Source organism: Faecalicatena contorta, assembly GCF_001404335.1.
Classification (GTDB): domain Bacteria; phylum Bacillota; class Clostridia; order Lachnospirales; family Lachnospiraceae; genus Faecalicatena; species Faecalicatena contortus_B.
On sequence record NZ_CYZU01000015.1, the window covers coordinates 1 to 40,500 of the forward strand.

Genomic DNA, 40,500 nt, shown 5'->3' on the forward strand with positions numbered 1-40,500 from the left:
CACTCTCTTGATAACTAAACAATAGACAACATACTCTTTACTTCTTTCTTCCTTAGAAAGGAGGTGATCCAGCCGCACCTTCCGATACGGCTACCTTGTTACGACTTCACCCCAGTTATCGATCCCGCCTTCGGCAGCTCCCTCCTTACGGTTGGGTCACTGACTTCGGGCGTTACCAACTCCCATGGTGTGACGGGCGGTGTGTACAAGACCCGGGAACGTATTCACCGCGACATTCTGATTCGCGATTACTAGCGATTCCAGCTTCATGTAGTCGAGTTGCAGACTACAATCCGAACTGAGACGTTATTTTTGGGATTTGCTCCACCTCGCGGCTTCGCCTCCCTTTGTTTACGCCATTGTAGCACGTGTGTAGCCCTGCTCATAAGGGGCATGATGATTTGACGTCATCCCCACCTTCCTCCAGGTTATCCCTGGCAGTCTCTCTAGAGTGCCCGGCCGAACCGCTGGCTACTAAAGATAAGGGTTGCGCTCGTTGCGGGACTTAACCCAACATCTCACGACACGAGCTGACGACAACCATGCACCACCTGTCTCCCCTGTCCCGAAGGAAAGGCACCATTACGCGCCGGTCAGGGGGATGTCAAGAGCAGGTAAGGTTCTTCGCGTTGCTTCGAATTAAACCACATGCTCCACCGCTTGTGCGGGTCCCCGTCAATTCCTTTGAGTTTCATTCTTGCGAACGTACTCCCCAGGTGGCATACTTATTGCGTTTGCTGCGGCACCGAATGGCTTTGCCACCCGACACCTAGTATGCATCGTTTACGGCGTGGACTACCAGGGTATCTAATCCTGTTTGCTCCCCACGCTTTCGAGCCTCAACGTCAGTCATCGTCCAGTAAGCCGCCTTCGCCACTGGTGTTCCTCCTAATATCTACGCATTTCACCGCTACACTAGGAATTCCACTTACCTCTCCGACACTCTAGTTACATAGTTTCCAATGCAGTCCCGGGGTTGAGCCCCGGGTTTTCACATCAGACTTACATAACCGTCTACGCTCCCTTTACACCCAGTAAATCCGGATAACGCTTGCCCCCTACGTATTACCGCGGCTGCTGGCACGTAGTTAGCCGGGGCTTCTTAGTCAGGTACCGTCATTTTCTTCCCTGCTGATAGAAGTTTACATACCGAAATACTTCATCCTTCACGCGGCGTCGCTGCATCAGGGTTTCCCCCATTGTGCAATATTCCCCACTGCTGCCTCCCGTAGGAGTTTGGGCCGTGTCTCAGTCCCAATGTGGCCGGTCACCCTCTCAGGTCGGCTACTGATCGTCGCCTTGGTAAGCCGTTACCTTACCAACTAGCTAATCAGACGCGGGTCCATCTCATACCACCGGAGTTTTTCCCACTGTACCATGCGGTACTGTGGTCTTATGCGGTATTAGCAGTCATTTCTAACTGTTATCCCCCTGTATGAGGCAGGTTACCCACGCGTTACTCACCCGTCCGCCGCTCAGTCGCAAAACTCTTCAATCCGAAGAAATCTAAGTAAAGCGCTTCGCTCGACTTGCATGTGTTAAGCACGCCGCCAGCGTTCATCCTGAGCCAGGATCAAACTCTCGTTAAAAGTGTTTGTATCCAGGTCAGAATTAACTACTAGCTAATTCTATCCCTTTTACTGTTCTTACCACCGAGATTAATCTCAGTGATGGGTGCATCATTATGATGCTGTTCTTAAAAATTTTCTCTATAAGAAATTTTCAAGGGTTTGTTGTCTATTGTTTAATTATCAAGGTTCTTTGTTGTTTTTGCTGTCGTTCTTTGTCGTCAGCAGCAACTTTTACATAATACCATGTTCGTTGCCGTCTGTCAAGAACTTTTTTATTTTCCTCTTCTGTATTGAGTTTCCAATAATTTCCAGTCCCTCATGCGACAGCTTTAATAGCTTACCACATCACGTTGCTATTTGTCAAGCATTTTTCGACATTTTTCAACTTGATCTACCAGTTGATTGAACCCCTGCATAACTCCTGTCTGGCTCAGAAGCTTCCGCTCTGCCAGTCTCGCTTGCAACAGGTATGTCATCCGCGATGGAACTTAATATTATCATTCCAGTTCGTAATTGTCAATAATTTTCTAATTTTTTATTTTATTCGTATAATTTAGACAACTTATTATTGGATTTGACAGCGCTGTTATGCATTTTTTTACTGATGCGGTTTCCAAAGACATTCTGAAAATACTGCTTCTGAGAACACAGCTTGGAAAGAAGATTTTTCTGGGCTGCATGCGTATACCCCAACATTAATATGTCCTTCCCCTTCGAAAAGATGTGCAATTCTCATCTGCTTAAAATGAATCCCATCGTAAGAATTCTCCACCAGATAATCACTCTTACGCCTGCTCAGTCTGTAAAACATACTCTTCTGATCTGCCGGAATATCCGTAGTCGCCCAGTCTGAATATCCATAATTGGTGACTACGCTTCCCAGACGCTGAAAATACTCATTCTCGTATTCTATAGATGCTTTCAGCCAGTTATCGCTATCCTGATATACCATAATGCCGCACTGATCAAACCTGTGGGTACTTTCAAATTCAGTTTTAACTGTAAATGAAAAATAGGGCTCGTTAGTTTTTATCAGCAGCGCAGGTGCATTATCATTGCGGAAACCATAGTAGGTACGCTGCCAAAAATCCGTTTCCGGTTCTGTTATAATAGATAGCTTCCCCTCTTCAAAGTTATACAGGGCGGGTTCATGTATCCAAAATGTATTATTTTTTGTAAACTCCATTACCATTTCTCCTTTTTCTTGGACTGGTATCATTACTCTTCTTACTTCTATACTTAATATAAAACGTTTTACAAAAGATTCATTGCGTCATTAATTGTCTTAACCCCCACTATTTTAATTCCTTTCATATCTTTTACCATATCTCTTGATACAGCTGGCAGTACACAGGTCTCAAACCCCAGTTTTTTTGCTTCCGACACTCTCTGCTCAGGCATATTAACTGCCCGGACCTCACCGCTCAGTCCCACTTCCCCAAATACGATCATTTTCTCATCTATCGGCCGGTTTTTATAGCTGGAGACCAAAGCCATTATAATTCCCAAGTCGATTGCGGGCTCATTCATCTTGATCCCTCCCGCTATATTTACATAGGCATCATAATTGGAAAGCGGCAGCCCGATTCTTTTTTCCAGGACAGCCATCAGCAGATTAACTCTGTTATAATCCGTGCCTGCTGCTGTCCTTCTTGGAAGCCCAAAATTACTCTGGCAGACAAGCGCCTGTATTTCAATCAGAATCGGCCTTGTGCCCTCCATCGAACATGCTACCACAGAACCGGATGCATTTTCCGGTTTACCGCTCAGCATATATTCAGAAGGATTTTCCACTTCTGTGAGCCCTGCCTGTCTCATCTCAAAGACGCCAATCTCATTGGTAGAGCCAAAACGGTTCTTTACCCCCCTCAAGATCCGGTAGGACGCATGCCTGTCACCCTCAAAATACAATACAGTATCCACCATATGCTCCAGAACTCTTGGCCCTGCAACCGTTCCTTCTTTTGTCACATGTCCCACGATGAATATGGAAATTCCCAGGCCTTTTGCAAGCTGCATAAAAACATTCGTTGATTCCCTTACCTGGGATACACTGCCCGGTGCAGAAGATACCTCTTCACTGTACATCGTTTGAATGGAATCGATGATCACCAGTTCCGGGCGCCGGCCCTCGATAATATTCTTAATTGTCTCCAGGTTTGTTTCGCACAATAGCTTGAGATTTTCCTTAAATTCCCCCATACGGTTCGCCCGAAGCTTGATTTGTGCCAGAGATTCTTCACCTGATATATATAGAATGTTCTTTTCTTGTGACAGCCGCTGACATACCTGGAGCAGAAGTGTTGATTTTCCGATTCCGGGATCGCCGCCCACCAGAACCAGGGACCCCGGTACTATACCTCCCCCCAGAACCCGGTCCAATTCCTGTATCCCCGTCAGAATCCTTGTGTGATCGTCCGCACTGACCTCCGAAAGCGATACAACCTCCGCTTCCCTTGCAGTCTTAACCACTGCTGCCTTAGCAGTACTTACCTTCTCCTCAACAAAAGTATTCCATTCCTTGCAGGCCGGGCACTGCCCCAGCCATTTTGATTCCTCATGCCCGCAGTTCTGGCAGAAAAATACGCTTTTTTTTGCCTTAGCCATAATGCTCCTTCCTCGCAGGTACCTCATAGGGGTCTGCTCTTTTGCAAAAGGGTCAGACCCCTATGAGACACCTATGAAAAAGAGACAGGTTTATGTTTCCCTGTCTCCTTTTTTATTGCTTTATGCAGATGATTCCAGTACTAACACTTTGATACACTGACAGTCACGCTGTCTCCTTCGCTTACTTCTGTGCTGACGCTTAACTTGCCGCTTAAGTTTGTCATCATCTTGCCAGCTGTTGTGCCATTGATAAATACTTCATACTCACTGTCTGGTTCCAGCTCTAATGTGAACTGTACGTCTTCAGGTGCGGATACTGTGAATGTCACTTCTGCATCAGTAGCCTTGAAGTTCTCTACTGTGCTTCCCGGTACGGATTCGTATACGAACATTCCGTTCTTCTCCAACTTCGTGATCTCTTTAAATGTCTTCACTTTATAGATATCGCCTTCAAATTCGAAATTGTCCATTTTTGTCTTGGATGCTAATGTATAGTCTCCAAAACTGAGTGTTCCGTCATCTTCTGCGCGTAGTAGTTCTTTTACTGTTGCCATTTTTATTATCCTCCTAGGTATTTCAGATTGATGGTTATCCTGTTTGTATTATATAATACTTCGTTTTTATTTTCTACTCATTTATGGACTTTGGGTAAAATTTAATTTCTTTTTTAGATACTCCTGCCTCCACACGGTCCCCTTCTTTTACTTCACCGTTTAAGATCGCCTCAGCCAGCTTATCCTCCAGTTCTGTCTGCATGGCTCTCCTGAGGGGACGGGCACCATATTTTGCGTCGGTCCCTTTCTCGACAATGAATTTCTTCGCAGATTCCCTGAGCGTAAGTGTTATATTCATCTGTTCTTTCACGCGTTTTGTGAATTCTCTGCACAGCAGAGTTACAATCTGCTTCATATGGGTATTGTTCAGCGCATGGAATACTATAATTTCATCAATCCGATTCAGAAACTCCGGACGGAAGATCGTTTTCACCTCATCCATCACGTTCTGCTTCATCCGCTTATAATCCCCTGCCGGATCTTCTTTGGCGGCAAATCCCAGTTTCTTAGGCTCTACAATTGCTTTTGCACCCGCATTGGATGTCATAATGATTACCGTATTGCAGAAATCTACTTTCCGCCCCTGGGAATCTGTAATATGGCCGTCATCCAGCACCTGGAGAAGTATGTTAAATACATCCGGATGCGCTTTCTCCACTTCATCAAATAGTATAACCGAATAGGGATGCGTACGCACCTGATCACTGAGCTGTCCGCCTTCTTCATGCCCAACATACCCCGGAGGAGACCCTATCATCTTAGATACAGAGTGCTTCTCCATATACTCTGACATATCGACCCGGATCATAGAATCCTCATTTCCGAACATCGCCTCCGCAAGCGCTTTTGAGAGTTCCGTCTTACCTACCCCCGTGGGGCCTAGGAACAGAAAAGAACCAATCGGACGTTTTGGGTCTTTTAATCCAACACGCCCCCTCTTAACGGCTCTGGCCACGGCACTGACTGCTTCCTCCTGGCCCACGACCCTTTTATGAAGAACCTGTTCCAGCTTTTTCAGTCTGTCCGTATCGCTCTCAGCAAGCTTCTGCACCGGCACTTTTGTCCACGCAGATACCACGTCTGCAATATCGTCTTCTTTCACTTCCGGATGGTGGGATGCCGTCTTTTTCTGAAAACGCTTTTTCAGGTTTTCCAGCTTATCCTCAACCGCTTTCTGTTCCGTGTGAACAAGAGATGCCTTCGTAAAGTCGCCGGATTTAATGAGCTCCTCTTTCTGCTTGAGCAGTTCTTTCAGGGAATCTTCCAGACTTTTAAGATTCTCCGGCACTTTATAACCCCGCATACTGACCCTGGAACACGCTTCGTCCAGGACATCAATTGCTTTATCCGGAAGATTTCTGTCTGTAATATATCTTTCCGACAGCTGTACCGCTGCTTCAAGGGCCTCCTCCCGTACAGATACCTTGTGGTGGGCTTCGTATTTGCCGCTCAGTCCATGCAGGATCTCAAGGCATTGTTCTTTGGTCGGCTCCTCTACCGTAATCGGCTGGAACCGGCGCTCCAGAGCCGCATCTTTTTCGATATATTTTCGATACTCCGCAATCGTCGTTGCGCCGATCAGCTGCATCTCTCCGCGGGCAAGGGATGGTTTTAGGATACTGGAAGCGTCAATCGCTCCTTCCGCTCCGCCTGCTCCGATCATTGTATGCAGCTCATCCAGGAAAAGAATAATATTGCCGCTGGCCTTTACATCGCCAATCAGCCCTTTCATACGCTCCTCAAACTCCCCGCGGTACTTGGAGCCCGCAATCAGCCCCGGCAGATCTAGGGTGTAAATCTTTTTGCCTTTCATATTATCCGGTACCACACCCATAGCAATCCTGGAAGCGAGCCCCTCTATAATGGCAGTTTTCCCAACACCGGGTTCCCCTACCAGACAGGGATTGTTCTTTGTCCTTCTGCTCAGTACCTGCATCAGTCGGTAGATCTCCTGCTCCCGGCCTACAACAGGATCCAGCCGGCCCTCTTCCGCCTCGGCAGTCAGATCTGTACAGAACTGCTCCACCACGGCGCTTTTTCCGTGGGTTTCATCCTGCAGTTCCTCCTGATACTCTTTCGGATCCACTCCTGCCGCATTCAATACATCCTGTAAAATCTTCTGCAGACTGATATTGAGCGTAGTCAATATCCTGGTTGCAACACAGTCCACATCGTGGACCATCGCCAAAAGCAGATGCTCCGTACCCACGCTTTTTGTATGAAGGCACCGCGCCTCCCTGTTGCTGTTCTCCAGCAGATACTGCAGCCTCGGGCTCTCCTCCGGATGCTCCACACTCAGCACATCCCCTGCCGGTGTAATCAGCTCATCCATCAGATGGAGGATGCGCTCTTCATCCACGCCGTTCGACGCCAGAATCTGTCCGGCCACCCCTGTAAACTCCTTGCGCAGCCCCAGCAGCAAATGCTCCGTACCAATATACGGATGCTTCAGCTTCTTTGCCATCGATGCTGCATATTTAATGGCGCATTCGGCCTGATTTGTATAATTTATCTGCATATTTTCCTCCTGTCACTATTCAATCAATTTTAAAATTATATCGCCTTTATCCCATCATAAATCGAGACTCCTTCCAGAAGTCTCTTAAAAGGCTCCATCATACACATCAAATATTTCATCCACCAGATTATGCACTTCTTCCCTGGAAATATTCTTACAACAGCCCTTTGCCAGTAAAATTGTAAGCTGCTCCCTCATCTCGTCCAGCGCTTTCATCTTATCCACATCCAGGGCAATAACCGCGCCCCGTCTTCTGTCCAGCTGAATAAACCCTTCCTGCTTCAGAACGCTGTATGCCTTATTTACCGTATGCATATTCACCCCGACCGTGTCAGCAAGCTGACGCACAGACGGAAGCGAATCCCCTTCATGAATCGTAGAAGTAGCAATCCCCATAATAATCTGATTGCGCAGCTGAATATAAATCGCCTCTTCACTGTTAAAATCTATCTCAATCAGCATATCATCACCTGCCTTTAATTGTTATACCTATGTTAGCACAAACACCCCAGTCCCCGCAAGTGAAAATTGTAGGTGTTATTCATATACCGGAGCTATACTGTGCCGCCAAACGTATCAGTACGCTGCCCCCGTTAAGGAGCCTCCCCGGTTAACGGCCTTACCTACCGATTGGATGCACCCAGCGAAAGGAAGGGATGGCCGCAAGCCGTCCGCAGTTTCTCCACAAACTCATTAGAAAGAGAGATTTTTGCCACATAGAATACTTCTCCGGTCATGTAAACCTCCCAGTTATCATCGATCTCTACCTGCAGTTCCCCGCCCGGCATGTGTACGATTACTTTATTTCCGGTCAGGCCCAGTTTGTGGGCCACTCCTGCTGCTGCACACGCTCCTGTGCCTGTTGCCATCGTGTAACCGGCCCCTCTTTCATATGTTTCTATGGCAATATTATTGTTGTCGATCACTTTCATAATCTCTGTATTTATTCTGTCCGGAAAATACCTTGCAACCTCGGAATAATTACCGATCTTGCATACAAGCGGCTGCGAGATCTCACGCATTGGGATAACGCAGTGAGGATTGCCCACGGATACACAGGTTACCGGATACAATGTCCTGCCGAATACCATGTCTTCATTGATGACCTCGCGGCGCTCTCCTGTCACCGGAATCTCATCGCTCCAGAAGGACAGACGCCCCATGGAAATACGCAGCCTGCTGCCGTCTTCGTTCAGATACGTGATTTCCACCAGTCCTCCGTCTGTCACAAGTTTGTAATTCTTCTTCTGCACATAGCCGGCATCCTTCAGGTATTTGGCAAAAATACGCACTCCGTTTCCGCTCTTTTCGGCAACGCTTCCGTCCGGATTCCATATGCGAAGGGACATGTGTTTTTCCCCGATAAACGGACCTTCCAGTATCCCGTCAGAGCCCAGCCCCATATTGCGGTTGCAGAGCATCTCCACATTTGCTTTATTTAATTCTAATTCATTCTTATTCGGATCAAAAACCAGATAATCATTTCCAAGACCATGATAACGTTCCAATGTAATTTTCATAATAACGCACCTCCTGTTTCTATCATTATATCAGGCATTTTTTTCATATAATACTTATTAAATGCTTTTCACATTGCAGATAATGCTCTATACTATATTTGACGGCATTTACGCGGGGCCGGCCGGAGCAGTCAGGCACTTGCAGGGAATGCCAGGAGGCACACGGATTCATGTGTCTTCATCCCTGACAATCATAACGAAAAGGAGACGCTTATGCAGCAATACAATAAAAGAGGTTATCTAAACAGCGATTTCCGTATATTCCATCTAAAGGACAGTATCTCCAAAGAGTTTGAATTTCACTACCACGACTTTCATAAAATTACTATATTTATAAAGGGTAAAGTACAATACATCATAGAAGGCAAATCCTATGAACTTGAACCTTACGACATTGTACTGGTGAACCGCAACGATATCCACCGCGTACAGGTGGACAATTCTCTGCCCTATGAGAGAATCATCGTCTATATTTCTCCCGGTTTTATGGAGGATTATCAGACGCCGGAATATGATCTGAATTACTGCTTTGAGAAAGCAAAAAAGGAACGCTCCAGTGTACTTCGAATCCATTCACTAGAGAAAAGTTCTCTTTTCCGGATTACAAACCGCCTGGAGCGTTCCTTTGAGGATCAGGAGTATGCCAGCTCTCTTTACCGCCAATTGCTGTTTTTGGAATTCATGATACACCTGAACCGCGCCGCCATCAAAAACCGCGTGGAGTTTCTGGATACAGAATTGTATAATTCTAAGATTGTTGATATCATGCATTATATTAACGGACATCTTACGGATCATCTGGACATCGATACTCTTGCAGGCATCTTCTACATCAGTAAATACTATATGATGCGGCTGTTCAAGGCAGAGACCGGTTATACCATCGGCAGCTATATCACCTACCGGCGCCTGCTCTTTGCCCGGGAGCTAATCCTGGACGGCATGCCCATTACAGAGGCCTGTTTTGCCAGCGGATTCCGGGATTATTCCACCTTTTCCAGAGCCTACAAATCGGAATTTTCTGAGGCGCCGCGCAGCCTCCTTCGCCAGTAGCTGAGGCTGAACCACTGCTTCGGTATGGTGACAATAAACACAATGCCAAGCACAATCGCAAAAGCAATCTTCAGCGCTTCAATGCCTCTGACTGCCGCCTCCCGCAGGCTGCCCTGCACAAGGTTATATACCGTATAGTAGACTCCCGCCCCGGGAATCAACGGGAATATACCCGGTACAAGGAATACGGTAATCGGACACTTCATCCACACAGCCAGCATCCTGGACATCAGCACCACCAGCACAGTTCCCAGAAATGTAGAAGTTGCTATAGAAGCGATATTCTCACTTGCCAGATAGCAGAGCCATCCCGCCATCCCCGTCAGCCCGCAGCAGAAGTAAAATCTCCGCGGCACATTGAATAAAACAGAGAATGCGATTGTCCCCAGAAAAGAGCAGAACATATTAACCAGCACAAATCCTGTCATGGTATCATACCTCCCGTGAGCTTATTGAAACATCCCAGCACGAACCCGACTCCGATGGCGATATAGACAAAGACGAGAAGGGCATCCACGATCCTTACGATCCCTGAGATAAAATCGCTGTTTGCAATATCCCGGATCGAATTGACAAATGCCAGCCCCGGAACCAACGGCAGTATGGAGCCTATGATCAGCTTGTCTATCCTCACCGGGAAGGGCCACGGAATCTGAAGAGCAAACAGCGCCATAATCGTAATAAGCCCTCCGCCCACAATATGAATGATAATCTTTGACAGCCTGTGGTTCTCCGCAAAGATCACAAATATATACAGTAGGCACCCAATCACAACTGCCAGCATGCTTTCCCATAGGTTGGCCTGCAGCAGATAGCAAAAACAGCCGCTTCCAATGCCTGCGGCAAATACCCGGAACCGTCCCCTCTTGGGCGGCATCGCCTCGATCCGCCGCAGCCGCTCCTTTGCCTCCTCCAGCCCCACCTTTCCAGCCGCAATCTCTCTTGACAGATCATTCACTTCGGTAACAATCCCTAAATGGAAGCCGGAAATCGGAATATGCTTCACCTTGGCATACACTTCCTCCGCCTCATCCCTGGCAGTCATAAAAATACCGTTGCTCATGACAAAAGATTCCACATCCTTAATGTGAAATCTCCTGCAGACATGTTCAATGGTCTCCTCCACCCGGAAAATCTCCGCCCCGTTCTTCAGCAGTACCCGCCCCATATTCATTGCCAGATCCAGCACATCCCGCATAGCTTCCTGTTCTCTGCCCGTAAAGCCTGCCGGACTGCAGACTGCCTCGCCTCCGCCCGTTCTTTCTCCATCGTCCCTGTCAGAAGCGGGATTCGCTGCGTTTATATTTTTTATCACGATCTGTTCTGCATCTTTTCTCATGCTAACCCTTTCATCCATGTAAAAACCCCCAAAACATCTATGGGATAGTATTTACAAATTGCCGAAACAATTGCAGATATCCCTATTAAATTACTTTTTGATCCTAAGTAATTTATTTTAGCATGCTTTGAGGGTAAAGTCATCTCACTTTATATAGTTATTCATTTAACAAAAGGACAAAAAGTAACAGTTCCGACAGGTCTGCGAGGACCCTACGAAAACTTGATGGTTACAGACATACAGACCTTCGACGCAGACGAATTTAAATGGCCTGAATTGTCAACCAAAATTCTTCTGTTATGCCTTTGCTTTTTTCTTTGACTGGCCTGTCAGAGTCTTGATTCCGTCCACGGCAAGCACTGCTGCCAGTACAATCAGAAGTACGCTGATCACAAGCCGGATATAGCACCAGCCAACTCCGTCCGCACCGGCAAGAATTCCGGCAAAGTTGGACTTAATTGTGAGGCACAGCGAAGTAATGGTTACAATCAGCATAAAAGCCATCGGAACCAGGAACATTTTATTGTTCTTGCCCACCTTGCCAAGCCATGTCGCAACCGCGAGGAGGCCCAGGGCAGCCAGCAGCTGGTTTGCAGCTCCGAACAGCGGCCATACATTTGCATATCCGGTCATACCAAGCGCAATGCCAAGAACAACAGTAATAATCGTTGCCACGTATGGATTAGTCAGAACCTTCTTATAACCGGTCACCGATTTGACCTCTTCGCCCGGTTCCAGCCAGAATTCCTGGAACATATAGCGGGCAAGCCGTGTAGCCGTATCCAGGGAAGTCAGGCAGAATGCGGAGACTGCAAGCACCAGCATAGAGAATATCACACTTTCAGCTCCCTTTAAGAACGGGATCGTGGACGTCATCTTGGAAATACCGGTTGCAAATACATTCGTAGGCACTACCAGTTCCCCTGCGGAGTAAAACTTCCATACATATCCGACAGCACAAAGAGAAATAATTGCCAGCGCGCACTCGATCAGCATACCGCCGTATGCGATCGGGCGGGCATCTTTCTCACTGTTCAGCTGCTTGGCAGTGGTACCGGAACCAACCAGTGAATGAAAACCTGAAATCGCGCCGCAGGCGATGGTGATAAACAATGCAGGGAACATATATCCCAAAGAGGTTCCTGTAGGCATCAGCGTATCCTTAAATCCGGTAAATGCAGGAATATCCAGACTTGCATTTCCTGTTATCCCCGCGCCGATCACACCGATCACCGCAACCGCCATCATAAAATAAAGCAAAAAAGAGCTCAGATAGTCACGCGGCTGTAACAGGATCCAAACCGGTGTTACGGATGCAATTAAAATATAAATTCCCACAATAACCATCCACGTCTTATTATTCAGGTACAGAGGATGCCAGTTCAGTCCGATTACCATACAGAGAATAATGGCAATCACGCCAATGACGGTAGACACGCCCAGTGATGCGTTTTTGCGGTAAACCAGGAATCCGAATATCACAGAAATCACGATAAACAAAATCGATATCATCGCCGTTGATGAATTCGCTGCAGATGCAGCGTAGTCCACCGCTCCGGACTCCGTATAGGTTGCCATAAATGTATTTGCAACAATAGATGCAAATGCGGCAACAACAAGGAGTAGTGTCAGGTAAGAGAAGATAATGAATATCTTCTTAGCCTTTGTCCCCATAGAGTCAGCGATTACTTCACCGATGGACTGCCCTTTGTGGCGGATCGATGCAAATAATGCGCCGAAATCATGGACTGCTCCGAAGAAGATACCTCCGATCAATACCCATAGCAATACCGGCACCCATCCGAATACGGCCGCCTGTATCGGGCCGTTAATCGGGCCTGCCCCTGCAATCGAAGAGAAATGATGTCCCATCAATACAGGCGCCTTGGCCGGACAATAATCCATCCCGTCTTCAAGCTCATGTGCCGGAGTCTTTCTCCCCGGATCCACACCCCACTGTCCTGCAAGCCATTTGCCGTATGTAACATACGCAATGACCAGAATCAGAATACCTGCAAGTAAAATTACTACTGCGTTCATTGTTCACACTCCTTTTTTCGTAATTATAGCTTTATATAAAAAGGTCAGAAGACCTTCTCATATCCTTTGACCAGCTCCCTCGCCGCCCGGCTGCCGGACACCCTGCGGTTCTCCATATCAAAAACGAGCACCCTGGCCTCTGCATATCCCCGCAGGCCAAGCCGGTAATTCTTAAAAAACTTAAAGTCTCTGACGGCCTTTTCCGCCTCCTTTGTCAAACCTCTCTCGCTGATAAACACCGCCGTGATATATGTATACATATGATTCTCGCAGGTACAGGCTTCTCCATTCCTCACCAGTTCAGGCTCAATGAATGAAACAATGTGCCCGCGGAAGCGCTGGATATCCTCTGCTTTCAGTCTGTCTATGCACGAAAAAAACGTATGCTCAAAACAATCTGCCCGCCACAATTCAGCCTTCTTCACAAGGACATACTTTGCGCTGGTCACATTAAAAGCCGCATACGCTTCGTATCTGTCCCCTTCGACATCATATGGACGGGTAATATCAAAAGCCGCCTGATAAGACTGCAGCAGTTTTTCTAAAAGTTCATGCCCTTTCATTGTCTGTTTCTCCTTTAGGCTTTCTTGCTTTGATGCTCTGAAGCGGCAAAAAACCGCATGGTCTAGTTTACACCAGCCCAAACGGTTTTTCAATGATATATTTTATACTTTTTTAATAAATTATATCAAAATTTAATATCTATGCGTGTCCCCTTTCCCGGCTCGCTGTCCACGGCCACCCTGGCTCCGTGCAGAAGCGCCCCATGTTTTACAATAGAAAGGCCCAGCCCGGTGCCGCCGCTCTCTTTGGAGTGGCTTTTGTCCACACGGTAAAAACGCTCAAATATCCGTTCGTGGTGCTCTTTCGGTATTCCGATCCCGGTATCTGCAACGCATACCTTTGGCCCCTGAAGCGTATTGCCGGCCCAGACGGACACCTGACCGTCCGCTGTGTTGTATTTGATCGCATTTTCACAGACATTATAGATCATTTCATCTAAAATCTGGCGGATACCGTGATACACGACAGGCTCTCCCTCCACCACGATGTGCACTTTTTTCGCGTTTGCCTGCGGGGAAAGACGGCTCACGATCTCCCGGCAGAGGGCATAGAGGTCCACATCCTCTTTCTCAAGCTCCACAGACTCCTCATCCAGCTTGGAGAGCCTGATAATATCTTCCACAAGCGTAATCAGGCGCCGTGCCTCTTTGTATATCCTGTCAGAGAATTTAGGAACGTCCTCGGGCCTCACCATTCCATTTTTCATGATCTCCGCATACCCCGATATAGAAGTCAGCGGCGTCTTTAGTTCATGGGAGACATTGGCGGAAAATTCCTTGCGCATATTGGAAACGGCATCCTTCTCCTTATTCTGCCGGTCCATCGCCTCCAAAAGAGGGGTCATCTCCTCGTACACAGCATTGTCCAGCGGATGCTCCAAATCCAGTTCATTGATGGGCTTGATCAGCCGGGCGGTCTGCCATTTTGCCATCAGCCAGGCCATAACCAGCATAACAGCGGCCAGAATACATATCACCGGCAGCATTCTCAGAGCCGTACTCACCAGTCCGTCCATCAGCTTAGATACGCGCAGTACTGTACCGTCATCCAGAAGAAGGGCGTAATAATACATCTCTTTTCCCAGCGTGCCGGATACCCGGATATCCTCACCACTGCCGCTCTTCAGGGCGCTTTCCACCTCCTGCCTGAATCTGTGGTTGTCCAGCGTGGATTCGTCCCGTCTGGAATCATACGCCACGGTTCCGTCTGTATCAATCCGGGTCACCCGGGTCCTCACATCCACTTCATCCATCTGTTCCAGGTAGGCCGGGCCCGAAATATTAATCGCAGTCTTGATATATCTGGCCTCCTGCCGCACCTCTGTCTTCAATAAAGTCAGGTTCTGCCGGTATATCACAACGGTCAGAACCAAATAAGAGATCAGCAGCGTTATAGACAGCACAAACACCATGCTTCTCTGGATTCTAGCTCTCATTCGCTCCTCCTACGCGGTATCCAACGCCCCTCACAGTCTCGATAATCTCGCCTTTCTCTCCCAGTTTCTGCCGCAGCGTCCGTACATGTACATCTACCGTTCTGGTCTCACCGTCAAAATCATAGCCCCAGATATCCTCCAGCAGCTGATCCCTCGTGAGTACAATATTCTGATTCCTCATCAGTCTTTCCAGCAGTTCGAACTCCTTAAGTGTCAGTGTAACGGCTTTTCCGTCCACGGTCACCTCGTGCTTTTTTACATTCACACAGACGCCGCCCACGCTCATATCATCTTTGTCCGGCGCTCTGCCCGTACGCCGCATGACGGCTTTTACCCTGGACACGAGTTCCATCATTCCAAACGGCTTTGTCACATAGTCATCCGCCCCTGAATCCAGGCCGATTACCTTATCGTACTCCGCGCCCTTGGCCGTTACCATAATCACAGGAATGTCCTTCGTCTTAGAAGAACTCTTCAGCTTACGGAGCAGGGAAAGCCCGTCTTCTCCCGGCAGCATAATATCAAGCAAAATAAGCTCTGGCGTATCGAACGCCAAAGCCTCCATAAAAGAGCCGCCTTCCGCGAAGCCCTGTGCCTTGAGCCCTGTTGTCTCCAGTGTGTAAATCACCAGCTCCCGGATGTTGTCGTCATCTTCTACGCAATATATCATGTTGTCACTCCTTTATCAATTTTTCTCCCAGAGCCGTTCCATTTCTGTGGACCCCTGTGATAGAAAATTCGACCCATTCGGCGATATTGGTAGCATGGTCGCCAATACGCTCCAGATACTTTGTCACCATAATCAGGTCAAAGATTCTCTTTCCATTTTCGCCTCTTTCTTTCCGGATATAGTCCACAAGTTCGTCACGGATCGTGTCAAACAAATGGTCTACGGCATCGTCGGCCTCCACAACGTTCTTGGCCAGTTCCAGGTCCTTTGTTACATAGGCCGTTACGCTGTCCCGCACCATCCTGCTCGCTGCTGCCGCCATGATGCCGATTTCCTTGATATCGGCCGCGGTATTATGCCTGGAGGATATCACAATCTCCGCAATATCTGCCGTCTGGTCGCCGATGCGCTCCATATCCGTGATCATCTTCAGCGCCGCCGAGATCCTGCGCAGATCCTTTGCCACAGGCTGCTGCTGTAAAAGAAGCTTCAGGCACAGTCTTTCAATATCCTTCTCCATCTGGTCGATCTCTTCATCGGCCTCCATGATCGCTCTGGCCTGTTCCATATCGCATTCCTCCAGCGCTTTCGTCGCCTTTGCAATGGCCGTCTCGCACAGCTCTCCCATATGAGTGAGCTGCTCATCCAGTAACTGTAGCTGCATGTCAAATCTATTCCGCATTTTTTAACCAAACCTCCCTGTAATATAATCTTCTGTCCGCTTATCCGCGGGTATGGAGAACAATCTCTCCGTATCATTGTATTCTACCACCTCGCCAAGAAGGAAAAATGCCGTATTGTCCGACACGCGCACCGCCTGCTGCATGTTATGCGTTACCATGACTATAGTATAATCTTTTTTCAGTTCCATCGCAAGGTCTTCTATCTTCGATGTGGAAATCGGATCCAGCGCGGATGTGGGTTCATCCATCAGGAGAACCTCCGGCTCCACCGCCAGCGCCCTGGCTATACACAGACGCTGCTGCTGCCCGCCGGACATCCCCAGTGCACTTTTCTTCAGCCGGTCTTTGCATTCTTCCCAGATCGCCGCGCTGCGCAGGGACTTTTCCACAATATCATCCAGCCGGGATTTGGAATGAATTCCGTGGGTCCTCGGCCCAAATGCAATATTGTCGTATATGCTCATCGGAAACGGATTCGGCTTCTGAAACACCATACCCACACGTTTACGCAGCAGGTTCACATCCATTCCCCGGAATATATTTTCACCGTCCAGCAGGATCTCCCCTTCAATACGGCAGCCCTCAACCAGATCGTTCATCCGGTTAATGGACTTTAACAACGTCGATTTACCGCAGCCGCTGGGCCCGATAAATGCTGTGATTTTATTCGCTTCTATCTCCAGGTTTACATCCTTCAGGGCTTTGAAATCTTCGTAATACAAATCCAGATTTTTGATACTTATTTTTCCCATATCTGATTCCTTTCTTTATGCTTTTGTTAAACGCCTGGCTATCACACTGGATAATGCATTGATACCCACGACCAGAAGCAGCAGAACCACTGCTGTGGCGTAAGCCTGATCCATATAAAGCCCCTCGCTTGCCAGGTTATACATATGCACGGCCAGGGTCCTTCCGGACCCCATCACGCTGGATGGTATATTTGCCACGGTTCCTGCCGTATACATCAGCGCCGCTGTTTCTCCGACAATTCTGCCGATTGCAAGGATCACACCTGCAAGGATGCCCGGTATGGCGGACGGAAGCACGATCCGGAACACGGTTCTGAGCTTTCCTGCCCCAAGGCCGAAGCTCCCCTCGCGGAAAGTATCCGGCACTGCTTTCAGGGCCTCTTCCGTCGTGCGCATGATCAGCGGGAGAATCATAATGGCCAGTGTAAATGCACCTGCCAGTAGGGAAAAGCCCCAGTCCAGCGTATTTACAAAGAACAGCATTCCAAACAGTCCGTATACGATTGACGGAATGCCGGATAATGTCTCTGTTGTGAGGCGGATGATTCCCATAAATTTGTTGCCTCTTTTCGCATACTCTACCAGGAAGATTGCAGCGAAAATCCCCAGGGGAACGGCTACAACCAGTGACAGCAGCGTCATGGTCACCGTATTCACCAGCGCCGGCATCAAAGATGCATTGTCCGAAGTGTAGGTAAAGGAAAATAAAGAAGGCTTAATATAGGGAACACCGTGCACCAATATATAAATGATCAGGAAGATAAGTACTGTAAAAGTAACGACGGCACCCAGCAAAACCAGAAGCATCATGATAAAGGAACCCGGATGATGCAGATAGGTTTTCATTTTTTGACGAAATGTTGTTTGATTACTCACGGCCGGACCTCCTATTTAATAATGCTACACTGAAGTTGATAATCAGGATAAATACAAACAGAACCACACCCGTTGCAATCAGTGCTTCTCTGTGTAACTCTGCGGCATACCCCATCTCAATCACGATATTGGCTGTCAGAGTCCTGACACCCTTCAGGAGGCCTGCAGGCATTCTGGCCTGATTACCTGCCACCATGATCACGGCCATTGTCTCTCCGATCGCACGTCCGATTCCCAGGACAATTCCTGCAATTACCCCGGATTTTGCCGCCGGCATGATCACCCGGAATATGCTTCTTTCATGGGTGGCCCCCAGCGCCAGCGCGCCTTCATAATACTGCTGCGGCACGGAACGGATGGCAGACTCTGTCACACCGATAATCGTAGGCAGAATCATCATTCCCAGAAGGATAGAAGCTGTTAAAATACCGCTGCCGTTTCCGCTGCTTTTTGTCAGTCCCATATCACGCCATGTTCTTCCAAGTTCTCTTACCCAGGGAACCAGGACAACCAGCCCGAAAAATCCATATACAACAGAAGGGATACCAGCCAGAAGTTCTGTTGCCGCCTTCAGCGGCCGGTAAATCTTTTTGGGACAGTACATTGCCATAAATACGGAGGTCAGAATCCCTATGGGCACGCCCACAATGATTGCTCCTGCCGTCACATAAATACTGCCGACGATCATGGGAAGGATGCCGTATATATCATTGTTCGGCTTCCACATTTCCCCGGTGATAAATTTTACAAATCCGATCTCTTTCATCGCAGGGACTCCATTTGCAAATAAAAAGACACAAATGAGAGCTACCGCCAGCACCGAAGCACAGGCGGCAATGAAGAATACTCCCTGCATGAATTTCTCATTCCATGCTTTTGATTTCATCGATTCAATTCCCTCTTCCTGGTCAGGTTTCTGAGCTTTATTCAATCACGTCATCCCAGGTGACTGCCTCACCGGTATAGATTGCTTTTACCTGGTCACTGCTCAGCTCATCTACTGTGCTGTTTTTGTTCACAATCACTGCAATTCCGTCTGTTGCAATCACAGTCGCCTGAAGCCCCTCTGACAGTTCCGTATCTTTCAGCTCTCTCGATGCCATTCCGATATCGTAGCTTCCGTCAATCGCAGATGTCATTCCTGTCGTAGAATCCGTTGTCTGAAGTTCGATTTCGGCATTTGCATTGACAGCCTTGTATGCCTCGATCAGCTTTTCCATTACCGGAGAGATGGAAGATGAACCGCCGACTACCGCCTTTCCTGACGGACTTGTACCCTCAAAAGGTTTTACATCATCCACTGCAATATAGTGATTTTCTTCTACAACGGCCTGCCCTTCCTCGCTCATAATGAAGTTAACAAAATCTTTTGCCACTTCGTTGTCCAGGTTTTCCTTGGTTGCAATGTTAAACGGTCTGGATACTTTATATGTACCAGATTTTACATTTTCAGCGGTTGCCTCTGCACCGTCGATTTTTAAGGCCTTCACACTGTCGTCCAGTGATCCGAGTGAAATATATCCGATCGCGTACTCGTCGCCTGCTACTGTCGTCATCATAACGGAAGTGCTGTTTGTAATCTGCGCCTCCTCCGTTGTCATATCAACCTTTTCATCGCCATTTTTTTCTTCGATCCCGAATAGCTCGATAAACGCGCCTCTTGTACCAGAACCATCCTCACGGGATACAATTGTAATATCATAGGAGCTGTCCCAGGAAGCACTCTCCTGCTCCGTCTTTGTATCTGCATTTGCCTCGGCAGTATCTCCCGCCTTGCTGTCGCTGCCGCATCCTGTTGCCGCAACTGCCAGCATACTAACCATAGATAAAACTGCAATAAACTTTTTCATTCTCATTTCACAATTCTCCTTTACATCTTAAATTAATCTTCGGGCGAATACCCGACATTTACTTGAACCATTTTCTTCACAATGCAATCATATAAAATCAATGTAAAATTTGAAATCATCATAATGTTAAATCCTTGTTAAGTGCATGACAGTAAAAAAAATTATTCAGTGAACGAATTGCGCTGACATATAGCGCGTTGTATTATATAATAAAGAAAATTAAAAAACAAAACATTTGAGAAATAACAATTGGAGATACTCAAATAACGGGCAGCGGTCTTTCTCAATTGAACTTTAAGGAGGAAAATATTATGGGATTATTCAGCAGCAGCAATAAAGATCCAGAGGCAGATTTTATTATGTTAGATGGAATACCGTCAGTCAGCATGGGAACAACAGTGACACTGGGTATATCCGGACAAGTTCTGACAGTAAAAGACAGGGGCAGTGATACACTAACATATACGCTGCCAGCATGCAGAATTAAAAATATCTACATCGGTTCGGAAGCCCAGATTATAAATAAAAAAATAAATGTTCACGGTGAAATAGTGGTCAATGGGATAGTAATAGAAGCCCTCCGGGATCTGATTGGTGATGGTGATAAACACCGTTACTTTATGATAATCTTTTACGATTTCAAACAGACAATTCTTTTCGAGATTACAAACGAAGCCAAGACCTTACGGCTATATAACAAATTAACCCCCATGATATCCAATTAAACCATAGAATTGCAAAATCGGACGCCCACATGGGTAGAATCTGCTTCCGAAACAGATTCTACCCAATCCGATAAGCCCCCCTGTACTGCGCCGGAGTCATTTTTTCTTTTTCTCTGAAGCGGCGTATGAAATGGCTTGTATTGCAAAAGCCCAGCATTTCCGAGATTTCGTCGACCGGCAGTCCAGTCTGCATCAGCATCTGTCTGCCTTTCCTCAGCCTTCTGTTCATAACGAATTCCTGGGGTGTCATCCGGTAAATGGCTTTGAACTGTTTGATAAAATAGGGAAGGCTGATCCCACAGACATCCGCCAGTTGGCTGTTTGTAATCCCATCCCTTAGATGGGCGTCTATGTAAGCCTCTACGCGGGAGAAGTTGGCTTTTACATCCTGGGAAATCTCGACCATTGCGTAGCGTCTCTCATTTTTTAATATTTCCAGCAGCAGGCTGTAGATCTCCAGGGAGACATTCTGCCGCTCATCAATCATTAGTTTCTGCTGTAATATTCCCAATGCTGCGGACGCATCTGAAAATATCATTCCTTCGATCACAGGGCCCTGTGTGTCTACGATATGGCGCGTCAGCCTTCTGCTGTCGCCCCCATAGAATTCTACCCATGACATTCCAAGCGGCTCCGCCTCATCACTTCCATAAGAATGTTCTTCCCCAGCAGGAAGTACAATCACTTGGTTTTTACCCAACTCGTAAGTATTGCCCCGGAAAGTCAGCTTTCCCTTTCCAGAAAAAATGCAGAACACCTCGCAGCAGCTCATGGTACTGTCCCGTTCTACAAAGAACAGACTGGGTACCCGGGATTCAATTCCCGTTCTGTTGACACAATAATAAATGCTGTCCTCGATCTCCTTAAATGGCGATATATAATAATAGTCATTAAAATCTATATCGCCGTTACATACAAATATATTTGCAAAAGGGGCATCTTTTATATATTCCATAGCCTCATCTCCTGTCTTTGGCTCATTTTAATTTTTGTACTATCTTATTATAAATAATAATGGAAATCACGTCAATTTCTTACCGAGAAATAATACTCTCATACTATTTCAATATTTTCCAGTGTCTTGTATACAGCCTGGATTTTTTTTAATATTAGTTTAAAGGAGTTCCGTACTCTAACGAAAGGAGATTTAAAAATGACAGGAAAAGAACGTTTTCTTGCTGCCGCAGCAAGGCAGCCTTTAGACAGACCCCCCATATGGATGAGTGCACCGATCGGAGAGGAAATGAATATCCTATGCCGGTATTTCGGCGTATCCAACTGGCACGAGCTGCAGGTCAAAGCAGGCGATGATGTGTATGCTTTTGATATTCCTTATGATTCAGGTTACGCTACCAGCATAGCAGCCGCTTTCGACTGGTACAGAAATGGCTCGAACGTAGATCCGGACCACCGGACCCTGACGGCCGACGGCTGCTTTAAAGCTGCGCAGGAGATATCGGATCTGGATTTTTTCGACTGGCCGGACCCAAGAAAGTATATTGATGCGGAGGAAGTAAGACGCCGCTGTGCAATGGCTCCGGATGGCCGCGCCACCCTAGCACAGGTATGGAGCGCACATTTTCAGGATACATGCGCCGCATTCGGCATGGAGACTGCGCTGATGAATATGGTCAGCAATCCGGAGATTTACATGGCTGTGGACGATAAAATTGTGGATTTCTACTTGAAAGCTAATGAAGTGGTTTTTGAGTCCACAAAGGGAATGCTGGATGCCATTATTATTGCCAATGACTTTGGAAGCCAGCAGGGGCTTATGCTCTCCCGGGAAATGATTCATGATTTTGTTATGCCGGGAGCTAAAAAGATTATTGAGCAGGCCCACAGCTATGGAGTCAAAGTCATCTATCACTCCTGCGGAGCCATATTCGACGCTATGCCGGAACTCATTGAAGCGGGAGCCGATTTTATCCATCCGCTGCAGGCTACAGCCGTTGGAATGGATCCAAGCCGGATTAAAGATACCTATGGGGAAAGCGTCTCTTTCTGCGGTGGAATAGATATACAGGAACTGCTTCCTAACGGCACCCCCGAGGAAGTCAGGGCTAAGGTACGACAACTTCGTGAAATCTTTCCAACCGGACTGGTTCTCTCACCGAGCCAGGGAACGATTCTCGATGATGTTCCGCCGGAAAATATAGCGGCAATGCTGGACGAAGCACTGAAACCTTAAACGCAGATAACAGAAGACCCGGCGTAGTTTTGCCGGGCCTTTTTGATAGAAAGAGTAACAGGTCAGACATGCCTGAACTGTTACTCTAAAGGACTGCCGACTCACCGCATTCAGCGGTTCGTGCAGCAGTCCCTGTAGATTAATTTGCTACTGTAAGTACTTCTTCTGCAATGTTTCTGGAGTGGTCAGAGATACGTTCCAGACACACAAGTGCATCCAGATATACAATTCCCGCATCCGTATTGCACTGGTTCGTGGCCAGACGTTTCATATGCTCGCTGCGCAGGCGGATCTCCAGATCATCAGCCTGGCTCTCTTTCTCTATCACCTTCATAGCCTTCTCTTTGCTGTTTTCCTCAAATGCCTCGATTGCATACACGTAGCTGTCGATACAGACATTGATCATCTCTCTGAGCTCGGCAGTACCGATTTCGGAAAATTCTGCCTTTCTTTCCTGCAGTGTCTCAGCAAATTCCGAAATATTTTCGCAGTAATCACTGATTCTCTCAATATCTGACAGGGTCTGCAGGATACTCGCAATGTGCTGGTGCTCTTTCTCATTAATGGACAGCGCGCTGATCTTGATGACATAATCAGTGATGCCGCTGCACAGCCTGTCCACCACATTTTCTTCCTCTTTAATATCCAGAATCTCCTGATAGTCTTTTGTAAACATAACATTCCTGGACTTTTCCAATGTCCCCTTTACGATGGTTCCCATACGGACAACCTCGCTGACTGCTGACTGCAGTGCAATCCCAGGTGTCTCCAGGATTCTGTCGTCCAAAAGTACACGGCTCTGGTCCACTTCTCTGTCGTCTTCCTTTTCCATCTTCTTGGCCAGTTTAATGATCCAGTCAGAAACCGGGAAGAGAAGGACAGTGGTTCCAACATTGAAAATTGTATGCACCGTACTGATCTCTGTCTGTGTGATGATGCCGCCTCCCGCATTCGGGTAGATGACCTTGAAAAAAACGATCGCAACAACACTGAAGAGTACAGTTCCTATAATATTAAATAAAAGGTGCATAACCGCTGCTGTCTTCGCCGTCTTTTTTGCGCCGATACTGGACATAATGGCAGTGACGCAGGTACCGATGTTCTGTCCCATGATAATGTAAACCGCAGCATTGAACGGAACCAGCCCCGCCGCCGCAAGACTCTGCAAAATACCCACAGAGGCGGAAGAACTCTGTATAATGGCGGTGACCACTGCTCCCGCGATAATCCCAAGAAACGGATTGTGTCCAAGCGTTACAAAGATATTGCGGAATCCTTCTGATTCCTGAAGCGGAGAGACTGCCGATGACATCGTCGTAATACCGACAAACAACAGACCAAATCCTATGATAATACTGGAGACATCTTTTGTCGAACGCCTTGTCCCTGTCAGCATCACGATCACACCAAGCATGATTGCGATCGGCGCCAGATTGCCGGGGCTTAAAAACTTCGCCCACTCCACACTGGATACAAGCCAGCCGGTAACGGTTGTACCGATATTGGCTCCCATAATTACGCCCATTGCCTGGGTCAGGTTCATAATTCCTGCATTCACAAAACCGACAACCATGACCGTTGTGGCTGAAGAGCTCTGAATAACGGCCGTAATAAAAGCACCGAGCAGAACACCAAAAAACTTATTCTTTGTCAGTGCTTCCAATAATGTCTTCATCTTACTGCCGGCGGCATTTTCAAGCCCCTGGGCCATAATCTGCATTCCATATATGAACATGCCAAGGCCCCCGACAAAAGGGATAATAATGCTTACGTAATTCATACGTTTCCTCCTAAAAATATACTGCTATTTGAAATTTTCCCGCATTATTACGATAACATTATCATTTACAAAAAACAACATAATTTTACATATATTTTATATGGATTTTATTTTTTCATCCGCGGCTCGAAAATAAAGGATGCAATATACCCAAAAATCAAGGCTGCCGAGATTCCAACGGCGCTTGCCTTGAAACCGCCCATAAATATTCCCAGAAATCCATTTTTATCTACCGCTTCCTTCACGCCCTGCCAGAGAACATTGCCAAAACCAAGCAGCGGAACGCTTGCCCCTGCACCTGCAAATTTCTGGAATGGCTCGTATATATTAAGGAACCCCAGAACAGCACCGCTGCATACAAGAAGTACCATGATCCTTCCCGGCATAAGTTTTGTACGGTCCAACAGAATCTGCACCACTGCACAGATGATACCGCCTATTAAAAATGCTTTTAAATAATCCATAAGAACCTCCTTTGAGGGCGTAATTTTTAAATTTACAACCCTGCTTCTTTTAAACTAACAATGTTCCAGCACAATGGCATGTGCAATACCGGGCACGCTGGCTCCCTCGTTAAAACTGACGGTGGACATCAGTGCACCTGTAGGAACAAACAGAATTCGCTTCCACTCCCCTTTTTTCACCTTCGGCAGAATATAGGCCGCCAGAGTGACTGCCGCACACCCGCACCCGCTTCCCCCTGCATGGGTATCCTGGGCCTGCTGGTCATAGATTGTCATGCCGCAGTCCATATGTTTTGTCTTAATATCATAGCCTTTTCCCTGCATCAGGTCGAACAGAATATCCTGCCCCACGTACCCCAGGTCTCCGGTAATAATTCTGTCGTAATCTTCCACTTTTCTCCCAAAATCCTGCAGGTTCTGTGCAATGGTGTCCGCCGCGGCCGGCGCCATACATGCTCCCATATTCTGGGAATCTTTTAGCCCATAATCCACAATTTTACCTACGGTTACCCCGCTGATGCGGATATGGCTTTTTTCGGTACCCACCAGAAATGCACCGCTCCCTGTCACAGTCCAATGCGCAGATAATGGCCGTTGGTTCGCATACCCCAAAGGAAAACGGAATTCTTTTTCTGCGCTCCCGAAATGGCTGGATGTGACAGCCAGCATATAGTCCCCATACCCTGCTGCTACGCTCATCGCGCTGAGTGCCAGCGCTTCTCCTGAAGTGGAGCATGCTCCGTACAGTCCGAACATAGGAATCTGCAGCGCCTCAACCCCCATAGAAGTTGCAATCCCCTGACGCAGAAGGTCGCCTCCAAACAGATACCGCACATTTTCCGGCGGTACATGTGCTTTACCCAATGCCAGTACGCACGCCTCTTTCTGCATATTGCTCTCTGCCTCTTCCCAGGTCTTTGCCCCGAAAAGATCATCCTGGTTTGTCATATCAAATAATTTTGCAAGCGGCCCTTCCGCTTCCTTACTTCCGACTACGGAGCCGCTGCTGATAAGATAAGGAGATTCTCCAAAGCCGATGCTCTGGCTGCCTTTTACCTGATTCATCTCTTTCCCTCGTTTCCATTTATAATTTGCTTGGATTTTTATGATTAGTATGCCAGGGTTGTTGCAAATTATTCATGGGGGACGCTTACCGTGAGCCGGGAGATGCTGCGGGAAGTGCCTGTCCTGTTGGAAATACAGCCCGCTGTGCTAAGCAGCAGTAAGAGGAAATCCGCAGAATCAGCCGGAACCAAACACATTCACCGCTTAATCTGATGATTAAGCGCCTCAGGTGTTTTAAAAAGCTGCTTCGGGAGCAGCTTTTTTCCGGCTGATTCTGCGGATTTCCTCTAACTGCTGCTAAGCTTGCTCATATGCATTTCCAACAGGACAGGCACTTCCCGCAGCATCTCCCGGCTCACGGTAAGCTGGTGCATCCGGTCGGAAGGGATGCACTCGGATTTTGGCGGTGCTGACCGGAACTGCGGATGGGATAGGGATGGGGGCTTTTTTAGCTGTGGGTAGTTTTTAAAATAAATTATTGACAAAATTATACTTTTTGTATATATTGTACTTATACAGTAAGTACAGTTGAGTACATGTTTGGCTGCGCAATGTTTCTAAAAAAAATAGTTGTTAATGATTATACGATGTTCTACGGGAAGGAGGGATTACATTTGGATATTATTCTCAGCAGCAGCGGGGGGAAGCCTATCTATGAGCAGATTACATCCCAGATTAAAGGGATGATTATGAGCGGACAGCTCAAGGCCGGGGATGCCCTTCCTTCTATGCGTATGCTTGCTAAGAGCCTGCACATCAGCGTTATCACCGCTCAGCATGCTTACGAAGATCTTCAGAGGGATGGATTTATAGAAACAATTCCCGGGAAAGGAACCTTCGTCTCTGCCCGGAACAAAGATTTTATTAGAGAAGAACAGCTGCGGATTGCGGAAGAAAAGCTCAAAGAAGCTGCCGGGATAGCAAGGTGCAACGGTATCCCGCTGTCACAGCTCATTCATATTCTTGAATTATTTTACAAGGAGGACTGATTTATGGAATATTTTACGGATCATATATTAAGCGTAAGCCATCTAACGAAAACATATAAGGATTTCAAACTGGATGATGTGTCTTTTACGGTTCCCAAGGGGATGATCGTCGGCCTGATCGGGGAGAACGGCGCCGGCAAATCAACTACAATTTCCGCCATCTTGAATATGATCTCCATTGAAAGCGGTGATATACGTGTATTGGATATGGATTTTAGAAAACAGGAGCGTGAGATTAAACAGAAGGTCGGAGCCGTCCTGGATGAACTGCACCAGGTTCCGCACCTTTACTGCCGCGATATTGACGCCATTATGAAGCGTTCTTATACAAACTGGGACAGCAATCTTTTTAAAGAATACCTGGACAGATTCCACCTTCCCGCAGACAAAAAAATAAAGGAATTATCAAAGGGTATGAACGTAAAGCTGAACTTCGCAATTGCTTTATCCCACAATCCCGAGTTTTTGATTCTTGATGAGGCAACATCCGGGCTGGATCCGGTGATGAGAGACGAAATCCTGGATCTTCTTCAGGATTTTGTTCTGGATGAAAATCATTCTGTCCTGATCTCATCCCATATCACGAGTGACCTGGATAAAATAGCTGATTATATCATCTTCATGCATGAAGGCAGGATTCGGTTCATGAAGTCAAAAGAGGAAATTGATAACCAATACGGGGTGTTGAACTGCAGCAGCAGCTTTTTCGAAGCGCTTTCGCCGGATGATTATCAGGCTTATATAAAGGGCGATTACTCCGTACAGGTCCTGGTCCGCAGCAAACAGGAGCTGCTATCCCATTTTTCGGATCTGGTCATCGAACGCGCAACCATTGAAGACATTATGCTTTTCTATATTAAGGGGGTTATCACATGTCAGGATTAGTTTACAGAGATCTGCTTACGTTTTATAGAAAGAATACAAAAGTAACCTATATTATGGAAGCCGTATACTTTTTATTTTTCCTGCTCGTGCTGAGAAATATTTACGGCGCCATTACTTTCCTGGTGATTGCCTCGCCCATCAGCATGTCAGGGTTACCGGCAACGATGAAGGATCTGGATACCAATTACAAGGGAATGATGTCTGCAAGGCTTATGCCTTATACACAGAGGGATATCGTTACAGCGCGGTTTCAGGCCGCATTTTCCTGCCATCTCCTGTATCTGGCCGAGATGCTCCTGTTCTGTATCCTGCATCACGCTATCACAGACAGCATCTCATGGAAGACATACGCTCTTTTATTTTTAGGCGGCTGGCTGAGCGCCGTATTTATCACCAGTGTCAATCTATTATCCAGCTTCATCACTGGTCTGAACGCAGCCTCCATCATTTATCTGCTCACGGTGATTCTCCCGGTCGGACTTTTTCTGATCATCACGCTGACCGATTTGTATGATATTATAATACCGTTTTTAACCGGTAAGCATCCATTTATCTTCTGGATTATTGCTGTTTTGCTTGATATCATAATGGTTGCAGTAAGTTATCTGGTTTCCGTAAAAAGATTTACAAAGCAAAGAGAAAAACTATAAAAAATAGTAAGGCGCGAAAAAACCTAGCCGACTATTTTTTATGCATCACACATAAGTGTCCAAAAAATCGGCCACTAAGTGCTCATAGTTATAAAAAATAAACAGAACCAATTTTGCTGGTATATTCTATCTTATTTTCCAAATACTAATCTCAATCTAGTGTTTAAAGGAGAAACAGATATGGATAAAGTAGAAAAAATGAAGCAGGAAAAGCAGTACCAGGATTATGTAAAACAAAAAACTCCTGTTCACAATGTTTATGTTAATATGGCAAAAGCTTTTGTTACGGGAGGAATCATCTGCACGGTCGGGCAGTTCATCTACAATTACTGTGAACTTCAGAGCTTATCCAAGGACGAATGCGGCAGCTGGACTTCCCTGCTCCTGGTTCTGCTCAGCGTTATACTTACCGGAATCAATATCTATCCTAAAATCGCAAAATGGGGCGGAGCCGGAGCCCTGGTTCCTATCACAGGATTCGCCAACTCTGTTGCATCACCTGCTATTGAATATAAAAAAGAAGGGCAAGTCTTCGGGATTGGGTGTAAGATCTTTACCATCGCGGGGCCGGTGATACTTTATGGGATATTCACGAGCTGGGCTTTGGGGATTATTTATTGGCTGTTTAAGGTTATTTAGAGTGTCGGGCGCCTGCGCGGAGAGGGAATGAAGAAGCGAATTTGGCTTATGATGGTTAAGATTCTTTATATACTTATCCTCCCCAATCTTATCGTAAGTTCAATTCCATCCACCTCCCCCATCAGAGCCTCGCTAAGTGCCGTTCATTTCCGCCCGGATGCACCCAGCTGTGAAAAACCGCGGAGAAGCGGATGCTGCCGGAAACGGGGACAGGGGGGCTGGAAGCGTCTTTACGGCGATTAGCTGGAGTTAAGTAAAAAGGAAGGAAAACTAGGGTGAGATATGTGATCACAAATCACATATCTCCCTGGTTTTCCTTCCTTTTTGCTTTACTCCAGCTTACCGCCGTATACCGTTTCCAGCCCCCCTGTTCCCGTTTCCGGCAGCATCCGCTTCTCCGCGGTTTTTCACAGCGTCCCCACCTCGATCACCGTCACTACCGCTCCTCCCGGAAGTAATTTAGGCCGCAGCTCTTCGGCTGTGCATGCTCTTTGCTCTGGCGCATGCTTGTGACTACCAGAACCACGATTGTTGCCACATATGGCAGCATGTCATAGATCTGTGCCGGGAGTCCCGGGATATTTACGTACATACGCATGATTGTCAGGCCCCCGAATATCAGTGCAACTAATATTCCTTTTGCAGGTCTCCATGTCGCAAAAATTACAAGGGCAACAGCGAGCCAGCCGTAGCCGCTGACACATCCGTGTACCCAGACGCCGGATGTGGTAACCATGCTCATGTACATACCGCCGATTCCACAAATTCCACCGCCCACTACGGTTGCAATATACTTGTATTTTGTAATATTGATTCCCGCCGCATCGGCTGTGGCCGGATCTTCCCCAATTGCTCTGAGGTTCAGGCCCACACGGGATTTGTTAAAGAACCATGCCATAAATATGGACAGGATCACTGCAAAATATACCAGCCAGTTATATTCGAATAACAGCTTGCCTATAATCGGGATATCAGACAGCACCGGTATATGCAGCCTTGAAAAAGCTGCTTTTGTGGTACCGCTTACTGCTACATATCCACCGGCCTTTTGTCCGATGTATTCCCCAAAAAAGTTGCCGAAACCTGTACCGAAGATGGTCAGCGTCAGACCGGTTACGTTCTGGTTCGCACGCAGAGAAATGGTGAGGAACGCGTAGATCAGCGCTCCAAAGGCTCCCGCTATAAATGACACCAAAAGCGCAATCAATGCAGATACCGTCCCGCTGACACTGCCGCCGGATTTTGCCACGGCCTGCTCGTAATAGTAAGAGCCTGCCAGACCGGTAATCGCCCCCATGAACATCATGCCTTCCACACCGAGGTTCATGTTTCCTGATTTTTCAGTCAGGATTTCCCCCAGCGCCCCCAGCAGCAGCGGTGTACCTGCCAGTACTGCCGCAATGAATAAACTGTTTAATGTACTAAGCATGCTGTTCCTCCTTTCCTCTGAATATCAGACGGTATGTAATAAAGAACTCACATCCAAGCATGAAGAAAAGGATGATTCCGATCAACAGATCCGAAGCCGAAGCCGGTATCTTAAAATTCGTCTGAATGGTATTGGATCCCCTCTCAAGCATGGCGATAAATACGGAAACCACAAGCATTCCAAAGGGGTTCATCTTTGCCAGCCATGCCACCGTGATCGCAGTGAATCCGACACCGCCTGCGGTTCCTTCCGTTATCGTGTAATCTGCGCCCGCAAACTGGAGCATTCCTACGAGGCCGCACATTGCACCGGATAAAAACATAGTGCGGATAAAAACTTTGCTGACGTTGATTCCCGCATATCTCGCCGTGTTATTGCTCTGTCCCACAACAGCAATCTCATAGCCCTGCTTCGTCTTATTGAAATAGATGAATGCCAGGACAACCAGAACCAGTGCCAGAATCCAGCCCCAGTGGACGCCCAGTACCTTTTTCAGCCTTGCGCCCTGCACCAGCATGGCAATCTTCGGAAAACTGCTTCCCGGCGCTTTCCACGGGCCATTCATCAGATATTTAATAAATGCAAGTGCGATATAGTTCAGCATCAGGGTAAACAGTGTCTCATTGGTTCCCCATTTTGCCTTACAGACTGCCGGAAGCAGACCGTAAAGGCCGCCAGCTGCCATACCTGCCAGAAGCATCAGAATCACAAGCGGAATCTTTGGGAAGATATGCGCGGTGAACAATCCAAACGCACCCGCTGCAACTGCCCCCACAAGGATCTGCCCCTCTGCCCCGATATTCCAGAACTTCATTTTAAACGCAAAGGAAATACCGATTGCCGTGATCAGAAGCGGAACCGCAAGTTTTACGGTCTCATGGATTACAGTTCTGGAACCCCAGGATCCGATTACCATTGCCTTATATACAGCAAGCGGGTTATGTCCGAGAACCAGGATTAAAAGCCCCCCGGTCACAAGCGACAGAAGAAAAGCGGCCGCACGGATTCCCCAGGCCTTCTGCTGTGAAATAGAACCTCTTTTCACCATACGGATCAGTGGTTCTTTTACCTGTGTCTGCTTACTGCTCATACCCCTGCCTCCTCTTTTGTAGTCTCATCCTTATTTTCACCGGCTGGATGTCCGCCGGCACTTTCCTCGTCACTGCTCTTCGGGCCGTTTTTCTCTTCCCCCACATGGATCATCATCAGGCCGATATCTTCCTTCGTCACTGTGCGCGGATCTACAATACCGCTCACCTTTCCTCCGCAGAGAACCATAATGCGGTCGGAGAGTTCCATCAGCACGTCCAGATCTTCTCCGATAAATATAACAGCCACACCCTTTTTCTTCTGTTCGTTCAGCAGGTCATAGATCCGATAGGAAGAGTTGATGTCCAGCCCCCGCACCGGATATGCCACAATCAATACGGACGGGCTCAGGGCAATCTCTCTGCCCAGCAGTACCTTCTGGACGTTCCCCCCGGAAAGCCTTCCCACAGGCGTCTCTACTCCGGGCGTTACAATCTCCAGCTCCTCAATGAGCTGTTCAGCCACTGCCTTTGGTGTTTTCCGATCTACAAAAAGGCCTTTTTTATCTTTGTAGCTTCGAAGCATTACGTTGTCTGTCATATCCATTCCGGCAACCAGCCCCATACCAAGCCTGTCTTCAGGAACGAAGGCCATAGAGATGCCCTTTTTTACAATCTCGTCGGGCTTGAGCCCCAGAATGCGCTCTTTGATCGGCTCTCCGTTATGTTCTCCCGCGTAGAGCACCGAGCCGCCGATGGCAGGATACAGGCCGGCAATCGCCTCACAGAGTTCTTTTTGGCCGCTGCCAGCAATTCCGGCAACACCCAGTATCTCACCTCCATACGCCGAGAAAGAGACATTGTCCAGCGCCTTGACGCCCTCACCATTCAGGCAGGTCAGGTCAATGACCTGAAGACGCTCAATGCCCCGCTCCTGCTTCGGTCTGTCGATCTCCAGACTGACCGGACGCCCTACCATCATCTCCGTCAGCTCCGCCTGGTTTGTCTTTGCTGTCTCAACAGCACCTATGTATTCCCCCTTGCGAAGTATCGCCACACGGTCGGATATCGCCAGCACCTCATGCAGCTTATGCGTAATAATGATGATGGATTTGCCATCCTTTTTCATGTTACGCAGCACCGCGAAAAGCTTCTCCGTCTCCTGCGGCGTCAGTACTGCCGTAGGCTCATCCAGAATCAGGATATCTGCCCCTCTGTACAAAACCTTCAGAATTTCAACCGTCTGTTTCTCTGAGACGGCCATGTTATAAATCTTCTTGGCAGGATCGATCTCAAACCCATATCTGGATGCAATCTCCGCCACCTTTTTATTTACTTCTTTCCGGTTCAGCACCGCCTTCCCGTCAAGTCCCAGCACGATGTTTTCCGCCGCCGTCAGAACATCTACCAGTTTAAAATGCTGGTGGATCATTCCGATTCCCAGTCCAAACGCATCCCTCGGCGAACGGATTGTCACCTGTGTGCCGTGGATACTGATTTCCCCATGATCCGGGAAATAAATCCCTGAAAGCATATTCATCAGCGTCGTTTTACCGCTCCCATTTTCACCAAGGAGCGCCAGTATCTCTCCGTTCTTCAGCTCCAGGTCAACATCCTTGTTGGCAACGACCTTTCCAAATGTTTTGGTGACGTGATGCATTTTCACAGCATACTCTGTAGTCTCGCCCAAGTCTTCACCCTCCTTTTACTCTTCCTGTCTTTCTTCTCTTCCTTTTCTGTCCCCCGTTCGGGTACACCGCAATACACGTCCCTGCAATGACATGCATTACGGAATGCCCGAAAAGGCCTCTCTCCAAAAACAGAGCCGTCATACAACGGCTCTGTCAATGAACTTATCCCTGGATGAATCGATAATGCTGCTTTTCACACCAATCGGGTGCTCCCGGCAACTCGATTATTCAACCACATTGCATCCTTCGATGATGTAACACCAGGATGGTGCGGAAGCTTCTTCCTGCTCGTGATAGTAATCGCCTTCAGCAACTTCTATTGTTTCGCCATCCGGGCTTGTCCCTTTCAGAGGACCATCGAATACGTGGATCTCGCCTGCCTCAAGTGCCTTAGTCGCCTTGTCGATTGCTTCCTGAGTTCCCTCTGCTGCAATGTCAGTATTCAGTGGTGACAGATAAACTGCGCCATCTTTCAGACCTTTACACCAGTCAACCGGGATCTCCTTGCCGTCAATCATTGCCTGTACTGCATCCGTTACATAGATACCCCAGTCAATACGTGCGGAAATCAGGGAAGCCTTCGGTGCTGCTTCAATCATATCATTGTTATATCCAACCTGGAAAGCGCCGTACTCCTCAGCCGTCGTTGCCGGTGCCGTAGAGTCTGAATGCTGGGAAACCACATCGCAGCCTCTCTCGATCAAAGCTTTTGCAACCTGTGATTCAACCGTTGGGTCGTTCCATGAATTCGTATACATGATATCCATGGTCACATCCGGATTCACACTCTTAGCCCCCAGGTAGAATGCTGTATATCCACTGATAACCTCAGCAAACGGGAACGCAGCTACATAACCCAGCTTATTAGACTCTGTCTTCATACCTGCTGCGATACCTGCCAGGTAACGGGCTTCAAAAATAGATGCAAAATAATTATGCATGTTGCTCAATCCGGAGTCTTTTGCCTGGAATCCTGTAGCGTGGCAGAACTGGATATCCGGGTACTCCGCTGCTACTTCTTTTACGTAGTCTTCAAATCCAAAACTTGTTGCGAAAATAATGTTGCAGCCGGCGTCAACCAATTCTCTCAGCGCGGTATCACATTCAGCACCCTCAGGAACATTGAACTTATTGATAATCTGATCATCGCTTAATCCCAATGCTTCCTGCATCTCCTTGGTTCCCAGATCATGGTTGTATGTATACCCCATATCACTGGCATCAGAAACATGTACAAAGCCGACTTTCAGATCTTCCTTTGCAATGCCTGATGTGCTCTCTGTCTTCTTGTCGTCTGAATCTGAAGTGTCTGCCTCTGCAGCCGGTTTGGCACCGCAGCCTGCAACCAGGCCGATAACCAACGTTGCGCACAGCAGTGCGCTCAAGATTTTCTTTTTCATACCTTCTCCTCCTAAATAAAAACTGGCTACCCTAATTAAGAAACATATTCCTTGATTGGATAGCCTTATACTACTTCTAAATTTTACACCGGCATAAGAAATAAGTCAAGTTTTCTGACTCGTTCTTTGAAAACTTCTTAACAAACTTTTAGGCTTACGGCTGACTCTTCATTTTACCTTCCTGCTACCACCGCTGCAAAAAGAACACAAAAGACCCGATCCCTTTTCCAAGCGCCATGCTGATGATAAACGCAGATATATACCGTACAATTTTCAGCCTGCGTACAAAAATCGGGAATACATTCAATATCTCAGCCAAAGCCATTGACCAGCAGCCCACAAAGATACCGGCCAGAATCCCAAATACCGGGATCAGCCAGTTTCCGTGAGAGATATGGATCTCAAATACGGAAAAAAGATTACCTGCAATACCCCCCAGGGCGACACAGTCTTCATAAAGCAGAATTCTGTCGCCGGTATGTGTCCGGTCTGCAAAATCTGCTACCACTCCCAGCTCTATAATAAAAGAAAACAGCCCGCCTGCGACGACAAGCCCGCCGCTAAGTCCGATGACTGCTAATATGATTTGATTTACCCACATCCAGCTCCTGCTCCCTTCTTGATGCATCCTCGACCAGAGTTGTCTGGATATCATTTTCGTAAAGGCGCATCTGCACCTCCATAGGCGTCGGATCCACTGTAAAGCGCTTCTTTCCGAAGTGATTGAAAAATACAAGGATACCTACCGTAATTCCTACAGAATAGGACACCTCAAGTATTGTGAATCCATCGGAAACGTCGCCTGTCACATACTCGTAAATCTGTGAAAATAATCTTGACGTAGAAACGTCATTATTAAAAGCCATAATCGAAAAAGCAGCGCCGCAGAAAGTAATCAGCACTACAATGACCGTTTTTATTACATGCCATACCATACCGGGCGTCTTCTGCTCTTCATAAGTGATAATTATATCCTGTTCTCCCAGATTTTGTACTTCAAGTCCGGGATATTTCTCATGGATACAGGCAATAATTTTTAAGATAGAGATTACCATACGCTGTTTTTTCTTATCCGGTATCTTCAGGATCTTCAGGGTTTTCAGTTTTGGAATCATCTCCTTATTGCTGCACTCCATAGCAACAATATCACCTAAGGTGACATCTTTTTTCTGTACCTCAACGTTCCTGTCACCCTTGAGATACACTGTATCATGATTAACAGCCATAGTATTCCACCTTCGGTCCCTGAATCAGAGTTCCCTCACTGGCAGAGGGCTGCCCGCTTCCATTAAAATAATAATAAAAAATACCCACAACCACCGCCGCAAGCACAATGCCGAAGAGGCAGATACGAATTTTCCTTCTTCCATTTTCCATAGAGGCCACCTAACCTTTCCAAAAATATAGTAGTGATAGTATTTGAAAAAAATGCGAAAGTATACGTTCGCGTCGTAAAAGGTGAGGCGGCTTCCGGCGGACTGTGTATGCCATTTCCGGAACCGGCCGTTTGCGGAGAATCCGTAAGAGAAAAAACAGGAAATATTGAGGGTGCTTGCCGCAGTTGGCCCGAATGCCGATGCATTCGCGCCGCCGGCGGCAACAGAATTTGTTTTTGTAAAACAAATTCTGCCCTCAATATTTCCTGTTTTTTCTCTAACGGATTCTAACCCGCGCACTTTGAGGCCCCGGAAATGGCATACACAGTCCGCCGGAAGCCGCCTCACCTTTTACGACGCTGGGTGCATCTGGGCCGGCGTCCCCTCCCCATCTAACTCCCCAGCCGCCGCAGATTCTCAATAATCCGCTTCTCCATACGTGAGACCTGTACTTGGGAGATCCCAAGTTTTTTCCCCACCTGGGACTGTGTTTCATCCGCAAAGTACCGCAGATATATAAGCTGTCTTTCTTCTTTATCCAAAGTCTCCAGCAGTTGTGCCAGGAGCATATGGTCCAGAATTTTTTCCTCCTTTCTTTCTTTTTCTTCCAACTTGTCCACAAGACGGATCTCGTTTCCCTCCTTCTGGTGGATCGGTTTATACAGTGACTCTACTTCTCCGCCGGCTTCCATGGCCTGTACTATTTCTTCTTTGTCTACATCCATTGTAACAGCCAGCTCCTCGAGCGTCGGCTCGCGGCCCAGGCTTGCGGTCAGTGCTTCCCTTGCCTGAAAGATCTTGTAAGACAGCTCTTTTAAGGAACGGCTTACCTTTATCATACCGTCATCCCGCAGGAAACGTTTTATTTCTCCGGATATCATTGGGATAATGTATTATAGTGGAAATTTTGAAATTTCCTTTATCCAATAGGGTAATTATCTTGAATAAGATATATGAAATTTTACACGCAAGAAGATATATCCCCTTGCGATGTATTAACTATAGAAATGTAATTTACTGTAGTGTCAAAAGATCATTATACTCAATTTCAACATAATCATTCGATATTTTAATCTTTTTGATATATTCACGTACAGTCTTCTGTCTTTCATTGAAAGACATGAACTCCCAGCTGTCAGCAACACTTTTGAATGCTTTAGCTCTTGCTGTCATATCTTTAGCTCTGGTGTTCTTTAATGTGTACTGTTCTATCTGTGTATTCAGATTTTCCAGTTCTTTATTGATCTCACCAATTGTCTCCAGCAGGACACTATTATTGGTATCGGATGCATATAAATTATACAGGGATTTCAGCTTACCTTCAAGAACTGATTTTCTCTGGTTCATAGCTTCAAATCCTTTTTGATTTTGCTGTTCTGATTTTTCCTCGATTACCTCATACTCCTTTGATAATTTCAGCATATCACTAACAACAACATCTTCAACTTCAGCTGCATCCAATTTTCCGTTCTGGCAATTTGGATTCTTAACCAAGTGCGGTTTACTATGGTCTAATGAGTAACAGTAAATCATCACTCTTCCACCGCTCCATTTTTGATAACGCATCTTTGCCCCACATAATCCACAATATATTAACCCAGTAAGTAAATACTGTGATTTATGAGAAGTTGCTCTCGTTCTTGTTTTTCGTAATTCCTGAACTTCATCAAACAGTTTTTTATCAACTATCGGCTCATGAAGACCATCAACGATTTCTTTATTATATTTGAGCTTTCCAATGTATGTCACTCTGGACAACATATCGGACACTTGCTTGTCTCCTTTTAAATCGAACATCTTTGCCAGTGCATACGTGGAATAGCCTTCCTTATATAATTCAAAAATCTTTCTGACTGTTTCTGCATCTTTATTTGGCACAAGAACGTCATCACCGTTATTATAGTCATAACCAAATGGTGGTTTCGTCCCTCTCCATTTTCCGGTTTTGATTCTCTCTGTAATTCCCATCTGTGTACGTTCACGAATGTTTTCACGTTCATACTGAGCAAATACAGATAAGATACCTACCATTGCTTTTCCATATGGTGTTGTTGTATCAAAGTTCTCATTTAAAGAAATAAATCCAACATCATTTGCTTCAAACACATCTTCAAGAAGATAAATCGTATCTTTCTGGCTTCTGGACAAACGATCAAGTTTAACAACTACAACTGATTCCACTTTGCCCTCTTGAATTTCTTTAATAAGACGTTTCATCTCCGGTCGATTCAAATTGCTTCCTGAATAGCCACCGTCAATATACAAATCATAATTATCAATCTCCTGATAATTACAATACTTTTCAAGCTTCTCCGTCTGAGCACCTACTGAATATCCTTCTTCAAACTGAAAATTTGTAGAAACTCTGATATACAATCCTGTTTTTTTATTATTTGAGGTATTCTTTCCAATTCTTATGTTTCTCACCTCGCTCTTTCCTCCTCTCACGTACACTATACCATCTTTTCAGAGAAATTTCAACTTATTTTATTTATTAAAGTAAGTTATATAAAATTTCTTCTTTCAGCTGCATCGACTTTAATATTATCAACTGCTCCCATCTCTTTATTCATCTGATATAAGATCTGACGAACTACCGGGGAATCCAATTTGAATCTTTCTAAATCTTTATCTTCGATCACATTACCATTTGCATCATATCTTCTTACAATTTTTAATGCCATCGCAATCCCTCCCTTTATAAATCATATTCAATCGTCTCTAAAAAATCACCAGAACCTCTCGTCCTGTATTGTCATTCTTTTGTGTTGTCTACATTTTATGACGTCGTTTTCTGTTGAATTGTCGAAAGCAGGAATATCATTTCTCGCTTTCGTTCATTCCCATTTGAATCCGTACCGCTTTCAGCACCCGATCCAGGCTCCACTTATTTACTCTTCCGCATTTCTCAATAATGCATTTTGTAGAAATGCTCATAACCTGTTCAGCCAATGCCAGGCTTCCTTTTCGAATCCCTGTCATATCGTATTTACTGATAAATACATGTGTTGGTAAATATCGCTTCTTATATATTCTTGATGTCAGCGGAACTACTGTAATGACTGAACTGTATGTATTGGCTTTATTATTGCTCACTACGATCACCGGTCTTACACCACCCTGAACAGATGTTGTAGGAAACATACCGAGATCTGCCCATAAAATATCTCCTCTGCGGATTGTCATTTGTCCTCTCTCCAATCTATTATTTTTATTTGTAAAGCATCCATAGCGCTATATTGGCTCCACAGGAATACGGCAGAGTTTCTTTCCCATAAGGAAAGCTCTGCCGCATAACCTCTATAGCCAATTTGATTATTAAACAGTGCTCGCTCGATTCTATTTATCCTCGATACCCCGAATCGTTACTCCTGCATATGCAGGAAGGGAATAATAACCTGCCCGAATGCATACTCCGGACCACAACCCAAAAACTCTCGTTTCCAGGCTCCAGCAGTTCATAGGTTTACCAGTTACAGACTTCTCAGGATCTGCAAGTGTATCGCATCTCATACATATCATCGCATCACCAGCCTGCCAGCTGGCTTCGGTCAGTGCTTTTTCGCAGCATTACAGACTGAACTAAAAATCTTGGTTTTGTCTTATAATCCTATAGCGGCATCTTCCTCGTGCTCTCTGCATGAAATGTCACGTCAGTTATTATTGGATATTCAGTTATCATGGTTCATTTTAGGAAGTCCTTTAACTTCCTCTAATTACTAAAGTCAAATGACTTTGGCAGATGCAAAAGATTTTGAAAAATTTTTTAAAAAAATTTATTCATATACATTTCACGCATCTTATTAAGAGTGGATTTCAGCTTGTATGACAGCATCTGTCTGGAAATCCCCATAATCTCCGCCATCTGTGTCTGTGTCTTGTTTTCAAAGAAAATGCCATAAATAATCATGCGTTCCTCTGAGTTCAGCTGATTGATCACTTTGTGAATATCCTGCTGTTCCATTTTTGTCAGTACACAGTGCTCCACATCGCAGTTCAGATCTGGAAAATCCTCAATCATGAAGCCTTCTCCATCAATGGACTGACCACTGTAAGGTACTTCTCTCAGCATCTTATCCACAACCTCACCCAGTTCGTTCTTAATCTCAACTTTTTTTGCCTTGCTGCTTCTATAAAAATTATTCATCGCATACGC

General features: G+C 46.5%; 39 protein-coding genes, 1 rRNA gene and 1 pseudogene. 7 read left to right on the forward strand and 34 right to left on the reverse strand.

All coding sequences use genetic code 11. From position 1 onward, the window contains the following. Window positions 1-56: 56 nt before the first annotated feature. The 7 genes from ARB69_RS09360 to dapF all read right to left on the reverse strand — a co-directional run bounded on the left by ARB69_RS09360 (window position 57) and on the right by dapF (window position 8,770). Window positions 57-1,589: ribosomal RNA gene (locus ARB69_RS09360) — 16S ribosomal RNA — on the reverse strand. Window positions 1,590-2,169: 580 nt separating this feature from the next. After that, on the reverse strand, window positions 2,170-2,757 hold the full coding sequence (locus tag ARB69_RS09365) for a DUF1349 domain-containing protein (RefSeq protein ID WP_055152798.1): 588 nt from the start codon (window positions 2,755-2,757) through the stop codon (window positions 2,170-2,172). Between the two features lie 68 nt (window positions 2,758-2,825). After that, window positions 2,826-4,178 carry a DNA repair protein RadA gene (gene radA / locus ARB69_RS09370; protein ID WP_055152800.1) on the reverse strand — a complete coding sequence of 451 codons (1,353 nt, stop codon included), beginning with the start codon at window positions 4,176-4,178 and terminating at the stop codon, window positions 2,826-2,828. A 140-nt stretch (window positions 4,179-4,318) separates the two neighbouring features. Then, the gene (locus tag ARB69_RS09375) at window positions 4,319-4,732 is read right to left on the reverse strand and encodes a hypothetical protein (RefSeq protein WP_050640042.1); all 414 of its coding nucleotides are present in this window, start codon (window positions 4,730-4,732) and stop codon (window positions 4,319-4,321) included. A 73-nt stretch (window positions 4,733-4,805) separates the two neighbouring features. Further along, window positions 4,806-7,250 (reverse strand): ATP-dependent Clp protease ATP-binding subunit, encoded by a 2,445-nt coding sequence (locus tag ARB69_RS09380; protein ID WP_050640043.1) that lies wholly within the window; start codon window positions 7,248-7,250, stop codon window positions 4,806-4,808. Between the two features lie 84 nt (window positions 7,251-7,334). Beyond that, window positions 7,335-7,712, reverse strand: coding sequence for a GntR family transcriptional regulator (locus ARB69_RS09385; protein ID WP_050640044.1), 378 nt, complete (start codon window positions 7,710-7,712; stop codon window positions 7,335-7,337). Between the two features lie 161 nt (window positions 7,713-7,873). Continuing rightward, the gene (gene dapF, locus ARB69_RS09390; protein ID WP_055152802.1) at window positions 7,874-8,770 is read right to left on the reverse strand and encodes a diaminopimelate epimerase; all 897 of its coding nucleotides are present in this window, start codon (window positions 8,768-8,770) and stop codon (window positions 7,874-7,876) included. Window positions 8,771-8,983: 213 nt separating this feature from the next. Between dapF and ARB69_RS09395 the strand changes: the two genes are divergently transcribed. Then, a complete protein-coding gene (locus ARB69_RS09395) occupies window positions 8,984-9,823 on the forward strand; it encodes an AraC family transcriptional regulator (protein WP_050640046.1) in 840 nt (279 codons plus the stop codon). Here the strand turns inward: ARB69_RS09395 and ARB69_RS09400 are convergent. The 11 genes from ARB69_RS09400 to ARB69_RS09450 form a co-directional block, all read right to left on the reverse strand. Beyond that, window positions 9,775-10,251, reverse strand: coding sequence for a threonine/serine exporter family protein (locus ARB69_RS09400; RefSeq protein ID WP_050640047.1), 477 nt, complete (start codon window positions 10,249-10,251; stop codon window positions 9,775-9,777). The two genes, ARB69_RS09395 and ARB69_RS09400, sit on opposite strands and share 49 nt — an antisense overlap. After that, entirely contained in the window at window positions 10,248-11,180 is a 933-nt protein-coding gene (locus ARB69_RS09405; protein WP_082202888.1) for a threonine/serine exporter family protein, read from the reverse strand. The genes ARB69_RS09400 and ARB69_RS09405 overlap by 4 nt, the downstream gene beginning before the upstream one ends. Before the next feature lie 279 nt (window positions 11,181-11,459). After that, window positions 11,460-13,202 carry a carbon starvation protein A gene (locus ARB69_RS09410; RefSeq protein ID WP_050640048.1) on the reverse strand — a complete coding sequence of 581 codons (1,743 nt, stop codon included), beginning with the start codon at window positions 13,200-13,202 and terminating at the stop codon, window positions 11,460-11,462. A gap of 44 nt (window positions 13,203-13,246) precedes the next feature. Beyond that, window positions 13,247-13,765 (reverse strand): hypothetical protein, encoded by a 519-nt coding sequence (locus tag ARB69_RS09415; protein ID WP_055152804.1) that lies wholly within the window; start codon window positions 13,763-13,765, stop codon window positions 13,247-13,249. 125 nt (window positions 13,766-13,890) lie between these two features. Continuing rightward, window positions 13,891-15,201 (reverse strand): sensor histidine kinase, encoded by a 1,311-nt coding sequence (locus ARB69_RS09420; protein WP_055152806.1) that lies wholly within the window; start codon window positions 15,199-15,201, stop codon window positions 13,891-13,893. Next, entirely contained in the window at window positions 15,191-15,871 is a 681-nt protein-coding gene (locus ARB69_RS09425; RefSeq protein WP_025656583.1) for a winged helix-turn-helix domain-containing protein, read from the reverse strand. The genes ARB69_RS09420 and ARB69_RS09425 overlap by 11 nt, the downstream gene beginning before the upstream one ends. 4 nt (window positions 15,872-15,875) lie before the next feature. Next, window positions 15,876-16,553 carry a phosphate signaling complex protein PhoU gene (gene phoU / locus ARB69_RS09430; RefSeq protein ID WP_050640051.1) on the reverse strand — a complete coding sequence of 226 codons (678 nt, stop codon included), beginning with the start codon at window positions 16,551-16,553 and terminating at the stop codon, window positions 15,876-15,878. Between the two features lie 3 nt (window positions 16,554-16,556). Beyond that, window positions 16,557-17,306: a phosphate ABC transporter ATP-binding protein PstB gene (gene pstB / locus ARB69_RS09435; RefSeq protein WP_025656581.1), complete on the reverse strand. Its 750-nt coding sequence runs from the start codon at window positions 17,304-17,306 to the stop codon at window positions 16,557-16,559. 15 nt (window positions 17,307-17,321) lie between these two features. Continuing rightward, window positions 17,322-18,152, reverse strand: a complete 831-nt coding sequence (gene pstA, locus ARB69_RS09440; RefSeq protein WP_154253280.1) for a phosphate ABC transporter permease PstA — start codon at window positions 18,150-18,152, stop codon at window positions 17,322-17,324. A 22-nt stretch (window positions 18,153-18,174) separates the two neighbouring features. Beyond that, a complete protein-coding gene (pstC, locus tag ARB69_RS09445; RefSeq protein ID WP_050640836.1) occupies window positions 18,175-19,068 on the reverse strand; it encodes a phosphate ABC transporter permease subunit PstC in 894 nt (297 codons plus the stop codon). Window positions 19,069-19,105: 37 nt separating this feature from the next. Further along, a complete protein-coding gene (locus ARB69_RS09450) occupies window positions 19,106-20,038 on the reverse strand; it encodes a substrate-binding domain-containing protein (RefSeq protein WP_050640054.1) in 933 nt (310 codons plus the stop codon). A 305-nt stretch (window positions 20,039-20,343) separates the two neighbouring features. On the opposite strand from ARB69_RS09450, the gene ARB69_RS09455 reads away from it, so the two are divergent. Then, window positions 20,344-20,757: a hypothetical protein gene (locus ARB69_RS09455; protein WP_055152808.1), complete on the forward strand. Its 414-nt coding sequence runs from the start codon at window positions 20,344-20,346 to the stop codon at window positions 20,755-20,757. A gap of 58 nt (window positions 20,758-20,815) precedes the next feature. On the opposite strand, the gene ARB69_RS09460 is transcribed toward ARB69_RS09455, so the two are convergent. Beyond that, entirely contained in the window at window positions 20,816-21,712 is an 897-nt protein-coding gene (locus ARB69_RS09460; protein ID WP_055152810.1) for an AraC family transcriptional regulator, read from the reverse strand. A gap of 198 nt (window positions 21,713-21,910) precedes the next feature. On the opposite strand from ARB69_RS09460, the gene ARB69_RS09465 reads away from it, so the two are divergent. Beyond that, entirely contained in the window at window positions 21,911-22,948 is a 1,038-nt protein-coding gene (locus ARB69_RS09465; RefSeq protein ID WP_055152812.1) for a uroporphyrinogen decarboxylase family protein, read from the forward strand. A gap of 139 nt (window positions 22,949-23,087) precedes the next feature. Here the strand turns inward: ARB69_RS09465 and ARB69_RS09470 are convergent, their stop codons facing one another. The 3 genes from ARB69_RS09470 to ARB69_RS09480 all read right to left on the reverse strand — a co-directional run bounded on the left by ARB69_RS09470 (window position 23,088) and on the right by ARB69_RS09480 (window position 26,257). Continuing rightward, the gene (locus ARB69_RS09470) at window positions 23,088-24,728 is read right to left on the reverse strand and encodes a Na/Pi cotransporter family protein (protein WP_055152814.1); all 1,641 of its coding nucleotides are present in this window, start codon (window positions 24,726-24,728) and stop codon (window positions 23,088-23,090) included. 107 nt (window positions 24,729-24,835) lie between these two features. Beyond that, a complete protein-coding gene (gene spoVAE, locus ARB69_RS09475; RefSeq protein ID WP_050640059.1) occupies window positions 24,836-25,192 on the reverse strand; it encodes a stage V sporulation protein AE in 357 nt (118 codons plus the stop codon). Window positions 25,193-25,246: 54 nt separating this feature from the next. Continuing rightward, window positions 25,247-26,257 (reverse strand): stage V sporulation protein AD, encoded by a 1,011-nt coding sequence (locus tag ARB69_RS09480; protein ID WP_025656573.1) that lies wholly within the window; start codon window positions 26,255-26,257, stop codon window positions 25,247-25,249. A gap of 614 nt (window positions 26,258-26,871) precedes the next feature. Here ARB69_RS09480 and ARB69_RS09485 point away from each other — a divergent pair. The 4 genes from ARB69_RS09485 to spoVAC all read left to right on the forward strand — a co-directional run bounded on the left by ARB69_RS09485 (window position 26,872) and on the right by spoVAC (window position 29,420). Then, window positions 26,872-27,246, forward strand: coding sequence for a GntR family transcriptional regulator (locus ARB69_RS09485; RefSeq protein WP_050640060.1), 375 nt, complete (start codon window positions 26,872-26,874; stop codon window positions 27,244-27,246). A gap of 3 nt (window positions 27,247-27,249) precedes the next feature. Next, the gene (locus ARB69_RS09490) at window positions 27,250-28,131 is read left to right on the forward strand and encodes an ABC transporter ATP-binding protein (protein ID WP_055152816.1); all 882 of its coding nucleotides are present in this window, start codon (window positions 27,250-27,252) and stop codon (window positions 28,129-28,131) included. After that, complete coding sequence (locus ARB69_RS09495; RefSeq protein ID WP_050640062.1) at window positions 28,119-28,781, forward strand: ABC-2 transporter permease; 663 nt, start codon at window positions 28,119-28,121, stop codon at window positions 28,779-28,781. The genes ARB69_RS09490 and ARB69_RS09495 overlap by 13 nt, the downstream gene beginning before the upstream one ends. 180 nt (window positions 28,782-28,961) lie before the next feature. After that, the gene (gene spoVAC / locus ARB69_RS09500; protein WP_025656569.1) at window positions 28,962-29,420 is read left to right on the forward strand and encodes a stage V sporulation protein AC; all 459 of its coding nucleotides are present in this window, start codon (window positions 28,962-28,964) and stop codon (window positions 29,418-29,420) included. Window positions 29,421-29,856: 436 nt separating this feature from the next. Here the strand turns inward: spoVAC and ARB69_RS09505 are convergent, their stop codons facing one another. The 12 genes and pseudogenes from ARB69_RS09505 to ARB69_RS09560 form a co-directional block, all read right to left on the reverse strand. Continuing rightward, window positions 29,857-30,849 (reverse strand): ABC transporter permease, encoded by a 993-nt coding sequence (locus ARB69_RS09505; protein WP_055152818.1) that lies wholly within the window; start codon window positions 30,847-30,849, stop codon window positions 29,857-29,859. Continuing rightward, the gene (locus ARB69_RS09510; protein WP_025656561.1) at window positions 30,842-31,939 is read right to left on the reverse strand and encodes an ABC transporter permease; all 1,098 of its coding nucleotides are present in this window, start codon (window positions 31,937-31,939) and stop codon (window positions 30,842-30,844) included. The genes ARB69_RS09505 and ARB69_RS09510 overlap by 8 nt, the downstream gene beginning before the upstream one ends. Further along, on the reverse strand, window positions 31,936-33,537 hold the full coding sequence (locus ARB69_RS09515; protein ID WP_050640837.1) for an ABC transporter ATP-binding protein: 1,602 nt from the start codon (window positions 33,535-33,537) through the stop codon (window positions 31,936-31,938). The genes ARB69_RS09510 and ARB69_RS09515 overlap by 4 nt, the downstream gene beginning before the upstream one ends. A gap of 255 nt (window positions 33,538-33,792) precedes the next feature. Further along, window positions 33,793-34,968: a BMP family ABC transporter substrate-binding protein gene (locus ARB69_RS09520; RefSeq protein ID WP_050640064.1), complete on the reverse strand. Its 1,176-nt coding sequence runs from the start codon at window positions 34,966-34,968 to the stop codon at window positions 33,793-33,795. Between the two features lie 184 nt (window positions 34,969-35,152). Next, entirely contained in the window at window positions 35,153-35,569 is a 417-nt protein-coding gene (locus ARB69_RS09525) for a stage V sporulation protein AB (protein ID WP_025656558.1), read from the reverse strand. Beyond that, window positions 35,529-36,194, reverse strand: coding sequence for a stage V sporulation protein AA (locus tag ARB69_RS09530; RefSeq protein WP_050640065.1), 666 nt, complete (start codon window positions 36,192-36,194; stop codon window positions 35,529-35,531). Before ARB69_RS09530 ends, ARB69_RS09525 begins: the two co-directional genes overlap by 41 nt. Further along, the gene (locus ARB69_RS27160; protein ID WP_167702493.1) at window positions 36,184-36,345 is read right to left on the reverse strand and encodes a hypothetical protein; all 162 of its coding nucleotides are present in this window, start codon (window positions 36,343-36,345) and stop codon (window positions 36,184-36,186) included. Before ARB69_RS27160 ends, ARB69_RS09530 begins: the two co-directional genes overlap by 11 nt. A 391-nt stretch (window positions 36,346-36,736) precedes the next feature. Then, window positions 36,737-37,237, reverse strand: a pseudogene (locus ARB69_RS09540) (sigma-70 family RNA polymerase sigma factor); the annotation flags it as partial. A 121-nt stretch (window positions 37,238-37,358) separates the two neighbouring features. Further along, the gene (locus tag ARB69_RS09545; RefSeq protein ID WP_055057334.1) at window positions 37,359-38,771 is read right to left on the reverse strand and encodes a recombinase family protein; all 1,413 of its coding nucleotides are present in this window, start codon (window positions 38,769-38,771) and stop codon (window positions 37,359-37,361) included. Between the two features lie 77 nt (window positions 38,772-38,848). Beyond that, window positions 38,849-39,028, reverse strand: a complete 180-nt coding sequence (locus ARB69_RS09550) for a hypothetical protein (protein WP_008688169.1) — start codon at window positions 39,026-39,028, stop codon at window positions 38,849-38,851. A gap of 136 nt (window positions 39,029-39,164) precedes the next feature. After that, complete coding sequence (locus ARB69_RS09555) at window positions 39,165-39,530, reverse strand: type II toxin-antitoxin system PemK/MazF family toxin (RefSeq protein ID WP_055057333.1); 366 nt, start codon at window positions 39,528-39,530, stop codon at window positions 39,165-39,167. A 580-nt stretch (window positions 39,531-40,110) separates the two neighbouring features. Next, window positions 40,111-40,500, reverse strand: a 390-nt coding sequence (locus ARB69_RS09560; RefSeq protein ID WP_055152821.1) for a sigma factor-like helix-turn-helix DNA-binding protein, incomplete at its 5' end; no start/stop codon positions are given.

Bases quoted from the DNA above. Each gene is read 5' to 3' on its own strand.
- radA (WP_055152800.1), bottom strand. From the start codon at position 4,178: ATGGCTAAGGCAAAAAAAAGCGTATTTTTCTGCCAGAACTGCGGGCAT.
- ARB69_RS09385 (WP_050640044.1), bottom strand. From the start codon at position 7,712: ATGCTGATTGAGATAGATTTTAACAGTGAAGAGGCGATTTATATTCAG.
- spoVAC (WP_025656569.1), top strand. From the start codon at position 28,962: ATGGATAAAGTAGAAAAAATGAAGCAGGAAAAGCAGTACCAGGATTAT.
- ARB69_RS09470 (WP_055152814.1), bottom strand. From the start codon at position 24,728: ATGAATTACGTAAGCATTATTATCCCTTTTGTCGGGGGCCTTGGCATG.
- ARB69_RS09375 (WP_050640042.1), bottom strand. From the start codon at position 4,732: ATGGCAACAGTAAAAGAACTACTACGCGCAGAAGATGACGGAACACTC.
- ARB69_RS09460 (WP_055152810.1), bottom strand. From the start codon at position 21,712: ATGGAATATATAAAAGATGCCCCTTTTGCAAATATATTTGTATGTAAC.
- pstB (WP_025656581.1), bottom strand. From the start codon at position 17,306: ATGGGAAAAATAAGTATCAAAAATCTGGATTTGTATTACGAAGATTTC.
- ARB69_RS09400 (WP_050640047.1), bottom strand. From the start codon at position 10,251: ATGACAGGATTTGTGCTGGTTAATATGTTCTGCTCTTTTCTGGGGACA.
- spoVAE (WP_050640059.1), bottom strand. From the start codon at position 25,192: ATGGATTATTTAAAAGCATTTTTAATAGGCGGTATCATCTGTGCAGTG.
- ARB69_RS09505 (WP_055152818.1), bottom strand. From the start codon at position 30,849: ATGCTTAGTACATTAAACAGTTTATTCATTGCGGCAGTACTGGCAGGT.
- ARB69_RS09455 (WP_055152808.1), top strand. From the start codon at position 20,344: ATGGGATTATTCAGCAGCAGCAATAAAGATCCAGAGGCAGATTTTATT.
- ARB69_RS09420 (WP_055152806.1), bottom strand. From the start codon at position 15,201: ATGAGAGCTAGAATCCAGAGAAGCATGGTGTTTGTGCTGTCTATAACG.
- ARB69_RS09415 (WP_055152804.1), bottom strand. From the start codon at position 13,765: ATGAAAGGGCATGAACTTTTAGAAAAACTGCTGCAGTCTTATCAGGCG.
- ARB69_RS09365 (WP_055152798.1), bottom strand. From the start codon at position 2,757: ATGGAGTTTACAAAAAATAATACATTTTGGATACATGAACCCGCCCTG.
- ARB69_RS09480 (WP_025656573.1), bottom strand. From the start codon at position 26,257: ATGAATCAGGTAAAAGGCAGCCAGAGCATCGGCTTTGGAGAATCTCCT.
- ARB69_RS09490 (WP_055152816.1), top strand. From the start codon at position 27,250: ATGGAATATTTTACGGATCATATATTAAGCGTAAGCCATCTAACGAAA.
- phoU (WP_050640051.1), bottom strand. From the start codon at position 16,553: ATGCGGAATAGATTTGACATGCAGCTACAGTTACTGGATGAGCAGCTC.
- ARB69_RS09520 (WP_050640064.1), bottom strand. From the start codon at position 34,968: ATGAAAAAGAAAATCTTGAGCGCACTGCTGTGCGCAACGTTGGTTATC.
- ARB69_RS09395 (WP_050640046.1), top strand. From the start codon at position 8,984: ATGCAGCAATACAATAAAAGAGGTTATCTAAACAGCGATTTCCGTATA.
- ARB69_RS09515 (WP_050640837.1), bottom strand. From the start codon at position 33,537: ATGCATCACGTCACCAAAACATTTGGAAAGGTCGTTGCCAACAAGGAT.
- pstA (WP_154253280.1), bottom strand. From the start codon at position 18,152: ATGAAAACCTATCTGCATCATCCGGGTTCCTTTATCATGATGCTTCTG.
- ARB69_RS09510 (WP_025656561.1), bottom strand. From the start codon at position 31,939: ATGAGCAGTAAGCAGACACAGGTAAAAGAACCACTGATCCGTATGGTG.
- pstC (WP_050640836.1), bottom strand. From the start codon at position 19,068: ATGAAATCAAAAGCATGGAATGAGAAATTCATGCAGGGAGTATTCTTC.
- ARB69_RS09410 (WP_050640048.1), bottom strand. From the start codon at position 13,202: ATGAACGCAGTAGTAATTTTACTTGCAGGTATTCTGATTCTGGTCATT.
- ARB69_RS09450 (WP_050640054.1), bottom strand. From the start codon at position 20,038: ATGAGAATGAAAAAGTTTATTGCAGTTTTATCTATGGTTAGTATGCTG.
- ARB69_RS09550 (WP_008688169.1), bottom strand. From the start codon at position 39,028: ATGGCATTAAAAATTGTAAGAAGATATGATGCAAATGGTAATGTGATC.
- ARB69_RS27160 (WP_167702493.1), bottom strand. From the start codon at position 36,345: ATGGAAAATGGAAGAAGGAAAATTCGTATCTGCCTCTTCGGCATTGTG.
- ARB69_RS09465 (WP_055152812.1), top strand. From the start codon at position 21,911: ATGACAGGAAAAGAACGTTTTCTTGCTGCCGCAGCAAGGCAGCCTTTA.
- dapF (WP_055152802.1), bottom strand. From the start codon at position 8,770: ATGAAAATTACATTGGAACGTTATCATGGTCTTGGAAATGATTATCTG.
- ARB69_RS09495 (WP_050640062.1), top strand. From the start codon at position 28,119: ATGTCAGGATTAGTTTACAGAGATCTGCTTACGTTTTATAGAAAGAAT.
- ARB69_RS09380 (WP_050640043.1), bottom strand. From the start codon at position 7,250: ATGCAGATAAATTATACAAATCAGGCCGAATGCGCCATTAAATATGCA.
- ARB69_RS09530 (WP_050640065.1), bottom strand. From the start codon at position 36,194: ATGGCTGTTAATCATGATACAGTGTATCTCAAGGGTGACAGGAACGTT.
- ARB69_RS09525 (WP_025656558.1), bottom strand. From the start codon at position 35,569: ATGTGGGTAAATCAAATCATATTAGCAGTCATCGGACTTAGCGGCGGG.
- ARB69_RS09405 (WP_082202888.1), bottom strand. From the start codon at position 11,180: ATGGATGAAAGGGTTAGCATGAGAAAAGATGCAGAACAGATCGTGATA.
- ARB69_RS09425 (WP_025656583.1), bottom strand. From the start codon at position 15,871: ATGATATATTGCGTAGAAGATGACGACAACATCCGGGAGCTGGTGATT.
- ARB69_RS09555 (WP_055057333.1), bottom strand. From the start codon at position 39,530: ATGACAATCCGCAGAGGAGATATTTTATGGGCAGATCTCGGTATGTTT.